The organism is Aquibium oceanicum (genome assembly GCF_001889605.1).
GTDB classification, from domain to species: domain Bacteria; phylum Pseudomonadota; class Alphaproteobacteria; order Rhizobiales; family Rhizobiaceae; genus Aquibium; species Aquibium oceanicum.
Window position 1 is genome coordinate 2363387 of sequence record NZ_CP018171.1, and the last position, 56991, is coordinate 2420377.

The 56991-nt window shown below is 65.8% G+C and carries 52 protein-coding genes (2 of these 52 only partly in view); 28 read left to right on the forward strand and 24 right to left on the reverse strand.

What is annotated here, in order from left to right:
• On the forward strand, positions 1–101 hold the final stretch of the coding sequence (locus BSQ44_RS11690; protein WP_072604259.1) for a CBS domain-containing protein. Its footprint begins 331 nt before the window's first position; 101 of the gene's 432 nt are visible here — the last part of the coding sequence; its start codon lies beyond the left edge, outside the window; it ends in the stop codon at positions 99–101.
• Positions 102–182: 81 nt separating this feature from the next.
• Here the strand turns inward: BSQ44_RS11690 and BSQ44_RS11695 are convergent, their stop codons facing one another.
• Positions 183–929, reverse strand: a complete 747-nt coding sequence (locus BSQ44_RS11695) for an SDR family oxidoreductase (protein WP_072604262.1) — start codon at positions 927–929, stop codon at positions 183–185.
• Positions 930–1025: 96 nt separating this feature from the next.
• Between BSQ44_RS11695 and BSQ44_RS11700 the strand changes: the two genes are divergently transcribed.
• The gene (locus BSQ44_RS11700) at positions 1026–1928 is read left to right on the forward strand and encodes an AraC family transcriptional regulator (RefSeq protein ID WP_072604264.1); all 903 of its coding nucleotides are present in this window, start codon (positions 1026–1028) and stop codon (positions 1926–1928) included.
• A gap of 102 nt (positions 1929–2030) precedes the next feature.
• Here BSQ44_RS11700 and BSQ44_RS11705 read toward each other — a convergent pair whose 3' ends face one another.
• Positions 2031–2288, reverse strand: a complete 258-nt coding sequence (locus BSQ44_RS11705; RefSeq protein WP_072604267.1) for a DUF6455 family protein — start codon at positions 2286–2288, stop codon at positions 2031–2033.
• Positions 2289–2440: 152 nt separating this feature from the next.
• On the opposite strand from BSQ44_RS11705, the gene gatB reads away from it, so the two are divergent.
• Complete coding sequence (gene gatB / locus BSQ44_RS11710; RefSeq protein ID WP_072604269.1) at positions 2441–3940, forward strand: Asp-tRNA(Asn)/Glu-tRNA(Gln) amidotransferase subunit GatB; 1500 nt, start codon at positions 2441–2443, stop codon at positions 3938–3940.
• Positions 3941–3942: 2 nt separating this feature from the next.
• Positions 3943–4434, forward strand: a complete 492-nt coding sequence (locus BSQ44_RS11715) for a GNAT family N-acetyltransferase (protein WP_072604271.1) — start codon at positions 3943–3945, stop codon at positions 4432–4434.
• Here BSQ44_RS11715 and BSQ44_RS11720 read toward each other — a convergent pair whose 3' ends face one another.
• Together BSQ44_RS11720 and BSQ44_RS11725 are read right to left on the reverse strand one after the other, a co-directional pair.
• Entirely contained in the window at positions 4435–5430 is a 996-nt protein-coding gene (locus tag BSQ44_RS11720) for a DMT family transporter (protein ID WP_210187936.1), read from the reverse strand.
• A gap of 28 nt (positions 5431–5458) precedes the next feature.
• Positions 5459–5884, reverse strand: a complete 426-nt coding sequence (locus tag BSQ44_RS11725; protein ID WP_072604276.1) for a hypothetical protein — start codon at positions 5882–5884, stop codon at positions 5459–5461.
• Between the two features lie 77 nt (positions 5885–5961).
• Here BSQ44_RS11725 and BSQ44_RS11730 point away from each other — a divergent pair, with 77 nt between their 5' ends.
• Entirely contained in the window at positions 5962–6435 is a 474-nt protein-coding gene (locus BSQ44_RS11730; protein ID WP_072604278.1) for a GNAT family N-acetyltransferase, read from the forward strand.
• A 39-nt stretch (positions 6436–6474) separates the two neighbouring features.
• On the opposite strand, the gene BSQ44_RS11735 is transcribed toward BSQ44_RS11730, so the two are convergent.
• Entirely contained in the window at positions 6475–7218 is a 744-nt protein-coding gene (locus BSQ44_RS11735) for a methyltransferase family protein (RefSeq protein WP_083534709.1), read from the reverse strand.
• 202 nt (positions 7219–7420) lie between these two features.
• On the opposite strand from BSQ44_RS11735, the gene BSQ44_RS11740 reads away from it, so the two are divergent.
• The gene (locus BSQ44_RS11740) at positions 7421–7819 is read left to right on the forward strand and encodes an NADH:ubiquinone oxidoreductase subunit NDUFA12 (protein ID WP_072604283.1); all 399 of its coding nucleotides are present in this window, start codon (positions 7421–7423) and stop codon (positions 7817–7819) included.
• 118 nt (positions 7820–7937) lie between these two features.
• The gene (locus BSQ44_RS11745) at positions 7938–8438 is read left to right on the forward strand and encodes a DUF2155 domain-containing protein (protein WP_072604285.1); all 501 of its coding nucleotides are present in this window, start codon (positions 7938–7940) and stop codon (positions 8436–8438) included.
• A 4-nt stretch (positions 8439–8442) separates the two neighbouring features.
• Here BSQ44_RS11745 and aat read toward each other — a convergent pair whose 3' ends face one another.
• From aat to BSQ44_RS11770, 5 genes are all read right to left on the reverse strand, one after another.
• A complete protein-coding gene (gene aat, locus BSQ44_RS11750; protein ID WP_072604287.1) occupies positions 8443–9060 on the reverse strand; it encodes a leucyl/phenylalanyl-tRNA--protein transferase in 618 nt (205 codons plus the stop codon).
• A gap of 14 nt (positions 9061–9074) precedes the next feature.
• Entirely contained in the window at positions 9075–10418 is a 1344-nt protein-coding gene (gene accC / locus BSQ44_RS11755) for an acetyl-CoA carboxylase biotin carboxylase subunit (RefSeq protein WP_072604289.1), read from the reverse strand.
• Positions 10419–10425: 7 nt separating this feature from the next.
• Positions 10426–10893: an acetyl-CoA carboxylase biotin carboxyl carrier protein gene (gene accB, locus BSQ44_RS11760; protein ID WP_072608016.1), complete on the reverse strand. Its 468-nt coding sequence runs from the start codon at positions 10891–10893 to the stop codon at positions 10426–10428.
• 239 nt (positions 10894–11132) lie between these two features.
• Positions 11133–11927: a DsbA family protein gene (locus tag BSQ44_RS11765; RefSeq protein WP_072604291.1), complete on the reverse strand. Its 795-nt coding sequence runs from the start codon at positions 11925–11927 to the stop codon at positions 11133–11135.
• Positions 11928–11955: 28 nt separating this feature from the next.
• Positions 11956–13359, reverse strand: coding sequence for a M48 family metalloprotease (locus BSQ44_RS11770; protein WP_083534710.1), 1404 nt, complete (start codon positions 13357–13359; stop codon positions 11956–11958).
• Between the two features lie 130 nt (positions 13360–13489).
• Between BSQ44_RS11770 and BSQ44_RS11775 the strand changes: the two genes are divergently transcribed.
• Complete coding sequence (locus tag BSQ44_RS11775; protein WP_072604295.1) at positions 13490–14644, forward strand: pyridoxal phosphate-dependent aminotransferase; 1155 nt, start codon at positions 13490–13492, stop codon at positions 14642–14644.
• A gap of 2 nt (positions 14645–14646) precedes the next feature.
• Positions 14647–15576: a glutaminase gene (locus BSQ44_RS11780; protein ID WP_072604297.1), complete on the forward strand. Its 930-nt coding sequence runs from the start codon at positions 14647–14649 to the stop codon at positions 15574–15576.
• Between the two features lie 81 nt (positions 15577–15657).
• On the opposite strand, the gene BSQ44_RS11785 is transcribed toward BSQ44_RS11780, so the two are convergent.
• Positions 15658–18642 (reverse strand): Rne/Rng family ribonuclease, encoded by a 2985-nt coding sequence (locus tag BSQ44_RS11785; RefSeq protein ID WP_072604299.1) that lies wholly within the window; start codon positions 18640–18642, stop codon positions 15658–15660.
• Between the two features lie 670 nt (positions 18643–19312).
• Here BSQ44_RS11785 and BSQ44_RS11790 point away from each other — a divergent pair.
• The 3 genes from BSQ44_RS11790 to prfB all read left to right on the forward strand — a co-directional run bounded on the left by BSQ44_RS11790 (position 19313) and on the right by prfB (position 24383).
• Positions 19313–20506, forward strand: coding sequence for an N-acetylmuramoyl-L-alanine amidase (locus tag BSQ44_RS11790; RefSeq protein ID WP_378216401.1), 1194 nt, complete (start codon positions 19313–19315; stop codon positions 20504–20506).
• Between the two features lie 187 nt (positions 20507–20693).
• Positions 20694–23144: a penicillin-binding protein 1A gene (locus BSQ44_RS11795; protein ID WP_072604301.1), complete on the forward strand. Its 2451-nt coding sequence runs from the start codon at positions 20694–20696 to the stop codon at positions 23142–23144.
• Positions 23145–23254: 110 nt separating this feature from the next.
• Positions 23255–24383 (forward strand): peptide chain release factor 2 gene (gene prfB / locus BSQ44_RS11800; protein WP_114579958.1). Its coding sequence is split into 2 segments (ribosomal slippage): positions 23255–23320 and positions 23322–24383, totalling 1128 coding nucleotides; the frame shifts between segments, so codons are not numbered across the junction.
• 17 nt (positions 24384–24400) lie between these two features.
• Here the strand turns inward: prfB and BSQ44_RS11805 are convergent.
• The 3 genes from BSQ44_RS11805 to BSQ44_RS11815 all read right to left on the reverse strand — a co-directional run bounded on the left by BSQ44_RS11805 (position 24401) and on the right by BSQ44_RS11815 (position 27079).
• Positions 24401–25675 carry a M23 family metallopeptidase gene (locus BSQ44_RS11805; protein ID WP_072604306.1) on the reverse strand — a complete coding sequence of 425 codons (1275 nt, stop codon included), beginning with the start codon at positions 25673–25675 and terminating at the stop codon, positions 24401–24403.
• A 91-nt stretch (positions 25676–25766) separates the two neighbouring features.
• On the reverse strand, positions 25767–26594 hold the full coding sequence (locus tag BSQ44_RS11810; protein ID WP_072604308.1) for a ferritin-like domain-containing protein: 828 nt from the start codon (positions 26592–26594) through the stop codon (positions 25767–25769).
• Positions 26595–26611: 17 nt separating this feature from the next.
• Complete coding sequence (locus tag BSQ44_RS11815) at positions 26612–27079, reverse strand: peroxiredoxin (protein ID WP_072604310.1); 468 nt, start codon at positions 27077–27079, stop codon at positions 26612–26614.
• A 95-nt stretch (positions 27080–27174) separates the two neighbouring features.
• Between BSQ44_RS11815 and BSQ44_RS11820 the strand changes: the two genes are divergently transcribed.
• Positions 27175–30573, forward strand: coding sequence for a YhdP family protein (locus tag BSQ44_RS11820; RefSeq protein ID WP_072604312.1), 3399 nt, complete (start codon positions 27175–27177; stop codon positions 30571–30573).
• 19 nt (positions 30574–30592) lie between these two features.
• Here BSQ44_RS11820 and tyrS read toward each other — a convergent pair whose 3' ends face one another.
• Positions 30593–31846 carry a tyrosine--tRNA ligase gene (tyrS, locus tag BSQ44_RS11825; protein ID WP_072608018.1) on the reverse strand — a complete coding sequence of 418 codons (1254 nt, stop codon included), beginning with the start codon at positions 31844–31846 and terminating at the stop codon, positions 30593–30595.
• A 101-nt stretch (positions 31847–31947) separates the two neighbouring features.
• Between tyrS and BSQ44_RS11830 the strand changes: the two genes are divergently transcribed.
• Complete coding sequence (locus BSQ44_RS11830) at positions 31948–33078, forward strand: anhydro-N-acetylmuramic acid kinase (protein WP_072604314.1); 1131 nt, start codon at positions 31948–31950, stop codon at positions 33076–33078.
• On the opposite strand, the gene BSQ44_RS11835 is transcribed toward BSQ44_RS11830, so the two are convergent.
• Positions 33075–33713, reverse strand: a complete 639-nt coding sequence (locus tag BSQ44_RS11835) for an FMN-binding negative transcriptional regulator (protein ID WP_072604316.1) — start codon at positions 33711–33713, stop codon at positions 33075–33077. The genes BSQ44_RS11830 and BSQ44_RS11835 overlap by 4 nt on opposite strands.
• A 9-nt stretch (positions 33714–33722) precedes the next feature.
• On the reverse strand, positions 33723–34397 hold the full coding sequence (locus BSQ44_RS11840; RefSeq protein ID WP_072604319.1) for an alpha/beta hydrolase: 675 nt from the start codon (positions 34395–34397) through the stop codon (positions 33723–33725).
• A 218-nt stretch (positions 34398–34615) separates the two neighbouring features.
• Here BSQ44_RS11840 and BSQ44_RS11845 point away from each other — a divergent pair, with 218 nt between their 5' ends.
• The 7 genes from BSQ44_RS11845 to BSQ44_RS11875 all read left to right on the forward strand — a co-directional run bounded on the left by BSQ44_RS11845 (position 34616) and on the right by BSQ44_RS11875 (position 41551).
• Entirely contained in the window at positions 34616–35779 is a 1164-nt protein-coding gene (locus tag BSQ44_RS11845; RefSeq protein WP_072604321.1) for a cysteine desulfurase family protein, read from the forward strand.
• 159 nt (positions 35780–35938) lie between these two features.
• The gene (sufB, locus tag BSQ44_RS11850) at positions 35939–37462 is read left to right on the forward strand and encodes a Fe-S cluster assembly protein SufB (protein WP_072604323.1); all 1524 of its coding nucleotides are present in this window, start codon (positions 35939–35941) and stop codon (positions 37460–37462) included.
• Complete coding sequence (locus BSQ44_RS11855; protein WP_072604325.1) at positions 37463–37846, forward strand: DoxX family protein; 384 nt, start codon at positions 37463–37465, stop codon at positions 37844–37846.
• Positions 37839–38594: a Fe-S cluster assembly ATPase SufC gene (sufC, locus tag BSQ44_RS11860; protein ID WP_072604327.1), complete on the forward strand. Its 756-nt coding sequence runs from the start codon at positions 37839–37841 to the stop codon at positions 38592–38594. Before BSQ44_RS11855 ends, sufC begins: the two co-directional genes overlap by 8 nt.
• 9 nt (positions 38595–38603) lie before the next feature.
• Positions 38604–39869, forward strand: a complete 1266-nt coding sequence (sufD, locus tag BSQ44_RS11865) for a Fe-S cluster assembly protein SufD (protein WP_072604329.1) — start codon at positions 38604–38606, stop codon at positions 39867–39869.
• 48 nt (positions 39870–39917) lie between these two features.
• On the forward strand, positions 39918–41153 hold the full coding sequence (locus tag BSQ44_RS11870; RefSeq protein WP_072604331.1) for a cysteine desulfurase: 1236 nt from the start codon (positions 39918–39920) through the stop codon (positions 41151–41153).
• 5 nt (positions 41154–41158) lie between these two features.
• Positions 41159–41551, forward strand: coding sequence for an SUF system Fe-S cluster assembly protein (locus tag BSQ44_RS11875; RefSeq protein WP_072608019.1), 393 nt, complete (start codon positions 41159–41161; stop codon positions 41549–41551).
• A 22-nt stretch (positions 41552–41573) separates the two neighbouring features.
• On the opposite strand, the gene BSQ44_RS11880 is transcribed toward BSQ44_RS11875, so the two are convergent.
• The 4 genes from BSQ44_RS11880 to BSQ44_RS11895 all read right to left on the reverse strand — a co-directional run bounded on the left by BSQ44_RS11880 (position 41574) and on the right by BSQ44_RS11895 (position 44543).
• A complete protein-coding gene (locus BSQ44_RS11880) occupies positions 41574–42299 on the reverse strand; it encodes a class I SAM-dependent methyltransferase (RefSeq protein WP_083534713.1) in 726 nt (241 codons plus the stop codon).
• 142 nt (positions 42300–42441) lie between these two features.
• Positions 42442–43209: a RadC family protein gene (radC, locus tag BSQ44_RS11885; protein ID WP_235633389.1), complete on the reverse strand. Its 768-nt coding sequence runs from the start codon at positions 43207–43209 to the stop codon at positions 42442–42444.
• 36 nt (positions 43210–43245) lie between these two features.
• Positions 43246–44073: a type I methionyl aminopeptidase gene (gene map, locus BSQ44_RS11890; protein WP_072604333.1), complete on the reverse strand. Its 828-nt coding sequence runs from the start codon at positions 44071–44073 to the stop codon at positions 43246–43248.
• Positions 44074–44294: 221 nt separating this feature from the next.
• Entirely contained in the window at positions 44295–44543 is a 249-nt protein-coding gene (locus tag BSQ44_RS11895; protein WP_072604335.1) for a DUF982 domain-containing protein, read from the reverse strand.
• A gap of 325 nt (positions 44544–44868) precedes the next feature.
• On the opposite strand from BSQ44_RS11895, the gene BSQ44_RS11900 reads away from it, so the two are divergent.
• Positions 44869–45351, forward strand: coding sequence for a hypothetical protein (locus BSQ44_RS11900; RefSeq protein WP_162276741.1), 483 nt, complete (start codon positions 44869–44871; stop codon positions 45349–45351).
• A gap of 67 nt (positions 45352–45418) precedes the next feature.
• Here BSQ44_RS11900 and BSQ44_RS11905 read toward each other — a convergent pair whose 3' ends face one another.
• On the reverse strand, positions 45419–45676 hold the full coding sequence (locus BSQ44_RS11905) for a hypothetical protein (protein WP_072604340.1): 258 nt from the start codon (positions 45674–45676) through the stop codon (positions 45419–45421).
• A 365-nt stretch (positions 45677–46041) separates the two neighbouring features.
• A complete protein-coding gene (locus BSQ44_RS11910; RefSeq protein ID WP_072604342.1) occupies positions 46042–46848 on the reverse strand; it encodes a helix-turn-helix domain-containing protein in 807 nt (268 codons plus the stop codon).
• Between the two features lie 108 nt (positions 46849–46956).
• Between BSQ44_RS11910 and BSQ44_RS11915 the strand changes: the two genes are divergently transcribed.
• The 5 genes from BSQ44_RS11915 (at position 46957) to BSQ44_RS11935 (ending at position 54605) form a co-directional block, all read left to right on the forward strand.
• A complete protein-coding gene (locus BSQ44_RS11915) occupies positions 46957–48978 on the forward strand; it encodes a CocE/NonD family hydrolase (protein ID WP_072604344.1) in 2022 nt (673 codons plus the stop codon).
• Between the two features lie 92 nt (positions 48979–49070).
• Positions 49071–50618: an ABC transporter substrate-binding protein gene (locus BSQ44_RS11920; protein WP_072604347.1), complete on the forward strand. Its 1548-nt coding sequence runs from the start codon at positions 49071–49073 to the stop codon at positions 50616–50618.
• Between the two features lie 135 nt (positions 50619–50753).
• Positions 50754–51698, forward strand: coding sequence for an ABC transporter permease (locus BSQ44_RS11925; protein WP_072604349.1), 945 nt, complete (start codon positions 50754–50756; stop codon positions 51696–51698).
• Complete coding sequence (locus BSQ44_RS11930; protein WP_083534714.1) at positions 51685–52569, forward strand: ABC transporter permease; 885 nt, start codon at positions 51685–51687, stop codon at positions 52567–52569. The genes BSQ44_RS11925 and BSQ44_RS11930 overlap by 14 nt, the downstream gene beginning before the upstream one ends.
• Positions 52570–52571: 2 nt before the next feature.
• Positions 52572–54605, forward strand: coding sequence for a dipeptide ABC transporter ATP-binding protein (locus BSQ44_RS11935; protein WP_072604352.1), 2034 nt, complete (start codon positions 52572–52574; stop codon positions 54603–54605).
• Positions 54606–54694: 89 nt separating this feature from the next.
• Here BSQ44_RS11935 and BSQ44_RS11940 read toward each other — a convergent pair whose 3' ends face one another.
• On the reverse strand, positions 54695–56353 hold the full coding sequence (locus tag BSQ44_RS11940) for a Na/Pi cotransporter family protein (protein WP_072604354.1): 1659 nt from the start codon (positions 56351–56353) through the stop codon (positions 54695–54697).
• 402 nt (positions 56354–56755) lie between these two features.
• Between BSQ44_RS11940 and BSQ44_RS11945 the strand changes: the two genes are divergently transcribed.
• Positions 56756–56991 carry the start of a GyrI-like domain-containing protein gene (locus tag BSQ44_RS11945; protein ID WP_072604356.1) on the forward strand. Its footprint extends 265 nt past the window's final position, so the window shows 236 of its 501 coding nt (coding positions 1–236); it begins with the start codon at positions 56756–56758; the stop codon falls past the right edge of the window.

Consider the following 56991-nt stretch of genomic DNA (forward strand, 5'->3'; position numbering starts at 1 on the left):
AGCTCGTCGGCATCATCTCGATCGGCGACGTCGTCAAGAAGCGCATCGAGGAGGTTGAGCACGAGGCGCAGGAAATCCGCAACTACATCGCCACGGCGTAGGGCGGAACTTCGACTGGTAGCGCGGATCAGGTGGTCGCCCCACGACGGCAACCACCTGTCCCGGGGCCGCCTCGGCGCCGATTACGCGGCCAGTGCCACGGCGTCGGCTCCGGCCGGAAGGTGCATGGGGCAGGAGGGGTCGGTCGCGGCGCGCCAGACGGCCTCGGCGACATCGACCGGATGGGTGATTTCCGATGCTCCCTGATCGCGACCGGCGAACACGGTCCCGACGAAGGATGAGTACGCTTCCGGAAATCCGCCCTCGTCCTGAATGCGCGACCGCGCACTGTCGCCGAAGCTGGTCGCGGGAGAGCGGCCCGGCAGCACGATCCTCACCCGCACGTTGAACTGTGCCAGTTCCAGCGCGACCGATTCGGAGAACGCATTCACCGCCGCCTTGCTGGCCGTATAGACCGACAGCAGCGGCAGCGGCTTCAGCGTCACGCTGGACGACACGTTGACGATGACACCGGACTTACGCTCCCTGAACCGGGGCAGCACCGCCTGCGTCATGGCGATCGTGCCGAAGACATTCGTCTCGAACACGTCGCGCGCCACGTCCATGCTCGTCCCTTCGAGCGCGTTCATCCAGCCGATCCCGGCGTTGTTGACGAGCACGTCGATATCGCCGGCGGTTTCGACCAAGTGTCGGATGCGGTCCGGGTCCCTGACGTCGAGGGCGACGATTTCGAGATTCCGGGAGGCCGGCAGGACGTCCGCGCGCGGAGACCGCATCGTTGCGACGACCCTCCAGTCCCGCTCCAGAAAGTGCCTGGCGATCTCCAACCCGAAGCCGGACGAGCATCCGGTAATAAGAACTGTCTTCATGCATCTCTCCTGTCTGTCTGGATGACGAGGAGGCTAGGCTTCGCGGGCCGGACTTGCTATGACGTACCGTCCACATCTCATTATCGGGAGTATCGAATGGGCGATCCCTTGTCGGACGTCGTCGGCTTGCTCCAGCCCAGCGCCCGTGTCTCGAAGGTGGTCAGCGGCGCTGGCGCCTGGCGGGTCAGGCGACCTGCGACGGGCCACCCGTTCTATTGCGTCCTGCTCGAGGGGTCGTCTCGCCTCGAGGTCGACGGGAGCGCGCCCATCATCCTCCGCGAGGGGGATTTCGTGCTCATTCCGGCGGTCCATGGTTTCACCATGTCGAGCCTGAAGGAGGCTGGCGCGGACGATGTGGATCCGTCGACCGTCACCCGGCTTGCCGACGAGACGAGACGCGGCAATCCCGACGGGCCGGCCGAATCGAGGCTTCTCGTGAGCCATTTCGTCTTCGGTACGCCGGACGCGGCCTTGCTCGTGTCGCTCCTGCCGCGACTGGTGCATGTTCGCGACGACCAGCGGCTGTCGGCCATCGTCCAACTCGTGACGGAGGAGGCGGGCTTCCGGCGGCCCGCACGCGAAGCGGTTCTGTCGCGCTTGCTGGAGGTACTGCTTCTCGAAGCGCTGCGCTCTGCCGGGGGAGGCGCGGTTCCTCACGGGCTCCTGCGCGGGCTCGCGGACGAACGCCTGGCGTCCGCGCTTCGCCGCCTGCACGAGGATCCGACGAAGGCCTGGACGGTCGAGCAACTCGCCGGCGAGGCCGCGATGTCCCGTTCCGCGTTCTTCAACAGGTTCCGCCGTGCCATGGGAGTCGCTCCCATGGAATACCTGCTTTCGTGGCGCATGGCTCTGGCCAAGAACCTCCTGCAGCGCAACGAAATCGGCATACAGGAGGTCGCGGAACGCGTGGGATATGGATCGGCAAGCGCCTTCAGCACCGCGTTCACGCGCTTCGTCGGATTGCCGCCATCGAGATATGCTGGACAGGATGCGATCTAGGCGGTGGCGGTCGGCACCACGGCTTGCGCCGATCGTGGAGGCCCGTCACTGCCACGGTGCAGTGGCAATCAGCTCGAAGTGGAGGATCGCCCGAGTTCTGTTCTACGCGTCGGCGACGAACTCGAAGAGTTCGCGGTTGCGGCAGTAGCCGGGCGCGTGCGCCGGAGCGGTCGCCGCGTCGAGCCATGAGGCGCATTCCTTCGAGTGGCTGCAGGAGACGCAGCGGATGGTGGCGTTGCGCATGACCGACGGCGCGTCCGGCATCTGCGTCACCGCCTCGCGCACCCCGAGCTTGCGCATCATGCGCTCCATGAGATCGGCCCTGTTCGAAATGCGGTCGAGAAGCTTGAAGTATCCCATGACGCTGTGCCTCCGCGAGAATCTGGAATTGATTGTCGGGGCGGGGGCCTTAGGACGCCTTGACATGGATCAAGCGCCGGCAAGCCTTGCCACGATGCGGGGATTGTTCTAGCGAACGGCGAAGTCCCGACTTTCGAGGTTTTCGAGCCGCAATGAGCATCATCGACACGCGCACGCCCGATCCGAAGCGGCTGATTTCCGGCGCGACGGGGGATTGGGAGATCATCGTCGGGCTGGAAGTGCACGCCCAGGTGACCTCGAATTCCAAGCTCTTTTCGGGCGCCTCGACCGGCTTCGGCGGCGCCCCCAACGCCAACGTCAGCCTGGTCGACGCGGCCATGCCCGGCATGCTGCCGGTGATCAACGAGGAGTGCGTGAAGCAGGCGATCCGTACCGGACTGGGGCTGAAGGCCGAAATCCATCTCCGGTCCGTGTTCGACCGCAAGAATTACTTCTATCCCGATCTGCCGCAGGGCTACCAGATTTCGCAGTACAAGCAGCCGATCGTCGGCGAGGGCAAGGTGGTGGTGTCGGTCGGTCCGGACCGGCAGGGCAATTTCGAGGATATCGAGGTCGGGATCGAGCGTCTCCATCTGGAACAGGACGCCGGAAAATCCCTGCACGACCAGCATCCGACCATGTCCTATGTCGACCTGAACCGCTCCGGCGTGGCGCTGATGGAGATCGTGTCGAAGCCCGACATCCGTTCCGCCGACGAGGCCAAGGCCTATGTGACCAAGCTGCGCACCATCATGCGCTATCTCGGCACCTGCGACGGCAACATGGACGAGGGCTCGCTGCGCGCCGACGTCAACGTCTCGGTGCGCAAGCCTGGCGGCGAGTTCGGCACGCGCTGCGAGATCAAGAACGTCAACTCGATCCGCTTCATCGGCCAGGCGATCGAATCGGAGGCGCGGCGCCAGATCGCGATCCTGGAGGATGGCGGCAAGATCGACCAGGAGACGCGGCTCTTCGACCCGGTGAAGGGCGAGACGCGCTCGATGCGCTCCAAGGAAGAGGCGCACGACTACCGCTATTTCCCCGATCCGGACCTTCTGCCGCTCGAGTTCGACCAGGCCTATGTCGACGCGCTCGCCGAAGGTCTGCCGGAGCTTCCCGACCAGAAGAAGCAGCGCTTCGTGAAGGAGATGGGGCTGTCGGCCTACGACGCCTCCGTGCTGGTCGCCGAGAAGGCGACGGCCGACTTCTTCGAGAAGGTGGCGGAGGGACGCGACGGCAAGATGGCCGCGAACTGGGTCATCAACGACCTCCTGGGCGCCTTGAACAAGTCCGGCAAGGACATTGAAGAGACTCCGGTTTCAGCCGCCCAGCTCGGCGCCATCATCGACCTGATCCGGGAAGGAACGATCTCCGGCAAGATCGCCAAGGACCTGTTCGAACTCGTATGGAACGAGGGCGGCGACCCGCGCGAACTGGTCGAGAGCCGCGGCATGAAGCAGGTGACCGACACCAGCGCGATCGAAAAGGCGGTGGACGAGGTCATCGCGGCGAACCCCGACAAGGTGGAGCAGGCGAAGGCGAAGCCGAGCATGGCCGGCTGGTTCGTCGGCCAGGTGATGAAGGCCACCGGCGGCAAGGCCAACCCCCAGGCGGTCAACGCGCTGGTGAAGGAAAAGCTCGGAGTCGAGTGAGCATGTTCGTCCGCACAGCCGGTGAGCTCGACCTGCCTGCGATCCGCGCCCTGCTGGTGGAAACCTGGCACGCGACCTACGATGCGATCTACGGCGCCGAGCGCGTGACCGCGATCAACGACGACTGGCACTCGCTCGCCTCGCTCCACGCACGCCTCGATCGGCTGGACGCGGAATTCATCGTCGCCGACGACGGCGCCGAGATCGCCGGCATGGCGTTCGCCAGTGCGCCCGAGGACGGCAAGACGGTGATGCTGCACCAGCTCTATGTGCGCCCGGGCCGGCAAGGCCGCGGCGTCGGCGGGATGCTGCTGGACGAGATCATCGACAGCTTTCCCGATGCCAGGACGGTCCGGCTCGAAGTGGAGGCGGCGAACGCCAAGGCGATCGGCTTCTACGCGGCTGAAGGCTTCGTCGAGGCGGGCAGCACGCAGAATTGCGGCAAGCAGGATTCGGGCATTCCGGCGCTGATCTTCGAGCGCAAGCTCGCCTGATCACCGCCCCCGGCGCAGTGCCGCCTTCCAGCGCAGCGGATTTCCAAGCGCCATCTCCCTAAAAAACACGAACAGACCCGCGCCGGCGATGAGCACGATGCCGACCCAGGCGATCGCGTCCGGCCAGTCACCCCAGATCGCGATGCTCCAGAAGATCGCGAGCGGCATGGCGACGTATTCGAACGGCGCGATGAGCCCCGCCTGCGAGATCCGGTAGGCCTGACTGACGAGATAGCCGCCGACGGAGCCGATGAGGCCGATGCCGGCGAGCAGCAGGAGGTCCGATGCCGGCGGCCAGATCCAGGCGCGCAGCAGGAATTCGAGGTTGGCGCTGCCGGTACCGCTGAAGCGGCCGTCGCCGAACATCAGGCCGATCATGCCCGAGAACAGGATGAAGACGAAGTTCAGGTAGAAGGAGAGCGTCGAGGCCTTCTCCGTCACGCCGATCTTGCGGGTGGTGATCTGGAGCAGGGCATAGAAGAAGGCCGCGAAGAGCGGCAGGAGAGCCGCGTACTGGAAGGCGGAGCCGCCCGGCCGGATGACGATGACGACGCCCGCCAGCCCGGCCAGCACGGCGATCCAGCGGCGAGGGCCGACGGTCTCGCCCAAGAGCAGCACGGACAGCGCGGTGATGAACAGCGGCGAGACGAAATAGATCGCCGTCGCCTCTCCGAGCGGCAGGGTCGCCAGCCCGGTGTAGAAGGCCATGTTGGCGGTGACCACGATGGCGCCGCGAAGCGCGTGGAAACGCAGGCGACGGCTCAGGAGGCTCCGGTACGACCCTTCGAGCGGCACGAAGACCGCCAGCGTGATGCAGATCGCGAACAGGCTGCGGAAGAAGGTGATCTCGTGCAGGGGATAATCGCCCGACAGCCATTTGATGGCGACGTCGTTGAGCGAGAAGGCCGTCGCCGCGCCCATCGCACACAGGATGCCGGCGAGGTTTGTCGTGAACTGGCTATCCGCGCGCGCAGCGGCTTGCCGAGGGCCGGTCACGCCGACGCTGCCGCGAGATATAGGCAGTTCATTGCACGTCCGTCTCTGCGCCCTGGGGATCCCATACGCGCACGGCCGTGCATTCGATCAGATGTTCGTTCAAGCCCGGGTCGCATTTGACCTCCGCCGCCTTCATCGCGGCTTCGCGCGTCTGCCAGCCGCAGCTGTATTCGTGCCAGTGCGGTCCCTCGCGGTGCTGCATGAAGACGTCGACGCTCCAGCCGGATGGGAAGCACCAGGCCACCCGCAGGCAGTCTCGCGCCTGCGCTCCGCTTTCCATGCATTTTGCGCGCGCACAGGCGAAACCCGCGTCGGGATTGCCGGCCGTGCAGACTCCGCTGGACATCTCCGGCGCCTCGACGAAGGCGATGCCGACCGGTCCCTGGCCCTGGGCGGACGCGCCGGAAGAGAGGGCCAGCATCGCCGTGGCGGCGAATGCGAAGCGCGATACCATCTCGAATTTCCTCTTTGCTGGAGCTAGAGCCGGGACGGCCCGGAGAACGGGGCGCACCATAGCCGGAGACAACAAAATTGAAACAGCCGTCAGTCGTTCCCGTGATCCGTGAGGCGCGCGAGGAGGACGTCCGCTCGCTGGCCGCGCTCTTCGCCGACGATTCCATAGGCGGCCATGGCGATACGGTCGAGGAATCGGCCTATCCCTCCTATCTCGAGGCATTCCGCAGCATCTCGGCCAGTCCCTGCGACACGCTGTTCGTCGCCGAACTCGACGGCGAAGTGGTCGGCACGTTCCAGACGACGCTGACCCGGATGATGACGGGGCAGGGGCGCCTGGTGATGACCGTCGAGGCGGTGCAGACCCGCGCCGACATCCGCGGGCGCGGCATCGGCGAAGCCATGATGCGGGCGGCGATTCGCATGGCGCGCGACGCGGGCGCGGGCCAGGTGCAGCTTTCCTCGAACATGCAGCGCGAAGCCGCGCACCGCTTCTACGAGCGGCTGGGCTTCGCACGCAGCCACTACGCCTTCAAGATGAAGCTCGGCTAGGAAGCGGCTCGGGTCCCGTCCGTAGTCCGATGCCGCGTTCTAACGGCCGGCGACGTCGAGGAGGCGCGTGCGCTTCTTCAGGGTGCGCAGGAACAGGTAGAGCATCGCCCCGCCCGCCAGCGTGACCGTCCAGGTCGGGTCGACGCTTTCAGGATGCTCCGTCAGGTACTCGTGCAACTGGTCGACGAGGAAGAACGCGGCTACGATCGCGAAGAAGCCGGAATATTCTCGGCGCAGGACGTTGCGGACCGAGAACTGCAGGACCGGCGCGCGCCAGTCCTTGAGGCGCGGCAGGAAGACGGGCGTCTGCTTGGCCCAGGCAAGGTAGACCTCGCCGAACTTCGCCACCAGGAAGGCTTCCTCCGCCGCGATGATGCGCTCCAGATAGAGCCACAGGAACAGGCCCATGATGACGACCACGAAGACGTCCTGCGTGAAGGCGGCGATCGCCATGTAGATGACGGCGTTGCCGAGATAGAGCGGGTTGCGCGTCAGCGAATAGAGACCGGTGGTGTTGAGCGTTTCGGCGAGCTGGCCGCGCGTGTTGCGACCGGAGGTGCCGGCCGGCACATAGCCGACGGTGACAGCCCTGATCGCAAGCCCGGCGAAGGCGAGCGCGATGCAGGCGGCCTCGTAGAGGGAGTCGACCAGGGACCCGAATTCGGCCTCGACCGCTTCCGGCCGGGTGAGGGCGACGAGGAACAGCGGAGCGAGCCCGAGAAGCAGGTAGCTTCGCCACCGGAACAGCCAGTTTCCCTGCCGTGCCATGAGATCGGAAACCATGCGCATATCCTCCGAAAATGCCGCACTGGAACAGATCATCGTCAATAGCGGCGCCATTGGGGCGCCTCGTTGATGCGCGTCAAGCATGACGCCGGTTTTCCGCGCAAGGAGAATGCGACGCCTGCGGAACCCTGCGCGACGCGCCCCTTGCGTTCGCGGTCGCCCGACGCCATAAGGCCACCATGCCTTCGCGAGGTATCCGATGAAGAAGTTTCTCCTGCAGCTGTTCACCTGGTGGCACGGCCAGACCCTCGGCACGCGTTTCCACACGTGGCGGAACGGAACCTTCGTCGGCAAGGACGACGAGGGCAACATGTACTACGAGGGCGGCACGGACTCCGAAGGCCGCGCGCGCCGCTGGGTGATCTACAACGGTGTGTCGGAGGCGACCCGGATCCCGCCGGGCTGGTATGGCTGGATGCATCACCGCGTCGACACGCCACCGCCGGCGGAGGACTACAAGCCGCGCGAGTGGCAGAAGCCGCACGAGCCGAATCACACCGGCACCTGGAAGGCCTATCGTCCGAAGGGCTCGGTGCTGCGCCCCGGCGACCGGCCGCACGTGACCGGAGATTACGACGCCTGGACGCCGGGCGGCTGACGCTCGCCGCCAAGACGGTTTACTTGTCGCCACAATCCTTGGTTAACCGGATGTTGATCGGGCGCGGCCATCATGGCGGCGCTCGCAGATGTCGCGCAGAGGATACGGTCGGAAGCTCATGACACAGACGGCATTCTCGTCCCTGTTGCGCTCGCTCGGCTGTGTCGCCGTCGTGTCGGTCCTGACGGGGGTCGCTCCGGCGCAGTCGATCACCATCCAGGAGAATTTCCCCGCATCGAGCGAGAGCGAGACGGCGGCAGAGCCCGCGCCGCCCGCGCGGATCACCAATCCGGTGGCGGAGTTCACCGGGATCGACAAGATCACCGGGCGCATCATCAATTTCGACGTCTATGTCGACGAGACGGTCCAGTTCGGCGCCCTCCAGGTGACGCCGCGGGTGTGCTATTCCAGCCCCGACACGGCGGAATCGAAGACCGATTCCTTCGTCGAGGTCGACGAGATCACGCTCGACCGCAAGATACGGCGGATCTTCTCGGGCTGGATGTTCGCCGAAAGCCCCGGCCTCAACGCCGTTGAGCACGCCGTCTACGACGTCTGGCTGAAGGACTGCAAGCAGGAGTCCGAAGTGCCGGCGCCGGAGGCCGCGAGCGCGGACTGACGGCTTAGGGGCTGAACGTCGCCTCGCCCTCGATCGCCGCCGCCAGCATCCGTTCGTAGCGCCGCCGCGGCACGTCGACGGCGCCGAAGCGCTTCAGGTGCTCGGTCGTGAACTGCGTGTCGAGCAGGATGAAGCCGCGTTCGCGCAGGCGTTCGACCAGCGCCACGAGGCAGACCTTGGAGGCGTCGGGTTCGCGCGAGAACATGCTTTCCCCGAAGAAGGTGCGCCCCAGCGTCACGCCGTAGAGGCCGCCGACGAGCCGTTCGCCAACCCGCGCCTCGACCGTGTGGCAGTGCCCCCGTTCGAAGAGTTGCGCGTAGGCCTCGCGGATCGGTGCGTTGATCCAGGTGCTGGGGCGGCCCTGACGCGCCTCGGCGCAACCTTCGATCACTCCGTCGAAATCGCGGTCGAAATCGATGGCGAAAAGACCCTTGCGGATGGTCTTGCGCAAGCTGTTCGGCACGTGGAAATCGTCGAGCGGGATGATGCCGCGTATTTCGGGCCGGACCCAGAAGACCTCCGGATCGTCGGCACTCTCGGCCATCGGGAAGACGCCCGTCGAGTAGGCCTTGAGCAACAGGTCCGGCGGAATTCGGTAGCCGGGTGCGAAGGGGCGTTCCATCGCGGAACCTTCGGTCAGTCCTTGGCCGCCAGGTACTTCTCGAGCCAATGGATGTCGTAGTCGCCGTTCGCGATGTCGCGGTTGCCGACGAGGTCCCTGAACAGCGGCAGGGTGGTCTTGATGCCGTCGACCACGAACTCGTCCAGCGCGCGCCGCAGGCGCATCATGCATTCGACGCGGTTGCGTCCGTGCACGATCAGCTTGCCGATCAGGCTGTCGTAGTAGGGCGGGATCCGGTAGCCCGAGTAGACCCCCGAATCGACGCGGATGCCGAGGCCACCCGGCGTGTGGAAATGGCTGATCGTGCCGGGCGAGGGCGTGAAGGTGCGCGGGTCCTCGGCGTTGATGCGGCACTCGATGGCGTGGCCCTGGAAGCGGATGTCGTCCTGCTTCACCGAGAGCCCACCGCCGGACGCGACGCGGATCTGCTCGTGCACGAGATCGATGCCGGTGATCGCCTCAGTCACCGGATGCTCGACCTGCAGGCGCGTGTTCATTTCGATGAAATAGAACTCGCCGTTCTCGTAGAGGAATTCGATGGTACCCGCGCCCGAATAGCCGAGGTCGGCGATGGCATTGGCGCAGATGCCGCCGATGCGCGCGCGTTCCTCCGCGTTGAGGGCAGGGGAATTGGCCTCTTCCCAGACCTTCTGGTGGCGGCGCTGCAGCGAGCAGTCGCGTTCGCCGAGGTGGATACCGGCGCCGCGCCCGTCGCCCATGACCTGGACCTCGATGTGGCGGGGCTTCTCGAGGTACTTCTCGATGTAGACCGCGTCGTCGCCGAAGGCGGCACCCGCTTCCGAGCGCGCCGTGGCGAGTGCGACCACGAGATCGTCCTCGGTGTGCGCGACCTTCATGCCGCGCCCGCCGCCGCCGGCAGAGGCCTTGATGATGACGGGATAGCCGATCTCGGCGGCGATGCGCCTGGCGTCCTTCTCTTCGGTCACGGCGCCATCGGACCCCGGGACGACCGGGATGCCGAGCCGCTTGGCCGTGCGCTTGGCCTCGATCTTGTCGCCCATGACCCGGATGTGGTCGCCGGAGGGACCGATGAAGGTGATGTTGTGGGCCGCCAGGATGTCGGCGAAGCGGGCGTTCTCAGACAGGAAGCCGTAGCCCGGATGGATGGCGTCCGCGCCGGTGATCTCGCAGGCGGCGACGATCTGGTGGATGTTGAGGTAGCTGTCGCGCGAAGGCGGCGGTCCGATGCACACGCTCTCGTCGGCTAGCCGCACATGCATGGCGTCGGCATCGGCGGTCGAATGCACGGCCACCGTCTGGATGCCGAGCTCCTTGGCCGCGCGCAGTACCCTGAGAGCGATTTCCCCGCGATTGGCGATGAGGATCTTCTGGAACATGCGACCCCTACTCGATCACGACGAGCGGTTCGCCATACTCGACCGGCTGGGTGTCCTCGAAGAGGATCTGCGTCACGGTGCCCGCGCGCGGCGACGGAATCTGGTTCATCGTCTTCATCGCCTCGATGATGAGCAGCGTCTGGCCCTCGCGCACCTTCTGGCCGATCTCGACGAAGGGAGGAGAGCCGGGCGAGGGGGCGGCGTAGGCGGTGCCGACCATGGGCGAGGGGACGATCTTGTCGGAGGGCGGAGCAGGCGTGGTCGCGGCGGGGGCGACCTGTGACGCGCCGGAGGGACGCTCCTGGTACTGCGGCGCCGGTGCATTGGCGAACGCGTGAATGGGAGCGTTCTGGCGCGAGACCCGAACGCGCAGATCGCCTTGCTCGACCTCGATTTCCGAGAGGTTCGTCTCGTTCAGGATGCCTGCGAGATCTCTGATGAGCTGCTGGTCCACGACGGGGTTCTTTGTCGCCATCGAACGTTCGTTCCTTCCAAACTTGTCGCGCCGCGCCCGCGAGGCCACCGACGGTCTTCCCCCGGACGCGGTGGGAACCGCCCACGTGGCACGCCGGTCGCGAGGCTCGCTGGAGCCGTGCGCGACCGCTATGACGCGGCGGGACCCTCTATAGTAGCCATAGGACTCAAGCGAAAGAGCGCAAGTGCCCATCTTGCGCTCTACACAGCCTTCGAGGGGTGAACGCCGCGGCAGGCGCCTCAGCAGGTCGCCTCGCCGCACTGTTCGAGATTGGCGACCTTCTCTTCCAGCACCTGCCGGCCGAGCGCGCCGTAGATGACTTCCTCGCCCACCACGTAGGAAGGAGTGCCGGAGATGCCGAGCTGGTTCGCGAGTTCGTAGGTCTTGCCGAAGGTCTCGTTGATGGCCGGGTCTTCCATGGCCTCGCGCATCGCCGCCTCGTCGGCGCCTAGCGACAAAGCGATCTTCATCGCGCTGTCTTCGTCCGCCTTGGCGGCGCCGCCCAGCAGTTCCGCATGGAACTCGCCGTACTTTTCCGGCATCAGCTTGTGAAAGGCCATCGAGACCACGTGCGCCTGCATCGAATCAGGCCCGAGGATGGGGAATTCCTTGAGCACGAAGCGCACGTCCGGATTGGCCTCGGTCATGGCCAGCATGTCGCCCATCGCCCGTTTGCAGTAGCCGCAATTGTAGTCGAAGAACTCGACCAGCGTGTATTTGGCCTCTGGATTCCCGTAGATGCCGTCGTGCTCGGACGAGAAGATGTGCTCGTTGGCGGCCCGGATCGTCTCCAGCTGCGCGACGCGCTGCTCTTCCTTCTGCTTGGCTTCGAGTGCCGCCTGCGCTTCGAGCAGCACTTCCGGATTGGTGAGGAGGTAGTCGCGGATGATCGCTTCGATCGCCGCGCGGTCCATGGAGGCGGGCGCGACCGTTTCCTGCGCCAGGACGGGTTGCGGACCAGCCGCGAAGCCGGAGATGGCAATCGCCGCCGCGACGGCGACCCCCGCGACGCTGAAACCGAGAAACTTCCTCATGGTCACCCTTTCCGGCCGGAGCCGCCCGTCATTTGCGCGGCGGCTTCATGTTGATGATGTCCTGGGCGCGGACCCAACCCGGGGCGCCCGTCTTGAATTTCTGCTGCGCGCGCGCGGCGAAGATGCGCGCTTCCTTGTAGGAAGCGGAATAGAAGTGAGCTTCCGCGGTCGCCAGTTCGGCTTCGCCGACGTCTCCCAGGCGGCCATAGGCCTGTGCCAGGTGGAAGTAGGCGTCGGGATTGTCGCCGTCCGGGCGCAGGGCTTCCCTGATTTCCTTCACCGCCTGCCGGATGGCTTTCTCGTCGCCGGTGGCGATCAGCGCCTTGCCGCGCTGGATCTGGATGAGATCGGGCTTGCCCGGCGCGAGCGACAGCGCCGCCGAATAGGCTTTCGCGGCCTCCGATGGCTTGTTGGCGCGCATCAGGATCTCGCCGCGTATCTCGTGGAAATACGGGTTCTTCGGGTAGTCCTTCAGCAGCGCGTCCACCTTTGCCAGGGCATTCGCCGGGCTGCCGCGCAGATGCGTGTTGACGACGTCGGCATACCGCGCCGGCAGGCCGACCGGATCGTAGCGGAACAGCCGCGCCGTGGCGTTCGGTCCTTCGGTGTAGGCGGCGATCTTGGCGCGCATCAGGTCGTGGCGCGCCTGCAGCGAGGCGGCGTCCTTGTTGCCGAAGTACGGGCTCTCGCGGGCGACGACTTCGAGATTGGCGATGCGCTCGCGCGGCATCGGGTGGCTGACCTGATACGGGTCGATCCGCGCGCCCGAAAGCGCGAGCGCGCTGGCGAAGCGGCTGAAGGTCTTCAGCATGCCCTCCGCCGACTGGCCCGTCTTGCGCAGATACTCGAGCGCCGAGCGGTCGGCGGCCAGTTCCTCGGTCCGCTGGTAGCCGAGCAGGCTCCGCCGCGCGATTTCCGCTCCGCCCATGGCGATACCGGCACCCGACTGCGCGATGCCGCCACTGTTGGCGAGCGCCCCGCCGACGGTCGCGCCGAGGCCTAGCAGCGTCGCCACGACCGCCATGGTCTGGGCCCGGGCCAGCTGGTCGCGCAGCCGCTCCTGATGTCCGCCCGCCAGATGACCGGCCTCGTGGGCGATCACGCCGATGATCTCGCTAGGAGTCTCTGCGGTCAGCAGAGCACCGGTGTTGATGAACATGCGGCGGCCGGCAACGAAGGCGTTGAAGCTCGGGTCGTTCACGAGCACGATGTCGACGCCGGCCTTCTGCAAGCCGGCCGCCGCGAAGATCGGCTTGGCATAGTCGCGCAGCAAGGTCTCGATCTCCGCATCGCGCACGATCGGCAGCGATCGCTGCTGGGCCTGCGCCGCGACCGGCGCGCCCGCCACCAGTTGCAGAACCGCCAGCGATGTGGCTACTCCGCGCAAGGAACGGCCGGCGAACCGCGAGATCGATTTCAGGAGCAGAGACATTGCGCAACTCGTAGACGAGCTTGTCGGGCGGTGGAAGGCATGGCTGCCTTTTTCATGGTTTTGTGATCCGCACGGCAATCCGGCAATTCTACGGCGCCGGTGCGAGTCGGCACGCCAGGGACAGGAATGGATGAAAGCGACGATATCAAGACGCAGCGACATCGAGCCGTTCCACGCGATGGACGTGCTGGCGGAGGCCAACCGGCTGAAGTCCGCCGGCATACCCGTGATCTCGATGGCCGTCGGCCAGCCTTCCGATCCCGCGCCGCGGCCTGTGCGCGAGGCCGCCGCGCAGGCCGCGCGCGAGGGCAGGATCGGCTACACCGATGCGTCCGGGCTGATGTCGCTGCGGCAGGCGATCGCGCGGCACTATCTCGATCACTACGGTGTCGAGGTTCCCGCTGACCGGATCGTCGCGACGACCGGCTCGTCCGCGGCGTTCAACCTGGCATTCCTCGCCATGTTCGACGCGGGCGACCGCGTCGCCATCACCGCGCCCGGCTATCCGGCCTACCGCAACATCCTGAAGGTACTCGGAATCGAGGCGGTCGAGATCGATCTCGCTGGCGACGGCTACCTGACGGCGAGGCATCTGGAGGAGGCGCATCGGTCGTGGCCGTTCAAGGGGCTCCTCTTCGCCAGCCCCGCCAACCCGACCGGCTCGGTCATCCCGCGTGACGAGATCGTCCGCATCCTGCGGACGGCCGAAGACCTCGGCGTCTCCGTCATTTCGGACGAAATCTACCATCGGCTCGCCTACGAGCAGCCCGATACGACGGCGCTGGCGATCGACCCGGACACCGTGGTGATCAACTCCTTCTCGAAATACTACTGCATGACCGGGTGGCGGATCGGCTGGATGGTCCTGCCTAAAGAGCTGCTGCGGCCGGTCGAACGGATCCAGCAGAGCCTCTACATCTCGGCGCCGGAGCTGTCGCAGTACGCGGCCATCCGCGCCTTCGAGGGGACCGGCGAACTCGAGGCGGTTAAGGCGCGCTACGCACAGAGCCGAAAGATGCTGCTCGAACGCCTCCCGAAGCTCGGCTTCGGCATCGCGGCTCCGCCGGACGGCGCCTTCTACGCCTATTGCGACGTGTCGCGGCACACCAACGACAGCATGGACTTCGCCCGCCGCATGATCGCCGAGGCGCATGTCGCGGCGACGCCGGGCCATGACTTCGACCCCGTGAACGGCCACCGGACCATGCGCTTCTCCTATGCCGGCTCGCCCGCCGACATGGTGGAAGCCATGGACCGGCTGGAACGCTGGCTGGGGCGGGCCTGACCATGGCGGAGATCGAAACGGCGCTGGCGCAGGTCGCCGCCGAAATGGCGGAGGCCAGGGATCGCGGCTCGGTCGCGACCTATATCCCGCAACTCGGCAAGGTCGATCCGCAGCGATTCGGCATTGCGGTTGCCATGAACGACGGGCGCGTGTTCGCTGAGGGCGACGCCGACGAGCCCTTCTCGATCCAGAGCGTCTCGAAGGTCTTCACCCTGACGCTTGCACTGGGGAAGATCGGCGATTCGCTGTGGCAGCGCGTCGGCCGCGAACCGTCGGGCAACCCGTTCAACTCGATCGTGCAGCTCGAGCACGAGCACGGGATACCGCGCAACCCGTTCGTCAACGCGGGCGCGATCGTCGTCACCGACGTGCTTCTGGCGGGCCATCAGCCGCGCGAGGCGATCGGCGAGATCCTGCGCTTCGTGCAGTTCCTGTGCGACGACGACAGCGTTTACATCGACCGGTCGGTCGCGGCCTCGGAGCAGGCGACCGGCTTTCGCAACTACGCGCTCGCCAACTACATGCGCTCCTTCGGCAATCTCACCCATGCGCCGGAGATGGCGCTCGGGGTCTACTTCCACCACTGCGCCTTCGCCATGACCTGCCGTCAGCTCGCGCTGGCGGGCCGCTACCTCGCCAATGGCGGGCGTCATTCCGGAACCGGCCACACGGTGATCTCGACGGAACGCGCACGGCGCATCAATGCCCTGATGCTGACCTGCGGCCACTATGACGGATCGGGCGAGTTCGCATTCCGCGTCGGCATTCCCGGCAAGAGCGGGGTCGGCGGCGGCATTCTCGCGGTGGTGCCCGGCGTCGCCTCCATCGCGGTCTGGTCGCCGGGGCTGAACGCCAACGGCAACTCCAAGCTCGGCTCGCTGGCGCTGGAGAGGCTGGCGAAGGTCATGAACTGGTCGGTCTTCGCGCCCTGAAAAGGGGAGTATCGATCGCCGAAACGGAAAGGGGCGCCGGATGTGATCCGGCGCCCCATGTCATTTCCGCAGGAGAAGCTTTCAGAAGAAGCTCTTGCGCTGCCACCAGCCGGCCTTGCGCGGCTTGGCCTCTTCGCCGGCGGGCTGCTCGCCCGGGACGGTGGAGGTGACGACCGGCTCGCTTGCCGTGGCGCTGCCGGGCTTGCGCCGGGTCGGGCGGGCGGCCTCGGTTTCCTCGGCGGTCGCAGCGGCCTCTGCAGGCTCGGCCTCTTCCACCGGCTTTGCCTGCTCGACTTCCTGGACCGGCGCGGCGGGTTCGGCTGCCGTGGATGCTTCAGCCGCCGTCTCGGCCGCCCCGAATGTCGGAGGGACCTCCTCGCTGGCAGCAGGCGCTTCCGCGACCGCCTCGGCCGCCGCCTTCTTCGTGCTCTTGCGGGGCTTGCGCTTCGGCTTGGCCGGAGCCTCTTCCGCTGGCGCTTCGGCCGCGCCTTCGGCGGCAGTCTCGGTCGCCACCTCGGCCGGAGCGTCTGACGACGGCTCGGCCACCGGCGGGGTCACGGGGTGGTCCTCGGTGACGGCCGCCGCTTCGGCTTCGCCGGTGGTCTCGTCGCCGGCCTCGGCGGTCTCGCCGTCCTCGCGCCGGTTCTTGCGACCGCCGCGCTTGCCGCGCCGCCGCTTCCTGGGCTCGTCATCGTCGGTGCCTGACGTGACGGTCTCGCCGGAGTTACCGGTGTCAGCTTCCGCAATTGCCTCGGCGTCGGCACCGCCCGCGCCGGACGTCTCCTCGCCGTCGTCCGACGACGCCCCGGCCGTCTGACCGTTATCGTCCGTGTGGTCGCGATCGCGCCCGCCACGGCGCCGCCGGCGCCTGCGGCGCTTGCGGCCCTGTCCTTCCTCGCCATCGTCGCGACGCGGCTGCGGCGAACGGGCTTCGGTCTCGGCGACCTCTTCCTGCTCCTCCTCTGCCTCCGGTTCGACATCGATGACGTCGTCCTCTTCGACCGCGGCGAAGGATGGAAGCACGGGGATGATCACCGGCTTCTCGACCGCTGCGCCACGCGTGATGGCGTAGTGCTGCGTGCCGATGCTCTCGTCGGCCTCGATGGTGATGGTCAACCCGAAACGCTGCTCCAGATCGACGATGTTGCTGCGCTTGTGGTTGAGGACGTATAGCGCGGTCGCCACCGGCGTACGCACGGTGATGTGGCTGCGGTTGTCCTTGAGCAGGTACTCCTCGATCGCCCGCACGACGTGCAGCGCGACCGACGAATCGGAGCGCACGTGGCCGGTGCCGCCGCAATGCGAGCAGGGCTTCATCGTCGATTCGAGCACGCTGGCGCGGATGCGCTGGCGCGACATCTCCAGAAGCCCGAAATGCGAGATGCGGCCCACCTGGATGCGGGCGCGATCCTGCTTGAGGTGATCCTTCAGGCGCTTCTCGACGGAGCGGTTGTTGCGCTTCTCCTCCATGTCGATGAAGTCGATGACGATCAGGCCAGCGAGGTCGCGCAGCCTGAGCTGCCGCGCCACTTCCTCGGCCGCCTCCAGGTTGGTCTGGAGGGCGGTGTCCTCGATGGAGTGCTCCTTGGTGGAGCGTCCCGAGTTGACGTCGATCGAGACCAGGGCCTCGGTCTGGTTGATGATGATGTAGCCGCCCGACTTCAGCGTCACCTGCGGCTGCAGCATCCGGTCCAGCTGTGCCTCGATGCCGTTGCGGGCGAAGATCGGCACGACGTCGCGGTAGGGCTGGACCACCTTGGCATGGCTGGGCATCAGCATGCGCATGAAGTCCTTGGCCTCGCGGTAGCCGTCCTCTCCCGCGACGAGGATTTCGTCGATGTCCTTGTTGTAGAGGTCGCGCACCGAGCGCTTGATCAGGCTTCCTTCCTCGTAGACGAGGCAGGGCGCGGTCGACTGCAGCGTGAGCGTGCGGACGTTCTCCCACATGCGCATCAGGTATTCGTAGTCGCGCTTGATCTCAGCCTTGGTACGGTTGGCACCGGCGGTGCGCAGGATGACGCCCATGCCCTGCGGCACCTCGAGTTCCTTGACGACATCCTTCAGGCGCTTGCGATCCGGCGCGCTGGTGATCTTGCGCGAAATGCCGCCGCCGCGCGCCGTGTTCGGCATCAGGACGGAATAGCGCCCCGCGAGCGACAGGTAGGTGGTGAGAGCCGCGCCCTTGTTGCCGCGCTCCTCCTTGACGACCTGGACGAGCAGGATCTGGCGGCGCTTGATGACCTCCTGGATCTTGTACTGCTTGCGGTACGCCTTGCGCCGGTTCGGCAGTTCCTCCAGCGCGTCCTCGGCGCCGACCGATTCGACCTCGTCGCGCTCGTCGCCGTTGCCGTTCTCGTCGTGATCGCCATTGCCCGGTGCATCGCCGCCGCGCCTGCGGCCACGCGAGCGGACCGGCTCTTCGGAGGCCTCGTCGTCGGAAAGCGATTCCGAGACGACGTCGGCAGAGACGGCGGCAGCCATGGTCCCGCCGCCACGCGGCGAATCGTCATCGTCGCCGTCGTCATCGTCGTTCGGGTGCTGGTCGAAGGGGGGTTGGTCGTCTTCCTGCGGTTCCTCGGCGGATGCGGTCTCTTCCGACCCGCTCTCGGCGGCGGACGTGTCGCCCGAGGAATCCTCCCAGTTGTCCGTCGACGCCTCGTCGGCGTCGGAGCCCGACGCCTCCTTGCGGTTGCGGCCGCGACTGCGACCGCCACGGCGGCGCTTCGACTTGCCGCGCTCGGAGCGCTCCTCCTCGTCGTCCTCGTCGTCCTCCTCGGCCGCTTCGGCTTCCGCGCGCAGCAGGGCCTGACGATCGGCGAAGGGGATCTGGTAGTAGTCGGGATGGATTTCGCTGAAGGCGAGGAAACCGTGGCGGTTGCCGCCATACTCGACGAACGCCGCCTGAAGCGACGGTTCGACCCGCGTGACGCGGGCGAGGTAGATGTTTCCCTTGAGCTGTTTCTTGTCTTGCGATTCGAAGTCGAATTCTTCGATGCGGTTACCGCGTGTTACGACAACGCGCGTCTCCTCCCGGTGGGAGGCGTCTATAAGCATTTTGTTGGGCATTATCCAATGTCTCCCCGGCAGCCGCTGCCGGGGGCCGTGGCGTTGGAGCGCCGCGCCGCGGGACAGTCGAAGTCGTGCCGGACAATCTGTCGTCCACCGTCACGCGCGAGAGCAGCGCCGGAACGCATCCTACCGCAGCCGAAGCGGCGCGGGTGTCGCGGGATGCAGTTCTTGAAGCGCCAAAAGCCATCGCGTTTCCAGGCGGAACCATTACAACCTAGGCCCGGGCGAGCCGGACCAGCTCTTTGCTCATACAGAGCCGGCGCGGAAAACGCTTCCGGCCGTTTTCATCACTCAAGGCATCCGGTTGACCGCGAACGCCTTGACGAAAACCTCGGGGACCACTACGCGCCCAGGATCGAGCCGTTGCTGGATTGCGCGGATCGCCTCCGGTAGGGAAATGGGAGGCAGCGGGGCGAGCCCGAGCGTTGAAGTAATCCGACGACGCTTTTATGATTTGACAGCGTCGAAGGCAACCCCCGATTCCGATGCCGGCAAAGCCGACGGAGCGTCGTGTGGAGCCTGCAAGGCTTGGTTAACCGCGTGCGGATACGATCCGTTAACGTATGATTCTCCGGGGGCTCCGGAAACCATGCAATGTATGGGCGAGGTCGATTTGAAAGGTCTGCTGAGAACCTTCCGATTCGCTGCGCGATCGAAAACCGCGGTCGTGCTGGCCACCGTGCTGACGCTGTTCGCCATTGGTGCCCCTCCGGCTCCGATCCACGCCGAGGAGGCGATGATGGCGCGCGGCTACCGCATGGCGGGCGATGCGTCGCGGGCGCGGGTGGTGATGGAGTTCGACAAGGAGCCGCAGCTGAAGTGGTTCCTGCTCCGCGCGCCGCACCGGCTCGTGATCGACCTGCCGGAAACGCTGTTCGCGTTCGACGCGGAGGCGCTCGAACCGCGCGGACTGATCGGCGGCGTCCGCTACGGAAATCTCGGCAACGGCAGTTCCCGGATGATCCTGAGCACCACCGGCCCCTTCACGGTCGAGAAGCTGTCGATGCTCGAGAACGAGAATTCGCCCGGCTATCGCCTGGTGGTCGACATGGTGGCCGACTCGGAAGCTGCCTTCGAGCAGGCGCTCGCCGATCAGGCCGAGACGACCGGCTCGACCGTGAACGAGGACAAGAAGGACCGTCTGGGAGATTCGCCGGAGCGGCCGGATCGTCCGTTCACCGTGGTGATCGACCCCGGCCATGGCGGGATAGACGGCGGAGCCAAGGCGGTCGACGGGACCGCCGAGAAGGAAATCACGCTCACCTTCTCCAAGGTCCTCCAGGAGCAACTCGAGCAGAGCGGCCGCTACAACGTGTTCCTGACGCGGGACGACGACACGTTCCTGCGGCTCGACGAGAGGGTGGGGATCGCCCGGCAGCACGAGGCGGACCTGTTCATCTCGATCCACGCCGACACGATCAACATCAGGAACATAAGCGGCGCGACCGTCTACACGATCTCCGAGAAGGCGTCCGACAGCCTCGCCAAGGCGGCGGCCGAGCGCGAGAACCTTGCCGACTCCGTGGCGGGGATCGAGATCGCGGAGGAAAACCAGCAGGTCGCCGACATCCTGTTCGACCTGGTGAGGCGCGAGACGCATGGATTTTCGGTGAGCTTCGCACGCTCGCTGGTCGGCGAACTGTCGGACACGATCGAACTCATCAACAATCCGCAGCGCTCGGCCGGTTTCCGCGTCCTGCGCGCGCCCGACGTGCCTTCCGTGCTCGTGGAGCTCGGCTATCTCTCCAACCCCAAGGACGTCGCCAAGCTGGAAGACCCGGAATGGCGCGCGAAGGCGGCCGGGAGCATCGGCGCGGCGATCGCGATCTTCGCCGACGCCAAGATGGGGGCGGGCGGTTGACGGCCGCGGACGGATACGGTTGGAGAGCCGGCCGGGTATCGGTTTTCGCGGCGGCCGCCAATCGCGGTTGCCGCATTTTCTTCACAACGAGCGCGCAAAGAGCGGTTCGAGGTGTCGGTCTGCAATGCACTCCATCGGGGGCGTCGGTTACGGCGCGGGAATGCAGGGCGTCCGGATTGGAGCGGGTATGATTCGACTCATTGGATATTTTTTCGGCGTGGCGATCATGCTCGGCCTGCTCGTGGCTGCCGGCGTCGGCATCTACATCAGCCAACTGACGGACGATCTGCCCGACTACGAAGTGCTCGCCAAGTACGAACCGCCGGTGACCACGCGCGTCCATGCCGCCGACGGGGCGCTCATGGGCGAGTTCGCGCGCGAGCGGCGTCTCTACCTGCCGATCCAGGCCGTTCCGGACCGGGTGAAGGCGGCGTTCCTGTCGGCCGAGGACAAGAACTTCTACACCCATCCCGGCATCGACGTGACCGGCCTCACGCGCGCCGTCCTCACCAACGTCCAGAACATGGGCTCCGGCCGTCGTCCCGTCGGCGCATCGACGATCACGCAGCAGGTCGCGAAGAACTTCCTCCTGACGTCGAAGCAGACCTACGACCGCAAGATCCGGGAGATGATCCTGGCCTTCCGCATCGAGCAGGCCTACTCCAAGGACCGCATCTTCGAACTCTACCTCAACGAGATCTTCTTCGGCCTCGGTTCCTACGGAATCGCGGGCGCGGCGCTCGCCTATTACGACAAGTCGGTCAACGAGTTGACGGTCGGCGAGGCGGCCTATCTGGCCTCGTTGCCCAAGGGTCCGTCGAACTATCATCCCTTCCGCCACACGGAGCGCGCGATCGAGCGCCGCGACTGGGTGATCGACCAGATGGTGGCCAATGGTTATGTCGATGCCGCGGAAGGCGCGAAGGCCAAGGCGGAGGGCCTGAACGTCAAGCCCCGCAGCCGCGGCAATTATCTCTTCGCCGGCGAGTACTTCACCGAGGAGGTGCGCCGCGAGATCATGGATCGCTATGGCGAGGACGCACTCTACGAGGGCGGGCTCTCGGTGCGTACGACGCTCGATCCGAAGCTCCAGGTCATCGCCCGCAAGGCGCTCCAGCATGGCCTCATCCGCTACGACACGCTGCGCGGCTATCGCGGCCCGGTGACCCAGATCGACATCTCCGGCGACTGGGGTGTGCCGCTCGCCGAAGTGCCGGCGCTGAGCGACGTGCCGGAGTGGAAACTCGGCGTCGTGCTCGACGCGGGCGCGGACGGGCTGACGCTCGGATTGCAGCCGGGGCGTGAGGTCTCCGGCGAGGTCGTCGCCGAGCGCGAGGAGATTTCCATTTCGACCGAGGACATGAAGTGGGCGATGAGCCACATCGTCGACGGCAAGCGCCTGAAGGCGAACACGCCGGCCGACGTGCTGCAGCCCGGCGACGTCGCGTACGTGGAAAAGAAGCCGGAAGGCGACGGCTGGACGCTGCGGCAGGTGCCGCAGGTCGGCGGCGGACTCGTGGCCATGGATCCTCACACCGGCCGCGTGCTGGCCATGGTGGGCGGCTTTTCGTTCTCGCAGTCGGAATTCAACCGCGCGACGCAGGCCTACCGGCAGCCCGGTTCGTCTTTCAAGCCGTTCGTCTATGCTGCGGCACTCGATAACGGCTACACGCCGGCATCGGTGGTGCTCGACGCGCCGATCACCATCACCATCGGCAACGAGGTGTGGTCGCCCAAGAACTACGGCGGCAAGTCCGCCGGTCCCTCGACCCTTCGGGCCGGCATCGAGCGCTCGCGCAACCTGATGACGGTGCGTCTGGCCAACGACATGGGCATGCCGCTGGTCGCCGAGTACGCCGAGCGTTTCGGCGTCTACGACAAGATGCCGCCGCACATCGCCATGTCGCTCGGCTCGGGCGAGACGACGGTCATGCGCATGGTGTCGGCCTATTCGGTGTTCGCCAACGGCGGCAAGTCGATCAAGCCGTCGCTCATCGACCGTATTCAGGACCGCTACGGCAAGACCGTCTACAAGCACGACGAGCGCGGCTGCGATGGCTGCAATTCGACCGCCTGGAACGGCCAGCCGGAGCCTGAACTGATCGACAATTCCGAGCAGGTACTCGATCCCATGACCGCCTATCAGATGACCTCGATGATGGAAGGCGTCGTGCAGCGGGGCACCGCGACGACGGTTGCGGAACTCGGCCGCCCGATCGCCGGCAAGACCGGAACGACCAACGAGGAGAAGGACGCCTGGTTCGTCGGCTACACGCCCGACATCGTGGTCGGCGTCTACATGGGCTACGACCAGCCCAAGCCGATGGGCAAGGGCTCGACCGGCGGCGGCCTCGCGGCGCCGATCTTCAAGGAGTTCATGGCCGAGGCGCTGAAGGACATGCGGCCGGTGGAATTCCAGGTCCCGGAAGGCATGAAGCTGATCGCCATCAACCGCCAGACCGGCATGCAGGCGGCCGAAGGCCAGCCCGGCGTGATCATGGAAGCCTTCAAGCCCGGCACCGGGCCGGCCGACAGCTACTCCATCATCGGCGGCGACTTCGGCACCTCGCAAAGCGGGGCCGCGATCTCACCATCGGCCAGCCGCGCGATCCAGACCGGCGGCGGCGGGCTTTATTGATCTTCGCCGACCATCATCCTATGTGGTGAAATCTTTACAGCGGCGGACCATCCCCATATGGTCCGCCGCGATCCATCAACCTTCGGAACGGAAAGAGCAGGCAAGCTGCCATGCGCGCGGAAACGCAGTACCTCGTCGACGAAATCAAGCAGGGCATAGGCCTGCTGAGGAGGCATCTTTGACTGGGATCAGGCCGTCAAGCGTCTCGACTATCTGAACGTGCTCGCCGAGGACGGCGAGCTCTGGAACGATCCCCAGAAAGCGCAGGACCTGATGCGCGAGCGCCAGTCGCTCGAGGATCAGATCGCCGCCATCAGGCGCCTCACGTCCAGCCTCGACGACGGTGTCGGGCTGATCGAGCTCGGCGAGGAAGAGGGCGACGAGGATGTCGTCAAGGAAGCCGAGACCTCCATCCGGGACCTGAAGTCGGAGATCGACGCCCGCCAGATCGAGACCATGCTCTCCGGCGAGGCGGACAAGAACGACGCCTATCTCGAAGTGCACGCCGGCGCCGGCGGGACCGAGAGCCAGGACTGGGCGAACATGCTCCTGCGCATGTATACGCGGTGGGCCGAACAGCGAAAATTCAAGGTCGAAGTGCTGGAACTTCACGACGGCGAAGAGGCCGGCATCAAGTCGGCCACGCTGCATATCAAGGGCCACAACGCCTATGGCTGGCTGAAGACGGAGTCGGGCGTGCACCGCCTGGTCCGCATCTCGCCCTATGACAGCAACGCGCGGCGGCACACCTCCTTCGCCAGCGTCTGGGTCTACCCGGTGATCGACGACAGCATCGAGATCGAGGTTTCGGAGTCGGACGTGCGCATCGACACCTATCGCGCGTCGGGCTCGGGTGGCCAGCACATCAACACGACCGATTCGGCCGTGCGCATCACGCACCTGGCGACGGGCATCGCCGTCGCCTGCCAGCAGGAGCGCTCGCAGCACAAGAACCGGGCCAAGGCCTGGGAGATGCTGCGTTCGCGCCTCTACGAGGTGGAACTGCAAAAGCGCGAAGAGGCGGCGAACGCGACAGAGGCGTCGAAGTCGGACATCGGCTGGGGACACCAGATCCGATCCTACGTGCTCCAGCCCTATCAGCTCGTGAAGGACCTTCGGACGGGCGTGGAAAACACCAACCCGCAGGGCGTGCTCGACGGCGATCTCGACGAGTTCATGGAAGCGTCGCTGTCGCAGCGCATCGACGGCGGGGTGGGGCAGGTCGCCGACCTGGAATAGGCCGGGCGGATCGGGCGCTAGAGAAGCGTTCCGATTTCCTTGCCGACCTTGAGGAATTTCACCGGGTTCAACGGCTTCTCGTTGCGGCGGATCTCGTAGTGGATGTGCGGTCCCGTCGATCGTCCCGAGCTTCCGGCAAGGCCCAGAAGCTGACCAGCCTCGACCGTCTGGCCGTCCGACACCTTGATCTCGCTGAGATGGGCAAACCTCGTGGTGAGCCCGTTGCCGTGGTCGATCTCGACCATCCGGCCATAGCCGCCGTTCCAAGCAGCCCTCGAGACCGTGCCGGCCCCGGTCGCACGGACCGGCAGGCCGACCGATGCCCGGAAATCGATGCCGGCGTGGAAGGCCGGTTTGCCGATGAGCGGATCGCGCCTGACCCCGAAACCGCTGGTGACGACACGGCCGGGCGCGGGATTGGCGATCGGCAGCTTCGTGGCCGCATTGCGGACGTTGTCGAGCTTCGACAGTGCTTCGTCCAGTTCCTCGACCTCGCTGTCGAAGGTCTCCGCTCCCGATATGGGCACCAGCGGCCCGCCGGCGTCGCTCGAGCCATAGGTCTCGTCGATCTTCAGCCCGGCTGATTCCAGCGCGGAGACGATCGTGTCGGCAGTCTTGTAGGCGTTCTCGGTGAGTGTCCTGATCTTCTTGATCTGGCGGGTTTCGATTTCCCGCAGCGACTTGTTGATGGTCACGAAGATCAGATCGGCCCGGTCCGCGACCGAAACGGATTCTCCTTGGATGGCCGGTGAGCGCGAGGTGATGCGCGCCAGGGCGGCGGCGGCCGAATTCGCGACGCCGGAGGCGGCATAGGCGTTCGAGAGCACGATATCGGCGCGAACCTCCGGCTTCGCGGGGGGAATGGGAATATCCGAGGTGCCAGCGGCGGCGCCCGTCGCCTTTTCGAGGAGCGGCAGCATGCGTCCGTTGCGCTCCGACAGTTCTTCCTGTCGGTCGAGGAGTTCGGCCACCTTATCTTCCATCAGCCGCTGGTCGAGCAGCTGCCGGCTGGTGATGCGGTCGACCTGGGTCCGCAGCGCGGAGATGCGGTCCTCGTAGGCCTGCTGCAGCCGTGCCTGCCGGGCCACCGTCGCACCGATCAGGTCGTCGCGCAGCACGAGATAGGAGGTTGCGAGAAGATAGCCGATGGCGACCGCGGCGAGCACCGAGCCGCAGAGCGCGGCCATCCATGGCCGTATCGTGAAGTGCCTGATGTCATCGCCATGGGCGATGATGATCGTGTGAGGTTCCTTGCGCTTTCCGAATACGGCAGACGGACGGGTTTGTGACACCGGATACTGCTTCCATGGGCAAACTTTACGGAAGCTGATTAGACATCGTTAGGGTTAAGAAAGGTTTTCGGCCGGCCCCGACGGCTGTCTGTCAGCGCGATGACGCGGTCAGGGCGCGGTAGAAGAGGGGGGTGAGGCCGGCTTCCGAGCGCGCGCGGTCGTTGAACGGCGGCTTCAGGTCGCCGCGGAAGTTCGCGCGCACCAGTTCCTGGAACCGTTGCGCGGGGTTGATGCGCTCGCGGGCGCAGTAGAAGCGGAACCACTTGGCGCCGATCGCGACGTGCTTCTTCTCGTCCTCGTAGATGATGCGCAGGATCGCCGCGGTTTCCGCGTCGCCGGTCTCGACCATCTTTTCCAACAGCGAAGGCGTGACGTCGAGACCGCGCGCCTCGAGGATCAGCGGCACCACGGCGAGCCGCGCATGCAGGTAGTTGCGGGTCGTGTGCGCGGCTTCCCAAAGGCCGCCATGCGCCGGCAGATCGCCATAGTCGCCGCCGAGGTCGCGCAGGCGATTGCGCAGCAGCGTGAAGTGCTTCGCCTCCTCGAATGCGACCTGCATCCAGCCGTCGAAGAAGCTCGCCGGCGGCCGCTCGGCCGCGAACCGCGCCACGATGTCGAGCGCGAGGTCGATCGCATTGAGCTCGATGTGGCAGAGCGCGTGGATGAGCGCCATGCGACCCTTCTGCGTGTGCAGGCCGCGCCGGGGCACGTGGCGCGGCTCGACCAGCGCCGGCCGCTCAGGCCGGCCCGGCATGTCCGGCGGGAGCGGATCGAGCGGGCTCAGGATGGAGATCGAGCGCGAGAACCAGCGCTCGGCGACCGCGCGCACGATAGCCGTCTTCCGGTCGAGGTCGGCGGCGGACACGGCATCGACGCAGCCGCCGCGCAGGCTCTCGGGACGGTATGCGCCGTTTTCCACGGTCCCGACGCTGGCCGTCAGGACGCCTTGACGGCGTCGAGGACGGCTTGCGCGTGGCCCGGGACCTTCACTTTCGGCCAGACCTGACGCACCTTTCCGTCCGGTCCGACCAGCACGGTCGTGCGCTCGACGCCCATGTACTTGCGCCCGTACATGCTCTTTTCCGTCCATACGCCATAGGCCTCCAGCGTGGACTTTTCCTCGTCCGAGGCGAGTATCACGGACAATCCGTGCTTCGCCTTGAATTTGTCATGACTTTTTGCGCTATCGGGCGAGATACCGACGACAGACGCACCGGCCTCGTCGAATTCCGCCTGGAGGGCGGAGAAATCGACGGATTCCGCGGTGCATCCGCTGGTGTCGTCCTTCGGATAGAAGAACAGGACGACGTTTTTCCCGCGCAAGGCCGAGAGACTGATGGTCCCGCCGCCATCGCGCGGGAGTTCGAAATCCACTGCATCCTGACCGATCTCGGGTAGGGGCATCTTCGATCCTTTCTTTCTCGGTGACCGGAAGCCGGTTCGCCATATAATGAACGCCGTGGATTCGTCCATGGATCACACGCGCTGACGGGCAGGCGGTGGAAAAAAGAACAGAACGGCACGAACGGGTCCGTTTCAGGCGCGATGAAATCACCGCACTTGAGAAGTATCCGTCCGCGCACACCATGGAACCGCGCCGGCCGTCGCGGCGCGGCGCGGGCGCCTGGGCGCGCCGGATTGCCATGTCCCTGCTGGGGCTGGTCCTGCTGTGCGTCGTCGGCCTCGGCACGCTCTATCTCGCCGGTACGGCGGGGCTCGGAAGCGAACGGCTGAAGCGGGAGGCGTCCGCGGCGATCAGCGCCCTGGCCGGTGCGCCGATCGAGGTCCAGGCGGGGCCGGCGGGATTTTCCCTCGACAGTTCGCGGCTGCTGGCGCTGGAAATCCCCGACGTAGCGCTCGCCACCCCGCCCGGCGGCACCGTTTTCGCGCGCGCGGGCGCCATCCGGTTCGGCGTGGCGATATGGCCGCTTCTCGGCGGCGATCTCCAATTGACCGAGATCAGGCTGGCGGATGCCACCATCGAGCCGGCGCTGCTTGCGAAGGACGATGGCGGGGACTGGTCGGCCGGCCTGCGCGACGAGCGGGGACTGTTCGATCCCGATCTGATCGTCGCGAGTGTCTTCGGAACGATCGACCACGCCTTGGCCGGGCTGCGGGGACGGGCCGCGCCGCGAATCTCGCTCGACCACGTCACCGTGCGCCTCGGCAAGGGCGACGCCGCCCGGACGCTGGCGATCGAGACAGCGCAAGCGTGGACCAGCGAGGAAGGCGTGCTTCAGCTTTCCGCCGCGCTGGAATTCGACGGGCATCCCGTCAGCATCGACGGCACCGCGCAACCGCCCACCCGGCGCGACGGCGGCACGCGGTTCGCGCTCACCGCCGACATCGGGCTCGACAGGAACACCCTCGATACGGAGCCATCGCCTTCGGTCCTTTCGGGCCGGTCCGAAGTGTCGCTGCGCGGGTTGCGGCTTCCGGGCGCGCCGGCGCAACTGCGTTTCAAGGCGCGCTCGCAGGATCTCGTCGTGGCGCTCCCCGAGATGCAGCCGCTCGTTGGCGACGTCGAGATCGGCGGCCTGCTGAAGAGCGGTACCGGCAAGGTCGAGTTCGAGCGCGTCCGGCTGGCGACGCGACGGTCCACCTTGCTGTTCAACGGCGCGTTCGGCCCGGCGCCAGCGAGCGAAGCCGGCGGCCCGCCCGCATACCGGTGGGAGTTCGTCTCCAACGGATCACGGGCCGCTGCCCAGGACGTGCCCGAGCCGGCGCTCCCCTTCGCCGCCAGGGTGGCCGGAACCTTCGCTCCGACGGAGGAAGTGCTCACCGCGTCCGAGATCGGCGTGCGGACGGGACAGGGCGAACTCGTCGGCCAGGCGACGGTCGGGTTCGGGAACGGCGCGCCGGCCATCGCGCTGGCGCTCGACGTGCCGAACATGCCGGTCGCCCACGCCAAGCAGCTGTGGCCCTCGGAGGTCGCGACCGGCGCGCGTTCCTGGGTGCTGGCAAACGTCTTCGGTGGGACGGTGCGCGATTCGCGGATCCGCTTCCGCGTTCCGGCCGGGCGGCTCGGCAACGGCGTGGCGCTGAACGGCGAGGAGGTGAACGGGCATTTCGAGGTCGACGACACCCGTTTCGACATCACCGGAGACCTGCCGGCCGTGCGCGACGCGTTCGGCGTCGTCGATTTCCAGGGGTCGGACGTCGACATCTCACTCTCTTCGGGAACCGTCTTCATGCCGACGGGGCGGACGCTCTCGGCCGAGAACGGCAGTTTCCTGATCCGCAACGTCGAGTCCAAGCCGACGATCGGCTACATGGACATCGACGTTAAGGGCGAGGCGCCCGCCGTGGTCGAGTTCGCTTCCTACAAGCCGATCGACGCCATGCGGCACCTCGAGCTGAAACCGGAGGATTTTTCGGGCCAGGCGGCGGGCAACGTGCGGGCCGAGATTCCGCTGCGCAACGATTTCCCGATCGAGCATCTCGATTGGGAGGTGGACCTGACCTACGACAACCTGTCGATCGCGCAGCCCTTCGAGGGCCAGGAGGTCACCCAGGCGAAAGGGACGATCAAGGTCGATCCCCAAAAAGCCGTCATCGAGGCGTCGGCGAAGCTCAACGGCATGCCCGCCGAGCTGAAGCTCACCGAGCCGCTCGGCGACCAGGGGCCCGCGCGCGACCGCGCCGTGTCGCTGATCCTGGACGACGCGGCGCGCGAAAGGATCGCGCCCGGCCTCAACGAGATGCTTTCGGGGCCGGTGAAGGTCGCAGTCAGCCTGGAGGAGGGCGGGACGCAACGGATGAAAGCGGACCTCAAGGAGGCGCGGCTCTCCTTTCCGTGGGTCGGCTGGAGCAAGGGCAAGGGCATTCCGGCCACCGCCACCTTCACTATGACGAGCGACGGAGACCGGATCTCGCTCTCCGACTTCAAGCTGAACGGTGAGACCTTCGCGGTCGAGGGCGAGCTTCGCATCGCGGGCGGCGAACTCGCGGAAGCCAGGTTCGGCAAGGTCGCGCTGAACCGCGGCGACGACGCGACGATGTCGCTGACGAAACAGGGCCGCGGCTACGTCATCAAGGTGGGCGGCGCTTCCTTCGATGCACGCTCGCTCATCAAACTCTACCTCGCCGAGACCGAGAAGGCGGAGAAAGCGGTCGAATCCGTGCCGATCACGCTCGACGCTTCGGTTGCCAGAACGACCGGGTTCGGCCGGGAAACGCTGTCCGACGTCGTCGTGAAGCTCCGTGGAACGGGAACCGATCTCGGCACCCTGCAGATATCGGCCCGCACGGCGAGCGGAGCCGAGGTCGGCATTATCAACGAAACGGATTCGGACGGACGCTCGGTGCGCATCGATTCGGGCGATGCCGGCGCGCTGGTGCGGTTCCTGAACATCTACGAATACATGCAGGGCGGCGTGATCCGCGTGGCGCTCGCGGCCACCGCCAACGGGCCGCTCACGGGACAGGTGGAAGCGCGGGACTTCGCCATCGTCAACGAGCCCAAGCTGCGCTCGCTGATCTCCGCGCCGCTGCCCGAAAGCGACGGCCGCAGCCTCGCCCAGGCGGTGCGGCGCAATCTGGACGACCAGCGGGCCAACTTCGAGCGGGGCTTTGCGCTGATCGAGAAGGGCGACGGTTATCTCGCCATCGATCGCGGCGTGCTGAGAGGCCCGTCGATCGGCGCGACGTTCAAGGGAACGTTCTACGACCAGCAGAACAACATGAACATGACCGGCACGTTCATGCCCGCCTACGGCATCAACCGCATCTTCGGCGAGATACCGCTGTTCGGGCAGATTCTCGGCAATGGCCGCGACCGCGGGCTGATCGGCATCACCTTCCGGCTGGCGGGCGACGCGAAGGAGCCGCGGCTCGAGGTCAACCCCCTGTCCGCCGTGGCGCCGGGCATCTTCCGGTCGATCTTCGAATACGACTGACGGAGGAGAGTTCCCGGTCCTACACGGGCCGGACCAGGACGTGCTTCTTCTTGCCGAGAGACAGCTTGATGACGCCTTCGGACGTGAGTTCGGAGGAACCGACCGCCTTGCGCTCGTCCGAAACCGGCTGGTCGTTGAGCCGCACCGCACCGCCTTGCACGTGACGCCGCGCCTCGCCGTTGGATCCGGCGAGCCCTGCGCGCACGAAGAGGGCGAGAATGCCGATGCCGGCATCGAGGTCGCCGGCCGCGATCTCCACGGTCGGCAGGCTTTCGGCGAGCGCGCCTTCCTCGAAGGTCTTGCGCGCGGTCTCGGCCGCCTGTTCCGCCGCGTCGCGACCGTGCAGCATGGCCGTGATCTCGGTCGCCAGTACCTTCTTTGCCTCGTTGATCTCGCTCCCGGCGAGCGCCGCAAGCCGCGCAACCTCGTCCATGGGCATGGTCGTGTAGAGCTTCAGGAAGCGGCCGACGTCTGCGTCCTCGGTGTTGCGCCAGTACTGCCAGAATTCGTAGGGGCTCAGCATCTCCGGCGACAGCCAGACGGCGCCCGACGCGGACTTGCCCATCTTTGCACCCGACGAGGTGGTGAGCAGCGGCGAGGTCAGCGCGTAGAGCTGCGGCGTGCCGAGCCGGTGGCCGAGGTCGATGCCGTTGACGATGTTGCCCCACTGGTCGGAGCCGCCCATCTGGAGCCGGCAATCGTAGCGCCGGTTGAGCTCCACGAAGTCGTACGCCTGCAGGATCATGTAGTTGAATTCGAGGAACGAAAGCGACTGCTCCCGGTCGAGCCTTAGCTTGACCGAATCGAAGGACAACATCCGGTTGACGGAGAAGTGCCGGCCGACGTCGCGCAGGAACTCGACATAGTTGATGCCCATCAGCCAGTCGGCATTGTTGATCATCAGCGCGTCCTTCGGACCGTCGCCGAAGGAGAGGTAGGAGGCGAAGTTCTGCCGGATGCCGGACAGGTTGTCCTCGATGTCGGCGGGCGTGAGCAGCTTGCGCGCCTCGTCCTTGAAGGAGGGATCGCCGATCATCGACGTGCCGCCGCCCATGAGCGCGATCGGCCGGTGGCCGGTCTGCTGCATCCAGTAGAGCATCATGATCTGGATCAGCGAACCGGCATGCAGGCTCTTCGCCGTCGCATCGAAGCCGATATAGCCGCTGACCGTCTCCTTCGCGAAAAGATCGTCGAGCCCGGTTTCATCCGAAATCTGGTGGATGAAGCCGCGCTCGGACAGCGTGCGCAGGAAATCGGATTTGAAGGCCGTCATCGTCATTGCTTCCGGTGGGTGGCGCGGCATGGGCGCCGTGGCATTTGAGGATGCGGGGCTTTAGCATCGCGAGCGATGGAATCACAAGAAGAGCATGGCCGATGGCCCTGATCCGCGCGCTCGGCCTGATGAGCGGCACCTCGATGGACGGCATCGACCTCGCCATGGTCGAGAGCGACGGCGAAGGCGAGGTGCGGCGCGGTCCCTCGATGTTCGTGCCCTACGAAGCGGCGTTCCGGCGCCGGATCGAGGCCGGGCTGGAGACCGCGAAGCAGATTTTGCGGCGGGACGAGCGTCCGGGCGACCTGTCGGCGCTCGAACGCGGCCTGACGATGCGCCATGCCGAGGCGGTGAAGACGTTCCGGACAAAGTTCCCGGCGCAGAAGATCGACATGATCGGCTTCCACGGCCAGACGGTGCTGCACCGGCCGGAGAAGGCGCTGACCGTGCAACTGGGAGACGGGCTGCTGCTTGCGCGCGAGACGGGCGTGTCCGTGGTGCATGACATGCGGGCGAGAGACATGGAATACGGAGGGCAGGGCGCCCCCCTGGTCCCGGTCTACCATGCCGCGCTGGCGCGCTCGCTGCCTCAGGAATGGCGCGGCTCGTTTCCCGTGGCCTTCGTCAACATCGGCGGGATTTCCAATGTGACTTACGTTCCGGCACAGGGCGATCCGGTCGCCTTCGATTCGGGACCAGGGAACGCGCTCATCGATCGATGGGTGTCGGCGGAGGGTGGCGTGCCCTTCGACGCCGACGGCATGATCGCCAGCGAGGGCGGCGTCGTGCGGGCGGTCGTCGACCGCTATCTGGAGAACCCGTTCTTCGAACGCCGCGCGCCGAAATCGCTCGACCGGCTGGATTTCACGCTGGAGGATGCCGCCGGCCTCGAACTCGCGGACGGTGCCCGCACGCTGGCCGCCGTCTCGGCCGAGGCGATCCTCAAGGCAGCCGAGCAGATGCCGGAGGCACCGAAGCTGTGGATCGTCTGCGGCGGCGGACGCAAAAACCCGCATATCATGGCCGATCTCCGCACTGGCGCGGAACAATCGTCGGCGCAGGTGATCCTCGCCGAAGACGCCGGTTTCGACGGCGACGCGATGGAGGCGGAAGCCTGGGCCTATCTGGCGATCCGGTCGGCGCGTGGCCTGCCGCTGACCTTTCCGACCACGACGGGCTGCCGGGAGGCAGTGACGGGCGGCATTCTGGCGCGGCCCGAACCCATGCGCTAGCCGCGTTCGGCTCCGTAGGTCCGCACCAGCCCGGCCATGTCGGGCCGTTCCGCCTCATCATATCCCGCGGCCACCCGGGTCCGGTCTTCGGGCGGCCGGTTCTGGCTCACCTTCCACTTGCCTTCGAGCGAAGCGATCTCGATGCGGATGCCGACGATGCCGCGGGTCTGCGCGGCGACGAAGTCGGCCGGAGCGTTGTCGACTGCCCAGGGTTTTTCGCGCGTGGCCTCATGGCTTTCGGTGAGGTTTCTGATCTGCTTCGAGAGCCAGTCGGCGCCCTCGAAAACCTCCGCACGCCCGCGCGCCTGCACGATCACGTAGTTCCAGGTCGGTACGACCTTTCCGGTCTCCTGCTTCGTCGCGTACCAGGACGGCGTCACATAGGCCTGCGGCCCTTGGAAAACGACGAGCACCGGCATGTCGGGATCGGCCTGGATCTCCCGCCACACGGGGTTCGCCCGCGCGCAGTGTGCGCGAAGGGTCCCGTTGGGCGTATCCGTGTCGAGCAGGAAGGGCAGCGGATTGGCGACCGGACCGTCCGGCCCGTTGGTGACGAGCAGTCCGAGCGGCTCGGATCGGATGAGATCGTGCAGGACGTCCAGCCGCGTCTCGCGAAAATGCGGCGGCTGGTACATCCGGCGTTCCTAGCGCAGACGTTTTGGCCGCGGGTCGGCAAGTTCGCCGGCGAGGCGCCGGTCGAGATAGTCCGAGCATTCCGAGATCAGAAGCTCGGCGTCGTTGGAGAAGAAGTGGTTGGCGCCGGGCATGATCTTCTGCGTGATCGTGATGCCCTTCTGGGAATGCAGCTTGTCGACCAGTCCCTGCACGTCCTTCTGCGGCGCGACCTTGTCCTGGTCGCCATGGATGATCAGGCCTGAGGAGGGGCAGGGCGCCAGGAAGGAGAAGTCGTAGATGTTGGGCTGCGGGGCGATCGAGATGAAGCCCTCGATCTCGGGGCGCCGCATCAACAGCTGCATGCCGATCCAGGCGCCGAAAGAGTAACCCGCCACCCAGCAGCTCTTGGAATCCGGGTGCAGCGACTGGACCCAGTCGAGCGCGGAGGCCGCATCCGACAATTCGCCGGCGCCATGGTCGAACTCGCCCTGGCTGCGGCCGATCCCGCGGAAGTTGAAGCGCAGCGTGGTAAAATTCCGCTTCTGGAACATGTAGAACAGATCGTAGACGATCTTGTTGTTCATGGTTCCGCCGAACTGGGGATGCGGATGCAGCACGAGGGCGATCGGCGCGTTCTTTTCCGTCGAGGGCTGATAGCGGCCTTCGAGACGGCCATCCGGACCGGCGAAGATGACTTCGGGCATTGGTACTCCAGTTTACGTCGGGCACGGATGGTCGATCCGGCGCGGAGGTCCGCCCTTGACGCGGGGCCGATGCCTCCATAGAACCTAGTTTAGAATAGTTCAAAACTCGGCTGTCTTCCGCCGACCTGAACGAAGCGGCTAAATAGGACGTCTGGCTCAGCGATTTCAAGGAAATTGCGACATCCGCCGTCCCGCCTCCACCGGAACCGCCCTCACAGATGGCAATGGAACGCGCATATCTCGACTACAATGCCAGCGCACCGCTGGCGGCGTCGGCGCGCGCGGCCATGCTGTCGGCGCTGGAGGTCGAGGGAAACCCTTCCTCGGTCCACGCGGAGGGCAGGACGGCACGGCGCATCGTGGAAAAGGCGCGGCGTCAGGTGGCGGGACTGGTCAACGCCGGCGAGGAGCACGTGGTGTTCACCTCGGGCGCGACGGAAGCCGCCTCCATGCTGCTTACGCCTGACTGGCGCATGGGCCGCGGGCCGCTGCGGGTCTCGCGTCTTCTGGTTGCCGCATCCGATCATCCCTGCATCCTCGGCGGCGGCTCCTTCGCGCCCGAAGACGTGACCGTTCTGCCGGTCCTCGGCAACGGCCTCCTCGATCTCGATGCGCTGGAAGCCGCGCTTGCCGGACACGACCGCGCGAGCGGGATGGCGATGGTGGCGATCCACGTCGCCAACAACGAGACCGGGGTGATCCAGCCGGTGGCCGAGATCGGTCGCATCGCCAAGGCCGCCGGTGCGCTGACGGTGTTCGATGCGGTGCAGGCGGCGGGCCGGATAAGGCTCGACATTTCCGAGGGTTGGGCGGATTTCCTGATTCTGTCTTCGCACAAGATCGGCGGGCCGAAAGGGGCGGGTGCGATCGTCGCCGCCTCCGGTCTCCTGATGCCGCGGCCGCTGGTTTCCGGCGGCGGACAGGAAAAGGGCCATCGGGCTGGCACCGAGAACGTCGCCGCCATCGCGGGCTTCGGCGCGGCGGCCATGGACGCTGCGGAAAACCTCTCGTCCATGAAAGAAGTCGGCCGCCGGCGCGATGCGATCGAGGCGGCGGTGCTGGAAAACGCGCCCGGCGCGACCATCTTCGGCAAGGAATCGCCGCGCCTGCAGAACACGGTGTTCTTCGAATTGCCCGGCATGAAGGCGGAGACGGCGCAGATCGCCTTCGACCTCGCCGGCATCGCGCTGTCGGCCGGATCGGCCTGTTCGTCGGGCAAGGTCGGCCCGAGCCATGTGCTGAAGGCGATGGGATTTGGCGAGAATGCGGGCGCATTGCGCGTCTCGATCGGGATTTCTACGACCGACCGGGAGGTGGAGGCGTTTCGGCAGGCTTTGGCCGCGATCGTGGCGCGCCAGTCCGGCGCGAGCCGAGCGGCATGACCGGGAAGCGTGACGAAAAGGGGAGAAATCCGGACGATTCCTGCCCCCGATCGGGGTGAATTCGCCGACCGGATGCACTACATGAGGCACACGCCGACAATGCGGTGCCATAGTTTGAAAACTGCCGGGCCTTGAACCCGGCAAGGATGGAGAACGCTGATGCCTGCTGTGCAGGAAACGATCGAGCAGGTCCGCAAGATCGACGTGGACCAGTACAAGTACGGGTTCGAATCGTTCATCGAGATGGACAAGGCCCCCAAGGGTCTGAGCGAAGACACGATCCGATTCATTTCCGCCAAGAAGGGCGAGCCCGAATGGATGCTCGAGTGGCGCCTCGGTGCCTATCGGCGCTGGCTGACGCTCGAGGAGCCCACCTGGGCGCGGGTGAACTATCCGAAGATCGATTTTCAGGACATCTACTACTACGCCGCGCCGAAGGCGCAGGCGGGTCCCAAGTCCCTCGACGAGGTCGATCCGGAACTCCTTAAGGTCTACGAGAAGCTCGGCATCCCGCTCAAGGAGCAGGAGATCCTGGCGGGCGTGCAGAAGCCCGTTGCCGAAGGCGAAAACGACGAGCTGGCCAACGACAACGTCTACAAGTCGGGCCGCGTGGCCGTCGACGCCGTCTTCGATTCCGTCTCGGTGGTGACGACGTTCAAGAAGGAACTCGCCAAGGCCGGCGTCATCTTCTGCGCCATCTCGGAAGCGATCCGCGATCATCCGGAACTGGTGAAGAAGTATCTGGGGTCGGTGGTGCCGACGACCGACAATTACTATGCGACGCTGAACTCCGCGGTCTTCACCGACGGTTCGTTCGTGTTCGTGCCCAAGGGCGTGCGCTGCCCCATGGAGCTGTCGACCTACTTCCGCATCAACGAGAAGAACACCGGCCAGTTCGAGCGCACGCTGATCATCGCGGAGGAGGGAGCCTATGTCTCCTACCTCGAAGGCTGCACGGCGCCGCAGCGCGACGAGAACCAGCTGCACGCGGCGGTCGTCGAACTGGTGGCCCTGGACGATGCCGAGATCAAGTACTCGACGGTGCAGAACTGGTATCCGGGCGACAAGGATGGCAAGGGCGGCATCTACAACTTCGTGACCAAGCGCGGCGATTGCCGCGGCGACCGGTCGAAGATCTCGTGGACGCAGGTCGAGACCGGCTCCGCGATCACCTGGAAGTATCCGTCCTGCATCCTGCGCGGCGACGATTCGCGCGGCGAATTCTATTCGATCGCTGTCTCGAACGGCTACCAGCAGATCGACTCGGGCACCAAGATGATCCATCTCGGCAAGAACACGTCGAGCCGCATCATCTCCAAGGGCATCTCGGCAGGGCACTCGAACAACACCTATCGGGGCCAGGTCTCGGCCCACCGCAAGGCCACCAACGCGCGCAACTTCACGCAGTGCGACTCGCTTCTGATCGGCAACGACTGCGGCGCGCACACGGTGCCCTACATCGAGGCCAAGAACGCCACCGCGCAGTTCGAGCACGAGGCGACGACCTCGAAGATCTCCGAGGACCAGCTGTTCTACGTCATGCAGCGCGGCATCCCGGAAGAGGAGGCCGTGGCGCTGATCGTCGGCGGCTTCGTGCGCGAGGTGATCCAGGAACTGCCGATGGAGTTCGCGGTGGAGGCGCAGAAGCTGATCGGGATCAGTCTCGAGGGAAGCGTGGGGTGATTGTTGCTAGCGGTCGCCCGGGTCGCATTTGGCATCTTCTTTCTCGGGTCGGCCATCCTGAAAATGGCCGCGATGGACTACATGACCGGGATGCTGGCGGATGCGGAGTTCAGGACGCCTTTGCCGTTCGTCCTTGTGGCGATGATAGCGCAGATCGCGGGAGGAGGTGCGCTGATCGTGGGCAGGATGGTCGTCCCGGCGGCGTTCGGACTGATCGCCTACGTGGCGGTGGTGAATTACTATTTGCACCCTTTCTGGGTGCTGGGTGGTGAAGAGGCTGCGATGCAGTTCCAGCTCTTCACGAAGAACCTGGGTATAATGGCCGGATTGCTCGCCATCGCGGGCACTTCCGGCGGTAAGCACGACGGGATTAGCAATGCTTGAAATCAGAAACCTCCATGCCCGCATCGCCGAGACCGGCACGGAAATCATCCGCGGGCTGAACCTGACGGTCAAAGGCGGCGAAGTGGCCGCGATCATGGGGCCGAACGGCTCGGGCAAGTCGACGCTGTCCTACATCCTCGCCGGGCGCGAGGACTACGAGGTCACCGAGGGCGACATCCTCTACAATGGCGAGTCGATCCTGGAGATGGACCCGGCCGAGCGGGCCGCCAAGGGCGTCTTCCTGGCGTTCCAGTATCCGCTTGAGATCCCCGGCGTGGCGACGATGGAGTTCCTCAAGGTCGCGCTCAACGCGCAGCGTCGCGCGCGCGGCGAGCCGGAACTGAAGATCCCCGACCTGATGAAGAAGGTCCGCGAGGCGGCCGGCCGCCTCGACATGGACATGGCGATGCTGAAGCGCCCGCTCAACGTCGGCTTCTCCGGCGGCGAGAAGAAGCGTGCCGAGATCCTGCAGATGACGTTGCTCGAGCCGAAACTCTGTGTCCTCGACGAGACGGATTCAGGCCTCGACATCGATGCGTTGAAGGTGGTGGCCGACGGCGTCAATGCGCTGCGCTCGCCTGACCGTGCCATGATCGTCATCACCCACTATCAGCGCCTGCTGGAATACATCGTGCCCGATTCCGTCCATGTCCTGTCCAAGGGCAGGGTGATCAAGTCCGGCGACAAGGATTTGGCACTGCAACTCGAACAGAACGGCTACGCCGGGATCGTCGGCGAGGCCGCCTAGGTGGTTGTCATGAACATTCATTCCCAGCCCCAGAGAACACCCGCAGAAACGGCGCTCATCGAGGCTTTCGAGGAGCGCTCGTCGGACCTGCCGGGCAACGAGACGGTGATCAGCCGGCGCGACGACGCGATCGAGCGGCTGAAGGCCGGCCTGCCGACGCGTCGCGTCGAAGCATGGCACTACACCGACCTGCGCCGCCTGCTGGCGAAGGTGCCGGCCTACGACCCGAGCCTGCTCGCGAAGCCCTTGCCGGCGCTGCTGGAAGGCTCGACCGTCCTGCCGATCCTGAACGGGATCGCGGCCGAAGCGCCGAAACTGGACGGCGTGACGGTCGTACGGCTGGAAGAGAAGCTCGTCGACGGCAGCTTCGCCCCGGCGCTGACGACCGGGGACCCGGCGGACGTGATCGGGCCGCTCAATACCGCTTTCGTCGCCGACGGCTGGCACCTCGACATCGCGGATGGCGCCGAGCTCGGCGCCCCGATCGAGCTTCAGAACGTGCATGCCGGCGGCCAGGCGCATGTTCGCCTGCCCGTCAAGGTCGGCGCAGGGGCGAAGGCGACGATCGTCGAGCGCCAGACCGGAAGCGGTGACGCGCTTGTTTCCTCCGTCAGCCACCTTGTGGTGGGGGAGGGCGCCGAGATCGTCTGGATCATCCTGCAGGAGCAGCCCGAGGGTGCCACGCATCTCGGGCAGTTCAACGCCTGGATCGGCAAGAGCGCCAAGCTGACGCTGTTCGTTATGAACTCCGGCGGCAAGCTGGTGCGCCAGGAGATCAGGGTCGACGCGAAGGAAGAGGATGCCGAGTTCCGCCTGCGCGGCGTGAACCTGCTTTCGGGCGACAGCCACACCGACGTGACCATGGTGCTCGATCATTCCGCACCCTCCACGACCTCAACCGAGGTCATTCGCAACGTGGTGACCGGGCGGGCCCGCGGCGTCTTCCAGGGCCAGATCCGCGTCGATCGCGAGGCGCAGAAGACCGATGCCAAGATGTCGTGCAACACGCTTCTCTTGTCCGACGACGGCGAGTTCTCGGCCAAGCCGGAACTCGAGATCTTCGCCGACGACGTCGCCTGCGGCCATGGCGCCACGGTGACGGAAATCGACCGCGACCACCTGTTCTACCTGATGGCGCGCGGCGTTCCGGAGAAGGAAGCGCGCGGACTTCTGGTCAAGGCTTTCGTAGCCGAGATCATCGAGGAACTGGACGACGAGGCGACGGTGGCCGCACTCGAGGCGAGGCTCGACGGCTGGTTCGCGGCGCATGGGTGAGATGATGGCCGGGCGCGCAGACCGTAGCGACGGCGGAGAGGTCTCGCCATGGACCAGATGACGCCCCCTTACGACGTCGAGGCGATCCGCCGCGACTTCCCGATCCTGTCGCGCGAGGTCTACGGTAAGCCGCTGGTCTATCTCGACAATGGCGCCTCGGCGCAGAAGCCGCAGTCGGTCATAGACGCGATCACGAACGCCTATTCCAGCGAATACGCCAACGTGCACCGCGGGCTGCACTTCCTGTCGAATGCCGCGACCGACGCCTACGAGAAGTCACGCGAGACGGTTCGGCGCTTCCTCAATGCCGCCAGCGTCGACGAGATCGTCTTCACCAAGAACGCCACCGAGGCGATCAACACGATCGCCTATGGCTGGGGCATGCCGAACATTGGCGAGGGCGACGAGATCGTGCTCTCCATCATGGAGCACCATTCCAACATCGTGCCCTGGCATTTCATCCGCGAGCGGCAGGGCGCGAAGCTCGTCTGGGCTCCGGTGGACGACGAGGGCGTCTTCCATATCGAGGAATTCGAGAAGTGCCTGACGGAGCGCACGAAGCTCGTCGCGATCACGCACATGTCGAATGCGCTCGGGACCGTGACGCCGATCCGGGAGATCTGCCGCATCGCGCATGAGCGCGGCATCAAGGTGCTGGTCGACGGCAGCCAGGGCGCCGTGCATCTGCCGGTCGACGTGCAGGACCTCGGCTGCGACTTCTACGTCTTCACCGGGCACAAGGTCTACGGGCCGTCCGGCATCGGCATCCTCTATGGCCGGATGGAGATGCTGGAGGCGACGCGTCCCTTCCAAGGCGGCGGCGAGATGATCGAGGACGTGTCGATGGACAACGTCACCTACAATCATCCCCCGCACCGCTTCGAAGCCGGTACGCCGCCGATCGTCCAGGCGATCGGTTTGGGCGCGGCGCTCGAATACATGGAGGCGGTCGGGCGGGAAAACATTGCCGCGCACGAGGCGACGCTGCGCGACTATGCGCACGAACGCCTGCGCGGCATCAATTCGTTGCGCATCTTCGGCAACGCGCCGGACAAGGGCGCCATAACCTCCTTCGAACTCGAAGGCATCCACGCCCACGACGTTTCGATGGTCATCGATCGCTCCGGCGTCGCCGTGCGGGCGGGCACACACTGCGCCCAGCCGCTGTTGAAACGCTTCGGCGTCACCTCCACATGCAGGGCTTCCTTCGGCATGTACAATACGAAGGCCGAGATCGACGTCCTGGCCGAGGCGCTGGAGAAGGCGCGAACGTTTTTCGGGTGAAGACCATGAGTGATGACACTGTTCACAACGACGAGACCGCGAATGCTCCCGCGGATTCAATCGAGGCTTCGTCGGTCATTCCGCCGGACGAACTGGCACGTCTCACCGACGACATCGTGAGCGCGCTCAAGACCGTCTATGATCCGGAAATACCATCGGACATCTACGAGCTCGGCCTGATCTACAAGATCGACATCGAGGACGATCGGTCGGTCAAGATCGACATGACGCTCACCGCCCCCGGCTGCCCGGTGGCCGGCGAGATGCCGGGCTGGGTGGAAAACGCCGTCGGTGCAGTCGAAGGCGTCTCGGGCGTCGATGTGTCGATGGTGTTCGACCCACCATGGACCCCGGATCGCATGTCCGAAGAAGCGCAGGTCGCCGTCGGCTGGTACTGACGGCGCCTCCCGCTTCGGGGCCTCAGCGGCCCGCCGGAATGTCCCTTATCGCGATGATCGACTTGTTCAGCCCCGCGACCTTCTCGTGGCTCACCTTCGCGTCCGGGAAGAGCTTTCGGATCTCCCGCGTCGACAACAGGTGATGGTGGTAGATGATGTCGCGCGCTTCCTCGATCGTTCCGATCCGCCTGAAAAAGCCCAGCGAATAGCGCATGATGAGGCGTTCGCGCACGGCAACCGGCAGGTACTGGAAGCCCGGCGTGCGGAAGTGCGGCTCGTAGGGAAACCAGAAATTCGGCGTCTGCATGTAGTAGCGCGGCGCGAGGCGACGGGTGTTGGCGGCGAAATCCTCCATGTCCATCCAGCTTCCGACGTGCTCGACGACGGAATTTGAGTGCACGAGGTCGAACCGCTTGCCGTCGAGGAGGGTCGGGTTGGTCGCGCTGTCCTTGTGGAAGGCGAAGACGTCCTGCTGCTCGACCTGCTGGTCCTCGGTGTTGACGATGGTGAAGCGGAGCCGGTGGCGGTTGGCCTTGATGAAATCCTCGCCGATCTTCCAGTAGGTCTCCGTGCCGCCGAGGTCGAGGATATCGGCCGTGCCCCGCTCGCTGAGGATCGACTCGATCAGGCGCTGGACCTGCCGGAAGCGCTTGGCGCGAAAGCCGAACTCGAGGCTGTTCGTGTTTCGGTACGGATCGGCCTTCACAGGCGCGAGGAAGGCTTGGTCGGAAATTGTCGCGTGCGGCATGTCGGTCCCCTTATCTATTAACCGAACGTTAACTCAATTCGGGCTGGTAAGGTTACCAAAAGGTTAGAATAGCGTTAATGTTGGGGTTTTATTAGAATTGTAATCAAATTGTTGTCTCTTCGGCGGGGCAGGATGCCGCCGCTCAGATGAGCTGCAAGCCCTTCAAGCTGGCATGGCCGCTCTTGCCGATGATGATGTGGTCGTGCACCGAAATGCCGAGCGGCTTGGCGGAATCGATGATCGTCTTCGTCATCTCGATGTCCGCGCGGGAAGGGGTGGGGTCGCCGGATGGGTGGTTGTGCACCAGGATGATCGCCGTGGCCGACAGCTCCAGCGCGCGCCGCACCACCTCGCGGGGGTAGACCGGAGTGTGGTCCACTGTCCCGGTCTGCTGCACTTCATCCGCGATCAGTGCGTTTTTCTTGTCGAGGAAGAGGATGCGGAACTGCTCGCGCGGCTCGAACGCCATCGCCGTACGGCAATAGTCGAGCACCGAACCCCAGGATGAAAGGACCTGCCTGCCGCGGATGCTGCTCTTCAGCATGCGCTCGGCGGCGGTCGCGGCCAGCTTGATCTCGAAGGCCACGGAACTGCCGACGCCCTTGGTTTCGGTCAGGAGGTGGATCGGCGCGCCAAGAACCTCGGCGAACGATCCGAACCGCGCGATCAGCGCCTTGGCCACCGGCTTGGTGTCGGCGCGCGGAATGGACCGGAAGAGCAGAAGTTCGAGTAGTTCGTAGTCGGCGAGCGAATCCGCGCCACCCTTCAGGAAGCGCTCGCGAAGACGTTGGCGATGGCCCGCGTAGTGCGGAATGCTCTGCGCTTCGGTTCTGGATGGCGTTCTAGCCGGTCGCTCGGCGAAGAACCCGCGCTCGTCCTCGTCTTCTCCCGACATGCCGCCCCCACGCATGATCCGGACGTTTCGCCGCCCGGTTGTGCGTGGAGACTAGTTCGGCAGACCGGGCCGGTCGAGCCCTCCCGGCGACAGCGTGAAGATTTCGCAGCCGGTATCGGTGACGCCCACCGTGTGCTCGTACTGGGCCGAGAGCGACCGGTCGCGCGTCACGGCGGTCCAGCCGTCGGACAGCACCTTCACGTGCGGACGGCCGAGATTGATCATCGGCTCAATGGTGAAGATCATGCCGGGGCGCATCTCCACGCCCTCGTTGCGGCTGCCGTAGTGAAGGATGTTGGGCGCGTCGTGGAAGAGAAGCCCCACACCGTGGCCGCAGAAGTCGCGCACAACCGAGCACCGCTCGGCCTCGGCATAGGACTGAATGGCGGCGCCAATCGCGCCGGTCCGCTCGCCGGGCTCGACGGCGGCGATGCCGCGCATCATCGATTCGTGGGTGACCTCGAGCAGCCGCTCGGCCGCGCGCTTGATCCTTCCCACCGGATACATGCGCGAGGAATCGCCGTGCCAGCCGTCGAGGATGTAGGTGACGTCGATGTTGACGATGTCGCCCTCGCGCAGCGGCTTGGCATCCGGGATGCCGTGGCACACGACGTGGTTGATCGACGTGCAGGACGACTTCGTGTAGCCGCGATAGTTGAGCGTCGCCGGGATCGCGCCGTGGTCCATGCCGAACTGGAAGACGAACCGGTCGATCTCTTCGGTCGTCGTGCCGGGCTGCACCATCGCGGCGAGTTCGTCGAGCGCGCGCGCCGTCAACTGGCAGGCCTTGCGCATGCCGGCGAACGCGTCCTCGTCGTAGAGCCTGATCTGCCCCGTGTTCTTCAACGGCGCGGTGGCGGCTTCCTGATAGGTGACCATTGTTCCGTCCAGTGATCCTCTGCCGGCGCGAAGCCGGACGGAGGCGAGATGTGTTCGGGAGATTTGGCATCGATGCGGCCGCGCATCAAGTGCGCAGGTGCGAAACGGCGAGGAGGCCGGCACGCCGCGGAGGGGTCGGTCGACTATCGGAGCAAAAAAAAGCCGGCCTCAGGATCCGTCAGATCCAAAAGGCCGGCCGACTGGAAGTCGGTGAAGTTATTCTACTGAGCCATCGGAAGCTGGGCTTCCAGGGCGGCCTGAACGAACATTTCGCGGGCCATGACCGGGGAGGCCTTGCCGCTGCTCGCGGCGCGGCAGGCGCGCGAGGCGGCTATGTACCATTTGCCGCGGCCGTTCGGCCAGGTTTCGAGAAGTTCGGCGGCGCGCTCGGCGGTGTCGACTTCCACGACGGGGCCGTGGAGGCCCTTGCTCAACCATATCGGCTTGGGAAACTGGGTTCTCGAATGCATGGGCCTGCTCCGCTCGACTGTCTGGCTTTAAGAATGCTTAACGGGGAACTCGGTTCCATCCGCCAGGAGGTTTTCGACGGGTTCGAATGGCGGAAACCGGAAGGCACCGGATCCGGCCGCGTCGCACTAAGGAATGCCGAGGCAGATCGGGTCGTCCGAGGCGTGGATAGCGAATTCACGACGGCGCGACAAAACTGTTACGAAACGGGTCTATTGGATTCCGGTATCGGATCGACGGATGCGTTTCCCCGACGTAAGGTGTCAAAAAAACAGAATCGGGAGGCGCGTCAGGGCGAGTTTCATTGGAGCAATGAAGGTCGAACGAATGAATACATACGCAGTTGCCGTCTACTACCGGTTCGACGACACCTACCTGAAGCGCTACGACGGGCTCGTCGGCATGCTCGCTTCCTATGCCGAAGTCTGGATGGAAGCGCCATCGATGTTCCTGCTGCGGACCGACGAGAAGCTCGCGACGGTCGAGAACAAGATCCGCAAGGCCGGTTTCCAGCCCGAAACGGACATCCTGATCGTGATCGACGTGACGGGCCGGGAAGCCCGGTATGCGGGGCACATCGAACACAAAGACAGGCTGGAAAAAATCCTGCCCGCCCAGAAGGCGACGGAGCACCCGGAATACCCGTTCCTACAGAACGGCGGCAAGTGGGCGACCGGCGAGTGGGAAACCCGGATCGACCGGCAAGATGCCGCGGCTGGGGATATGCCGAGGCGACATGGCTTCTCGGTCGCGGTCCATCCTCAGTTCGGCTTCAAGAATTTCGGCCGTCCGTTCGATCCGCGGCAATGAAGGCCTCCATGGCAGTATCGGCGGCGTCTGGCGGCCGGTTGCTGCGAAGGGTGGCGGCGATCGTCGCCTATTCTTCCTGCGAAGGCGGGACCGCCGGGCGTCCTTCGAAATAGCCGAACTGGAGGTAGTGCTCCGTGGCCGTCTTGAAGGCCCCAAGCTCGATCGCCGCCGCGACATCGGGATTATCCGCCAGGTAGGCTTCCTCGTCGATCGTCACTTTGGGTTGGATGGAAAGGACGAATCGCCGGAATTCCTGCGCGCTGACAACGTATTGGACGATCTGGTCGCCATCGCGGATTACCTCGTGGATCGTGGGCGGTGTCATGTTTCTGCCTCCCTTTTTTTCTTTTTCTAGCGCCTGGCGCGGTGGAGAAAATCCCGTTACGGCCACGCCGTGATCTTCGCCAATAGTTTTCTTGCCCGGAAATAAACAATTCCGTGATCGCGGAGGCGCCGTTCCGTCTCACGCGAACGGGGCAAGAATGCCACATTACGAGGGTGTCAAACGTCGAAAGCGCGTGTTTGATCCCGAGTGCGCAGTTCGAATGTTAGACACGGGTGCGGCGTTCAAGGTCAACCGGCGCGGCCTCCTGCACGTATCGGATTGCACTGGCAAGGAGTTAGACGGCTGCCAACAGAGCAACGGCTGGAGCACGGAGCCGGATTTTCCTCCCGTCCGATAGATGCGAGCTACGACTGCTCGACCTCGAGGACGAAAGCGGTGGGCGGGATTTCGTTTCGGACGAGGTTTGCGACACTCGGATCCATGTCGGCGGGATCGAAGATTCCGGTGCCCTGCAGGGCCTTGCGGATGTCGATGTGGCGGCCAAGATAGCGAAGCAGGACCTTTGAGGCGCCGGGCTGGCGTCCCCGCCGGACCGGCCCGCCGGTCTGGATGCCGAGAAGATCGCCGACATCGGCCCGGTAGGAGGGATAGAGGGTCATCTGCGTGATGGAGCTCTTCATCAGGGCGTCGTGCTCGACGATGTAGATCCGGTTGGCGAGCAGGAACGCCGCGCCCAGATACTTGGCCACGCTGTGGACGGACTGGCCTTCGCGGACGCGGGCGCGTTCGACGTTTTTCCAGAAGTAGCGCCCGTCGGCGGCCGTGATGGCCGCGAGTGAGCGCGTGATGCGGCCCGGTCGGCCGAAGGAATAGAAGTAGCGGTAGTAGTAGCCGACATAGTGGTCGAGCGGTCCGCTTGCGGCAAACAGGTCCTCCACGAAACCGTAGGCCTCGTGGCGCGACATGTCGGCGCCCGCCGGACGTCGCAGCGAGACGATCTCGCGGAACTGGCGCGGGTCGAGTAGGATCTCGGCCTCGGTCACCCCCCAGTGGTCGCATATCCGGCGCATGTTGTGACGAGACGGCCGCGACGTGCCGGCGAGATATCGGTTGAACTGCTGCCGGTTGATCGCAAGACGTCGGCAGACATCGGCGATCGAGACATGAAATCCGCACAGGAATTGAAGGTTGTGGGCAAAATCGTCACGCATGCCCCATTCGCTACCTGAAGCGTTGAAAGTGTCAACCCGCGAATGAATGCGAAATTGCGTGACTCGCGCGACCGGGACTTAATGCAGCGGTCGATCGAGGGATGTTGCATGCGCGTCAGGACGGACTTTCCATTCGCGGTTCGCGAGATCGAGCATCTGGACATTCCGATGCCCGACGGATGCCGGCTCGCCGCTCGCATCTGGATGCCCGAAGGCGCGGAAGGCGCGCCCGTCCCCGCGATCCTCGAGTATCTACCTTATCGGAAGAACGACCTGACGCTGCGGCGCGATGCGATGACCGGCCCCTATATGGCGGGCCACGGCTATGCCTACGTCCGCCTCGACCTGCGCGGCAGCGGCGACTCCGACGGTGTGATGGCGGACGAGTACCTGGCGCAGGAACTCGAAGACGGTGTGGAGGCCATTGGCTGGATCGCCGCGCAGCCGTGGTGCGACGGAAATGTCGGCATCGTGGGGATTTCGTGGGGCGGCTTCAACGGCTTGCAGATCGCCTATCTCCAGCCGCCCGCGCTCAAGGCCGTGCTGACGCTCTGTTCGACCGACGACCGCTACGCCGACGACGTCCATTACATGGGCGGGGCCCTCCTGGTGGACAATCTAGCCTGGGCTTCGCAGATGTTCTGGCGCAACACCCTGCCGCCGGACCCGCGGAACCGACCCGACGACTGGCGCGACCTGTGGCGGCAGCGGCTGGAGAAGAACGGCCTGTGGGTGGAGAACTGGCTCGAGCACCAGACCCGCGACGCCTTCTGGAAGCATGGATCGATCTGCGAAGACTTTTCCCGCGTCACCATCCCCGTCTACGCGGTCGGCGGCTGGGCCGACGGTTATTGCCGGGCGGTATTCCGCCTCATGCAAGGCCTCTCGGGCCCGCGCAAGGGGCTGGTCGGGCCCTGGGCGCACGCCTATCCGCACATCGCCCGTCCGGGTCCGGCGATCGGATTCCTGCAGGAATCGCTGCGCTGGTGGGACCACTGGCTGAAAGGCCACGACACCGGCATCATGGACGAACCGATGCTGCGGCTCTTCATGCAGGATCCTGCCCTGCCGCAGACGAGCTACGAGGGCCGCGAAGGACGCTGGGTCGCCGAACCGTCGTGGCCGTCACCGAACGTCGAGCCGACACGCTACGCAGTGTCCCCCGACATGCGCCTTAGCCCGGACGGCCAGGGAGAGGACGCGATGTTTGAGGTGCGCTCCCCCTTCACGGTCGGTATGGCCGCCGGCAAATGGTGTTCCTACGCGGTCCCGGGCGACCAGCCGGGCGACCAGCGGACCGAGGATTGCGGGAGCCTCGTTTTCGAGACCGAGCCTCTGGCGGAGGCGATCGAGATCGCGGGCGATCCGGTCGTGGAACTGCGTGTCGCCGCCGACTGTAGCGTGGCGCAGGTGGCGGTCCGCCTGGTCGACGTCCATCCCGGTGGAGCTGCGACGCGCGTCAGCTACGGCGTGCTGAACCTCACCCATCGCAACGGCCACGAGGAGCCGGAACCGCTCTCGCCGGGCGAATTCCAGGACGTGCGCGTGCAGATGAAACACGTGGCGCAGCGTTTCCCGGCCGGACACCGGATAAGGCTCTCGATCTCGAGCAGCTACTTCCCGATCATCTGGCCGTCTCCCGAGGCCGTGACGCTGACGGTGCAGACCGGCGGCACCGCGCTCATCCTTCCCGTCCGGCCCGAGCGCCCAGAGGATGCCTCGCTGCGTCCCTTCGAGGACCCGGAAGCGGCCGCGCCGCTGGAGATCGAGGAGATTTCGCCCGCCGACGTCAGGGCACAGGTGACGCACGACCTGATCAGCGGTCGCGCCGTTATGGAGACGACGGAGACGTCGGGCATGTTCCGCATCGTCGACAACGACCTCACGATCTCGAAGACGGGACGGGAGCGGTACGGCATCGACGGGAGCGGGCCGGGCAGCGTTTCCGGCGACGTCGACTGGACGGTCGAGCTCTCGCGCGGCGACTGGCACTTTCGTTCGATCACCGAGACGAACCTCACCTCCGACGAAAACGCCTTCCGGATCCGCGCCAGGTTGCGGGCCTGGGAGGGAGACGAACTCATGCACGAGCAGGAATGGGACCGCACGATCCCCAGGCGACTGGTGTGACGTAGCACGACATAGGGATTGCAGGCGGCGGCCGAGGCAGGACGCCCGTGACGCTTCTCTCAGACAATCGAGCAACCAGGGGAACGAAGGAAATGAAAACGACACATCCGACACGGCGAAGCTTCCTGGCGGGAACGGCCGCCCTCGGCGTGGCAGGCACAGCGGGATTTCCGCGCTGGGCATTCGCACAGGAACGCGTGCTGCGGCTGCGCTACGATGGAGACGCGACGATTCTCGATCCCGGATACATGATCGGGGGCACCGACGTAGAGACGCAGAAGCAGTGTCTGCCGTTCCTGACCGAGTACGTCGTAAAGGACGGCACCGTCTCATGGCAGCCGACCTACTACGTCAAGAAGTTCGAACAGCGCGATCCGACGCATCTCGACTTCGAACTCGAGGACTTCCTCGAGTGGAGCGGCGGCCACGGGCCGGTGACCGCAGCGGACGTGAAATACTCGCTCGAGCGCATGAAGACCACCGACTGGTCGGGCTACTACGACGCGATGGACCACGTCGAGGTGACGGGCGAACGCACCGGCACCATCGTTCTGTCTCAGCCGTTCGCGCCCTTCATCATCGTGACGCTGTGCCATGGCACCGGCGCCATCCTCAGCGAAAAGGCCATGAAGGAGGTCGGCGAGAAGTTCACGACCGAATTCCCCGCCATCGCCGGCCCGTACCTCTACGAGCACATCCCCGGCCAGCGCGTCATCTTCACCAGCGACCCGAATTGGAAGGGTCCGAAGCCGGATTTCGACCGGGTCGACTGCCACATCATTACCGAGGTCAAGGCGGCCGAGCTGGCCTTCGAGGCGGGCGAGCTCGACTGCACCGAAATCGGTGCCGACACGCTGGCGCGCTACAACGCCGCCCTGCCTGAAGATGCCAAGCTGACCGTGGCGGGCGAACTTCAGTACATGTGGCTCGGGATGAACACCGACCATCCGAAGCTGAAGGACAAGAACGTCCGGCGCGCCATCCAGCACGCGGTCGACGTCGATGCCATCATTCAGGGCGCCTATTCGGGCACGACCGCCAAGTCCAACGGCATCGTCTGCCCGGGACTGGTCGGCCATCGCGATGCCACGAAGTTCTACAGCTACGATCCCGACAAGGCCCGGCAGCTGCTGGAAGAAGCGGGCGTCTCGGACCTGACGCTCCGCCTCCAGACCCTGAACAACCAGGAGCGCATGCTGACGGCACAGATCATCCAGGCCAACCTAGGCGCAATCGGCATCACCGTCGAAATCCTGCCGCTGGACAGCGGACCGTTCTGGGACGCGGGCATGGAGGACAAGGGCGACGCCTGGAAGGACATCGAGCTGCACATCATGCGCTTCAGCAGTCAGCCCGATCCCTACGAAGCGATGCAGTGGTTCGTTTCCGACCAGGTCGGCGTGTGGAACTGGGAGCGCTGGTCCGATCCCGAGTTCGATGCGCTCTACAAGGAGGGCATCGCCGAGAGCGACCCGGCCAAACGCGCCGAGATCTACCTGCGCATGCAGGACATCATGGAGGAGACCGGCGCCTACGTCTGGATCAACCACGAGCCGGAGCCCTATGCCCACCGCGCGTCGATCGAGATATCCTCTGCGCCTTCGGGCGAGCTGGACTATCGGCGCTTCAAGCAACTCTGATCGGCAGCCGGCCGCTCGCAGGAGCGGCCGGCTTTCCAGGCAAACCATGCGACAGACGATGCTCAACCGCCGCGACGACAACCGGATTTCCGTATCCGGACGCATCGCCTTGCGAACAGGCGAGAGAGCGGCGGGATGACGCTTTATCTCGTCAAGCGGGTCGGCCTGTCGCTGGCCATCGTGTTCTCGGTGGTGCTGCTTCTCTTCTCGCTCCTGCATGTCATTCCCGGCGACCCCGCCACCATCGCGCTCGGACCGCGCGCGACGCCCGAGGTGGTCGAGCGGTACCGGGAACGCATGCATCTCGACGAGCCGCTCGTCACCCAGTTTGTGCTGTTCATCGGCAACGTCGCGCGCGGCGATCTCGGCACCGACGTGTTTTCCGGACGCAGCGTCGGCCTGATGGTCTGGGAGCAACTCGGCTTCACGCTCGCGCTGGTGTTTGCCGGCCTCGGCTGGGCGGTGCTCGTGGGCATACCGCTTGGCGTGCTCGCCGCGGTGCGTCCGGGCAGTTGGTTCGACCGCGCCACGGGCGTGCTTTCGGTCGCGACGATCGCGATCCCGTCCTTCCTCGTGTCGATCTGGGCCCTGCTGGTCTTCTCGATCTGGCTGCGCTGGCTACCGGCGATCGGGGCAGGGGAGCCGGGCGACACGCTCGATCAATTGAGCCATCTGGTCCTGCCCGCCTTCGCGGTCGGGCTGGGCTGGGTCGGATATCTGGCGAGGATGGTGCGCGCGTCGATGCTGGAGGTCATGGGCGAAAGCTACATCCGCGCCGCCCGCGCCTTCGGCATCCGCCCGCGGAAGATCGTCTTCCGATATGCGTTGCGCATCGCGATCCTGCCGACGATCACGCTGGTGGGCCTCGGATTCAGCGGGCTCCTGTCGGGCGTCGTGTTCGCCGAGGTGATCTTCGCGCGACCGGGCATCGGCAAGCTGATCTACGACACCGTCCTCAACCGCAATTTTCCCGTCGTCCAGGGCGCCGTCATTGTGGCGACCTCGCTCTACCTCGTCATCACCCTCGTTTCCGATCTCGTCGTCGCGATGCTGGATCCCCGTGTCCGTGAATCCCTCTGAAGCCCTCCAGCCACGCGAGTCCGCGGCCCGCGAGCGCGCAGCCAGCCTGAAGCTGTTCCTGAGCAACTGGCAGGGCGTCGTCGGGCTTGTGCTGGTCATCCTGTTCTTCGCCAGCGCGCTGCTGGCACCCTGGATCGCGCCGTACCATCCCGCGGCCATGGACATTCCGGCGAGGCTCTCGCCGCCGACCCTCGATCACCTAGCCGGCACGGACCAGCTCGGGCGCGACACGCTTTCGCGCGTGCTGTGGGGCGGGCGCATCGCGCTGCAGGTCGCGGCGATCGGCGTCTCGGTGTCGCTGGTCGTCGGTCTGGCGCTCGGCATGATCGCCGGCTACGGACCCCGCTGGCTGGACAATCTCCTTCTCTTGCTCTTCGATGCCGTACGCGCCTTTCCCACCATCGTGCTGGCGATGGCTACGGTCGCGCTGACCGGCCCGAGCCTCGGGCTGGTGCTGGCGATCGTCATCATTTCGTCGATCCCGCACTACGCGCGAATGGCCCGCACGGCGACGCTCGCCATCCGCAGCGCGGAGTTCATCCTGGCGCAGCGCTCGCTGGGAGCGAGCACGCCGCGCATCCTGCTGCTGCACATCCTGCCGAACGTTGCCGGGCCTCTGCTGATCCTCGCGGCCATGGACGTGCCGGTCGTCGTGACCATCGAGGCGGGGTTGAGCTTCCTCGGGCTTGGGGTGCGGCCCCCGCAGGCGAGCTGGGGCACCATCCTCAACGAGGGATACCTGGTGATCCGCGACACGCCGTGGCTGGTGGTCGCGGGCGGCGTCCCGCTGGTCCTGACCACGCTCGGCTTCACCTTCCTGGGCGAGGCGCTGCGCGACGTGCTGGACCCGCGATTGCGGCGGGGGCGGTGATTGTGGATGCGCTTCTCGAAATCCGCGACCTGAACGTCGATTTCGCCACCTCGCGCGGTCGCGTCAAGGCACTGCGCAGCGTCGACCTGAGCGCCAAGCGCGGCCGCATCCTCGGCATTGTCGGCGAGAGCGGCTCGGGCAAGAGCACGGTCCTGTGGTCCATCCTCGGGCTACTGTCCGGCAACGCGACCGTGCGGTCCGGAACGATCCAGCTGGAAGGCCGCGACCTTCTCGGAATGCGCGAGAGCGAACTGCGCGCGATCCGCGGCGAGCGCGTCTCGACCGTGTTCCAGGACCCGATAACCTCGCAGATACCCGTGCTCACCTATGGCCAGCAGATGCTGGACGTGCTGGAGCGGCGGCCGGAATCGCGCGAGCAGAAGCGGAAGCGGGCGGTCGAGGCCATGCGCCGCGTCGGCATCCCCGATCCCGAAATGCGCGTCGGCCAGTATCCGCACCAGTTCAGCGGCGGCATGCGCCAGCGGGCCGGCATCGCCATGGCCATGATGACCGAGCCGGCGCTGCTCCTGGCCGACGAACCCACGACTGCGCTCGACGTGACGACCGAGGCGCAGATCATCCGCCTCATCCGGGAACTCCAGCAGGACCTCAACGCCACGGCCATCGTCGTTTCGCACAATCTGGGGCTGATCGCGGAACTCTGCGATGACGTGGCCGTGATGTATGCGGGCGAGGTCGTCGAGCAGGGCGAGGTCCACGCCATCTTCCACGGCGCCAGCCACCCCTATACGCGCGCGCTGCTCGAATGCGATCCGGCACGCGTGACGAAGGCGACGCGCCATCTGCCGGTGATCCCGGGCGAGGTGCCCGACCTGACGGCGCCGCCTCCGGCCTGCGTCTTCGCCGGCCGCTGTCCCCGCACCATGCCGGTCTGCCACGAGACGAAGCCTGGCGATCACGTCTCGCGGGCAGGCACCGTGGCGCGCTGCCATCTCGTGGCCGGCCCCTGTGCCGACGCGGACTGGCCCCCGCCGCTGGACGTCGCGACCGTTCCGCGCGGGTCGGCGATTGCCGAACCTGCCATCAGGTCCGAGACCGGCGGGGAACCGCTTCTGGACGTTCGTGACCTGCACGTGCATTTTCCGGTCGCCCGGCGTTTCGGCTCGTCCGGACCGCGCCACATCGAAGCCGTCGCGGGCGTATCCCTGCAACTTGAGGCGGGCCGGACAGTGGGACTGGTCGGCGAAAGCGGATCGGGAAAGACGACGCTCGGCCGCACGATCCTCAATCTCGGCCCGTCCCATTCCGGCAGCGTGCGCTTCGAAGGCCGCGAGGTCCTCGGCCTGCCCGAGCGCCGCTTCGTTGCCCTGCGCCGCGACATGGCGATGATGTTCCAGGATCCGATCGGTTCCCTCAGCCCGCGCCGCACCGTGCGTGCGCTGATAACGGAGCCGTTTCAGATTCATGGCATCGGCGGCCGCGACCTCGATTTGGAGGCCGAGCGGCTGTCCGACATGGTGCGTTTTCCCCGCGCCTTCCTGTCGCGCTATCCGCATGAACTCTCGGGCGGTCAGGCGCGGCGCGTCGGCGTGGCCCGCGCGCTGGCGCTGGAGCCGAAGCTGGTGATCGCCGACGAGCCGACGGCCGGCCTCGACGTCTCGGTCCAGGGGGAGATCCTGAACCTGATGAACGAGCTGCAGGCGGCCAAGGGCCTCGCCTACCTTCTCATCACCCACAATCTCGCCGCCATCCGCCACGTCAGCGACCGGCTGGCGATCATGTATCTCGGGCGCATCGTCGAGGAAGGGCCGACCGAGGCGGTATTCGGCGCGCCGGCGCATCCCTACACGCACGCCCTGGTGGAAGGCGTGCCGCGCCCCGACCCCGACCATCGGGCAGCGCCGGTTCCCATCCTCGGCGAAGTTCCCAGCCTGGCCCGGCGGCCACCGGGCTGCGAGTTCCACCCCCGCTGCCCCTTCGCCCGCGACCGCTGCCGCAGCGAAGCGCCGGCCGCGCGCACCGACCAGGCCGGACGCTCGTTCCGCTGCCACTACCCGCTTCACGAAGCGGGTTGACGCAAACCGGGAGTGGAGCTGCGAGCGGCTGGCTGCGTGTCCAGCGATAAATTGCACATGTCGCGGGGTAGGCACCGCGCCGTGCGACCTCACCCCGCCCGCAGGCGGCTTTCTCGGAGCAGGCCCTGGTCTTCCAGCACCGGGTAGGCGATGGAGGCGAGCAGGGAGTTGATCTGCTTCAGGTCGCGGATCGTGTCGAGGTGGATGGAACTGGTCTCCAGGCTGCGCACAGTGCCGTCGCGCAGGCGCGCGAAATGGTTCTGGCTGGAGGATTTCTCCATGTCGCGCAGCCGGTCCTTCTCCAGCACCAGCTGGCGGGCGGTCTCGGCGTCGCGCGAGACCAGCACGTTGAAGGCGAGCCGCGCGTTGGCCGCGACGGAGGCGTGGAACTCGGCGAGTTCGCGCCAGCCTTCCTCCGTGAATTCGAGGCCGCGGTCGAGCTTCTTCTGGACGTGGACGAGCATGTTGCGGACGACGATGTCGCCGACCTGCTCCAGCTTCACGCAGGCGCCGATCAGTTCCTGGCAGCGCAGCGCCTCGTCCTCCGACAGAGGATGGACGGTCATCCGGGCAAGATAGAGCTTGATCGCGGCATGGCTGCGGTCGACGCGGTCGTCCAGCGTGGCGAGGGAGCGGATGCCTTCGGCGTCGGCATGGACATAGAGTTCCATCACCCGCTTCAGCATTACCTCGATCGTTTCGCAGACGCGCACCACCTCGCGCGTGGCATTGGCGAGCGCCTGGGCCGGCTTGTCGAGCGCCTTCTCGTTGAGCGCGCTGAGCTCGGCGACGGCGATGTTGGGGGCTTCCGGCGTGGCCGCGCCGACGAGCCGGGTGGCCAGCGCATGGATCGGACCCGCGATGGGGATGCCGGCCAGCGCCAGAGCGGCGTTGAAGAGGATGTGGGCATGAATGAGCTGGGCAGGCACGGTCTCGCCGAGGAGATGGATCGGCGGATCGAGGAGAACGATACCGGCCAGCACCACGACCGAGCCGGTGCCGCGCAGTATGAGGTTGCCGATCGGGACGGTACGGGAGGCCGGCGGCGAGGCGCGCGAGAGCACCGCCGCGATCGCGCAGCCGCCAAGATTCGCACCGAGCACCAGCACGACGCCGAGCTCGGCCGGAACCAGACCGCGCGCGGCCAGCGCCGCCACCAGGAGCACCGCCGCGACGCTGGAATGGAAGAGCCACGTCACCACGGCCGCGATGATGAAGGCGGTGACGGGATCGCCGGCGAGATAGCCGACCACGACGGGGAGCAGGCGGCTGTCGCGCAGCGGTTCGGAGGCGTGACCGATCATCTGGAGCGACAGGATCAGAAGCCCGACGCCGATGAGGATGCGCCCGATCTGGCGCCATTTGCGCGCCGCCGTGGTGAGAAACATGGCCGTTCCCGCGACGAGGCACATTGGCGCGAGGAGGGCGAGATCGAAAGAGAGCAGCTTGACCACCATGGCCGAGCCGACGTCGGCGCCGAGCACGGTGATCAGCCCCGCCGTGCCGGAGATGATTCCCGCACCCGCGAAGGAGCCGATCAGGAGCGAGGTGGCCGTCGCGCTCTGCAACGCCACCGCGAGCCCCGCGCCGGCGAAGACCGCGCTCACGGGATTGCGCAGGATGCGCCGCAGCCGGTGGCGCAACAGGTCGCCATAGGCACGCTCAACGCCGGTGCGCACCATCCGCGTGGCCCACAAGAGAAGCGCGACCGCGCCCGCGAGATTGAGGAGGACGAGCGATCCGGTCATTCCAGGATGCCCTGGAAGGTGCCACCGTCGGGATAGTTCGGGAAAGTCATAGTAGACCAAACCATTCTAATTGCGGCCGGTTCCGCGTCAGGTTCTTTTAGCCGGATAATGTTCCGTTCCACAGTAGATGTCGATACGCGGCGCGACACATCGCGCCGGTTTTGCGCTACGCATGGTGGTGAAGCCCGCCATTTGCCTGTGGGCATGGGGCCGAAAGGGAGAGGGGAGCATGAGCCTCGACCGCTTCTCGCGAAACAGAATGGCCGTAGCTGATAAGCGGTCGGCACCGGCTGGTTTACACCACTCGATTTCGCGGGCAGAGTTTCGGCCGAACGAACAACCCGGAACGTCCGTATGCCTGCCACGATCACCGATACCGACCGCCGGGAGGACTGCTGATCCATGTGCCTGATGTGCGAAACGGCGGCGCCTGCATTCGGCGAGTTCGGCATGACGGAACGGCCGTCGGAAGAGCTTCGCGGCGTGTTCTGGGAGGGTTCGCACGAAGAGGCGGCCGCCGGGGCGGTGCGCGCGATGCTGAAGCGGGTGCAGGCGCACTGCGGCGCCGGCAAAGCCTCGCTCTGGGACGGCCCGATCGTCGGCGTCTCTTGGAGTACCGGACCGGGGCGCTTTCGCAC

What these genes read in the sequence shown, in the direction of transcription:
- BSQ44_RS11695 (WP_072604262.1), bottom strand. Translation starts at nt 929, where the DNA reads ATGAAGACAGTTCTTATTACCGGATGCTCGTCCGGCTTCGGGTTGGAG.
- BSQ44_RS11700 (WP_072604264.1), top strand. Translation starts at nt 1,026, where the DNA reads ATGGGCGATCCCTTGTCGGACGTCGTCGGCTTGCTCCAGCCCAGCGCC.
- BSQ44_RS11705 (WP_072604267.1), bottom strand. Translation starts at nt 2,288, where the DNA reads ATGGGATACTTCAAGCTTCTCGACCGCATTTCGAACAGGGCCGATCTC.
- gatB (WP_072604269.1), top strand. Translation starts at nt 2,441, where the DNA reads ATGAGCATCATCGACACGCGCACGCCCGATCCGAAGCGGCTGATTTCC.
- BSQ44_RS11715 (WP_072604271.1), top strand. Translation starts at nt 3,943, where the DNA reads ATGTTCGTCCGCACAGCCGGTGAGCTCGACCTGCCTGCGATCCGCGCC.
- BSQ44_RS11725 (WP_072604276.1), bottom strand. Translation starts at nt 5,884, where the DNA reads ATGGTATCGCGCTTCGCATTCGCCGCCACGGCGATGCTGGCCCTCTCT.
- BSQ44_RS11735 (WP_083534709.1), bottom strand. Translation starts at nt 7,218, where the DNA reads ATGGTTTCCGATCTCATGGCACGGCAGGGAAACTGGCTGTTCCGGTGG.
- BSQ44_RS11740 (WP_072604283.1), top strand. Translation starts at nt 7,421, where the DNA reads ATGAAGAAGTTTCTCCTGCAGCTGTTCACCTGGTGGCACGGCCAGACC.
- BSQ44_RS11745 (WP_072604285.1), top strand. Translation starts at nt 7,938, where the DNA reads ATGACACAGACGGCATTCTCGTCCCTGTTGCGCTCGCTCGGCTGTGTC.
- aat (WP_072604287.1), bottom strand. Translation starts at nt 9,060, where the DNA reads ATGGAACGCCCCTTCGCACCCGGCTACCGAATTCCGCCGGACCTGTTG.
- accC (WP_072604289.1), bottom strand. Translation starts at nt 10,418, where the DNA reads ATGTTCCAGAAGATCCTCATCGCCAATCGCGGGGAAATCGCTCTCAGG.
- accB (WP_072608016.1), bottom strand. Translation starts at nt 10,893, where the DNA reads ATGGCGACAAAGAACCCCGTCGTGGACCAGCAGCTCATCAGAGATCTC.
- BSQ44_RS11765 (WP_072604291.1), bottom strand. Translation starts at nt 11,927, where the DNA reads ATGAGGAAGTTTCTCGGTTTCAGCGTCGCGGGGGTCGCCGTCGCGGCG.
- BSQ44_RS11770 (WP_083534710.1), bottom strand. Translation starts at nt 13,359, where the DNA reads ATGTCTCTGCTCCTGAAATCGATCTCGCGGTTCGCCGGCCGTTCCTTG.
- BSQ44_RS11775 (WP_072604295.1), top strand. Translation starts at nt 13,490, where the DNA reads ATGAAAGCGACGATATCAAGACGCAGCGACATCGAGCCGTTCCACGCG.
- BSQ44_RS11780 (WP_072604297.1), top strand. Translation starts at nt 14,647, where the DNA reads ATGGCGGAGATCGAAACGGCGCTGGCGCAGGTCGCCGCCGAAATGGCG.
- BSQ44_RS11785 (WP_072604299.1), bottom strand. Translation starts at nt 18,642, where the DNA reads ATGCCCAACAAAATGCTTATAGACGCCTCCCACCGGGAGGAGACGCGC.
- BSQ44_RS11795 (WP_072604301.1), top strand. Translation starts at nt 20,694, where the DNA reads ATGATTCGACTCATTGGATATTTTTTCGGCGTGGCGATCATGCTCGGC.
- BSQ44_RS11815 (WP_072604310.1), bottom strand. Translation starts at nt 27,079, where the DNA reads ATGCCCCTACCCGAGATCGGTCAGGATGCAGTGGATTTCGAACTCCCG.
- tyrS (WP_072608018.1), bottom strand. Translation starts at nt 31,846, where the DNA reads ATGACGGCCTTCAAATCCGATTTCCTGCGCACGCTGTCCGAGCGCGGC.
- BSQ44_RS11830 (WP_072604314.1), top strand. Translation starts at nt 31,948, where the DNA reads ATGGCCCTGATCCGCGCGCTCGGCCTGATGAGCGGCACCTCGATGGAC.
- BSQ44_RS11835 (WP_072604316.1), bottom strand. Translation starts at nt 33,713, where the DNA reads ATGTACCAGCCGCCGCATTTTCGCGAGACGCGGCTGGACGTCCTGCAC.
- BSQ44_RS11840 (WP_072604319.1), bottom strand. Translation starts at nt 34,397, where the DNA reads ATGCCCGAAGTCATCTTCGCCGGTCCGGATGGCCGTCTCGAAGGCCGC.
- BSQ44_RS11845 (WP_072604321.1), top strand. Translation starts at nt 34,616, where the DNA reads ATGGCAATGGAACGCGCATATCTCGACTACAATGCCAGCGCACCGCTG.
- sufB (WP_072604323.1), top strand. Translation starts at nt 35,939, where the DNA reads ATGCCTGCTGTGCAGGAAACGATCGAGCAGGTCCGCAAGATCGACGTG.
- sufC (WP_072604327.1), top strand. Translation starts at nt 37,839, where the DNA reads ATGCTTGAAATCAGAAACCTCCATGCCCGCATCGCCGAGACCGGCACG.
- sufD (WP_072604329.1), top strand. Translation starts at nt 38,604, where the DNA reads ATGAACATTCATTCCCAGCCCCAGAGAACACCCGCAGAAACGGCGCTC.
- BSQ44_RS11870 (WP_072604331.1), top strand. Translation starts at nt 39,918, where the DNA reads ATGGACCAGATGACGCCCCCTTACGACGTCGAGGCGATCCGCCGCGAC.
- BSQ44_RS11875 (WP_072608019.1), top strand. Translation starts at nt 41,159, where the DNA reads ATGAGTGATGACACTGTTCACAACGACGAGACCGCGAATGCTCCCGCG.
- BSQ44_RS11880 (WP_083534713.1), bottom strand. Translation starts at nt 42,299, where the DNA reads ATGCCGCACGCGACAATTTCCGACCAAGCCTTCCTCGCGCCTGTGAAG.
- radC (WP_235633389.1), bottom strand. Translation starts at nt 43,209, where the DNA reads ATGCGTGGGGGCGGCATGTCGGGAGAAGACGAGGACGAGCGCGGGTTC.
- map (WP_072604333.1), bottom strand. Translation starts at nt 44,073, where the DNA reads ATGGTCACCTATCAGGAAGCCGCCACCGCGCCGTTGAAGAACACGGGG.
- BSQ44_RS11895 (WP_072604335.1), bottom strand. Translation starts at nt 44,543, where the DNA reads ATGCATTCGAGAACCCAGTTTCCCAAGCCGATATGGTTGAGCAAGGGC.
- BSQ44_RS11900 (WP_162276741.1), top strand. Translation starts at nt 44,869, where the DNA reads ATGAATACATACGCAGTTGCCGTCTACTACCGGTTCGACGACACCTAC.
- BSQ44_RS11905 (WP_072604340.1), bottom strand. Translation starts at nt 45,676, where the DNA reads ATGACACCGCCCACGATCCACGAGGTAATCCGCGATGGCGACCAGATC.
- BSQ44_RS11910 (WP_072604342.1), bottom strand. Translation starts at nt 46,848, where the DNA reads ATGCGTGACGATTTTGCCCACAACCTTCAATTCCTGTGCGGATTTCAT.
- BSQ44_RS11915 (WP_072604344.1), top strand. Translation starts at nt 46,957, where the DNA reads ATGCGCGTCAGGACGGACTTTCCATTCGCGGTTCGCGAGATCGAGCAT.
- BSQ44_RS11920 (WP_072604347.1), top strand. Translation starts at nt 49,071, where the DNA reads ATGAAAACGACACATCCGACACGGCGAAGCTTCCTGGCGGGAACGGCC.
- BSQ44_RS11925 (WP_072604349.1), top strand. Translation starts at nt 50,754, where the DNA reads ATGACGCTTTATCTCGTCAAGCGGGTCGGCCTGTCGCTGGCCATCGTG.
- BSQ44_RS11940 (WP_072604354.1), bottom strand. Translation starts at nt 56,353, where the DNA reads ATGACCGGATCGCTCGTCCTCCTCAATCTCGCGGGCGCGGTCGCGCTT.